Annotated in this window: 48 protein-coding genes (2 of these 48 running past the window's edge); 37 read left to right on the top strand and 11 right to left on the bottom strand. The window is 72.9% G+C overall.

Features of this window, described 5'->3' with window-relative positions; all coding sequences use genetic code 11:
* Positions 1-202, bottom strand: partial view of a sensor histidine kinase gene (locus AB0B01_RS00455; RefSeq protein WP_361711503.1) — the start only. Its footprint begins 1,019 nt before the window's first position; 202 of the gene's 1,221 nt are visible here — the first part of the coding sequence; it begins with the start codon at positions 200-202; its stop codon lies beyond the left edge, outside the window.
* 133 nt (positions 203-335) lie between these two features.
* Between AB0B01_RS00455 and AB0B01_RS00450 the strand changes: the two genes are divergently transcribed.
* Both AB0B01_RS00450 and AB0B01_RS00445 read left to right on the top strand, forming a co-directional pair.
* Positions 336-1,427: an ABC transporter permease gene (locus tag AB0B01_RS00450; protein ID WP_361711501.1), complete on the top strand. Its 1,092-nt coding sequence runs from the start codon at positions 336-338 to the stop codon at positions 1,425-1,427.
* On the top strand, positions 1,424-2,119 hold the full coding sequence (locus tag AB0B01_RS00445) for an ABC transporter ATP-binding protein (protein WP_361711499.1): 696 nt from the start codon (positions 1,424-1,426) through the stop codon (positions 2,117-2,119). Before AB0B01_RS00450 ends, AB0B01_RS00445 begins: the two co-directional genes overlap by 4 nt.
* Positions 2,120-2,230: 111 nt before the next feature.
* Here the strand turns inward: AB0B01_RS00445 and AB0B01_RS00440 are convergent, their stop codons facing one another.
* Positions 2,231-3,034, bottom strand: a complete 804-nt coding sequence (locus AB0B01_RS00440) for an IclR family transcriptional regulator (RefSeq protein ID WP_361711497.1) — start codon at positions 3,032-3,034, stop codon at positions 2,231-2,233.
* A gap of 329 nt (positions 3,035-3,363) precedes the next feature.
* Between AB0B01_RS00440 and allB the strand changes: the two genes are divergently transcribed.
* From allB to AB0B01_RS00415, 5 genes are all read left to right on the top strand, one after another.
* Entirely contained in the window at positions 3,364-4,704 is a 1,341-nt protein-coding gene (gene allB, locus AB0B01_RS00435) for an allantoinase AllB (protein WP_361711496.1), read from the top strand.
* Positions 4,705-4,727: 23 nt separating this feature from the next.
* Positions 4,728-5,840, top strand: coding sequence for an allantoicase (gene alc, locus AB0B01_RS00430; RefSeq protein WP_361711494.1), 1,113 nt, complete (start codon positions 4,728-4,730; stop codon positions 5,838-5,840).
* Positions 5,841-6,118: 278 nt separating this feature from the next.
* On the top strand, positions 6,119-6,736 hold the full coding sequence (locus AB0B01_RS00425) for a dihydrofolate reductase family protein (RefSeq protein WP_361711492.1): 618 nt from the start codon (positions 6,119-6,121) through the stop codon (positions 6,734-6,736).
* A gap of 154 nt (positions 6,737-6,890) precedes the next feature.
* Positions 6,891-7,808, top strand: a complete 918-nt coding sequence (locus AB0B01_RS00420) for a DMT family transporter (RefSeq protein ID WP_361711490.1) — start codon at positions 6,891-6,893, stop codon at positions 7,806-7,808.
* 62 nt (positions 7,809-7,870) lie between these two features.
* On the top strand, positions 7,871-9,076 hold the full coding sequence (locus tag AB0B01_RS00415; protein ID WP_361711489.1) for a cytochrome P450: 1,206 nt from the start codon (positions 7,871-7,873) through the stop codon (positions 9,074-9,076).
* Between the two features lie 33 nt (positions 9,077-9,109).
* Here AB0B01_RS00415 and AB0B01_RS00410 read toward each other — a convergent pair whose 3' ends face one another.
* Positions 9,110-10,114 (bottom strand): Gfo/Idh/MocA family oxidoreductase, encoded by a 1,005-nt coding sequence (locus AB0B01_RS00410; RefSeq protein ID WP_361711487.1) that lies wholly within the window; start codon positions 10,112-10,114, stop codon positions 9,110-9,112.
* Positions 10,115-10,377: 263 nt separating this feature from the next.
* On the opposite strand from AB0B01_RS00410, the gene AB0B01_RS00405 reads away from it, so the two are divergent.
* The 9 genes from AB0B01_RS00405 (at position 10,378) to AB0B01_RS00365 (ending at position 18,014) form a co-directional block, all read left to right on the top strand.
* The gene (locus AB0B01_RS00405; protein ID WP_361711485.1) at positions 10,378-11,367 is read left to right on the top strand and encodes a sugar ABC transporter substrate-binding protein; all 990 of its coding nucleotides are present in this window, start codon (positions 10,378-10,380) and stop codon (positions 11,365-11,367) included.
* Positions 11,364-12,398, top strand: a complete 1,035-nt coding sequence (locus AB0B01_RS00400) for an ABC transporter permease (RefSeq protein ID WP_361711484.1) — start codon at positions 11,364-11,366, stop codon at positions 12,396-12,398. Before AB0B01_RS00405 ends, AB0B01_RS00400 begins: the two co-directional genes overlap by 4 nt.
* Positions 12,395-13,234: an ATP-binding cassette domain-containing protein gene (locus AB0B01_RS00395; protein WP_361711483.1), complete on the top strand. Its 840-nt coding sequence runs from the start codon at positions 12,395-12,397 to the stop codon at positions 13,232-13,234. Before AB0B01_RS00400 ends, AB0B01_RS00395 begins: the two co-directional genes overlap by 4 nt.
* Positions 13,231-14,397 carry an ROK family glucokinase gene (locus AB0B01_RS00390; protein WP_361711481.1) on the top strand — a complete coding sequence of 389 codons (1,167 nt, stop codon included), beginning with the start codon at positions 13,231-13,233 and terminating at the stop codon, positions 14,395-14,397. Before AB0B01_RS00395 ends, AB0B01_RS00390 begins: the two co-directional genes overlap by 4 nt.
* Entirely contained in the window at positions 14,394-14,987 is a 594-nt protein-coding gene (locus AB0B01_RS00385; RefSeq protein ID WP_361711479.1) for a hypothetical protein, read from the top strand. The genes AB0B01_RS00390 and AB0B01_RS00385 overlap by 4 nt, the downstream gene beginning before the upstream one ends.
* A 54-nt stretch (positions 14,988-15,041) precedes the next feature.
* Positions 15,042-15,674: an MBL fold metallo-hydrolase gene (locus AB0B01_RS00380; protein ID WP_361711477.1), complete on the top strand. Its 633-nt coding sequence runs from the start codon at positions 15,042-15,044 to the stop codon at positions 15,672-15,674.
* A 35-nt stretch (positions 15,675-15,709) separates the two neighbouring features.
* Positions 15,710-16,495 (top strand): exodeoxyribonuclease III, encoded by a 786-nt coding sequence (locus tag AB0B01_RS00375; RefSeq protein WP_361711475.1) that lies wholly within the window; start codon positions 15,710-15,712, stop codon positions 16,493-16,495.
* Positions 16,496-16,582: 87 nt separating this feature from the next.
* Complete coding sequence (locus AB0B01_RS00370) at positions 16,583-17,023, top strand: DUF6278 family protein (protein WP_361711473.1); 441 nt, start codon at positions 16,583-16,585, stop codon at positions 17,021-17,023.
* A gap of 247 nt (positions 17,024-17,270) precedes the next feature.
* On the top strand, positions 17,271-18,014 hold the full coding sequence (locus tag AB0B01_RS00365; RefSeq protein ID WP_361711471.1) for an amino acid ABC transporter ATP-binding protein: 744 nt from the start codon (positions 17,271-17,273) through the stop codon (positions 18,012-18,014).
* 143 nt (positions 18,015-18,157) lie between these two features.
* On the opposite strand, the gene AB0B01_RS00360 is transcribed toward AB0B01_RS00365, so the two are convergent.
* Together AB0B01_RS00360 and AB0B01_RS00355 are read right to left on the bottom strand one after the other, a co-directional pair.
* On the bottom strand, positions 18,158-19,747 hold the full coding sequence (locus AB0B01_RS00360) for a CocE/NonD family hydrolase (protein ID WP_361711469.1): 1,590 nt from the start codon (positions 19,745-19,747) through the stop codon (positions 18,158-18,160).
* Between the two features lie 119 nt (positions 19,748-19,866).
* Positions 19,867-21,069: an Ig-like domain-containing protein gene (locus AB0B01_RS00355; protein ID WP_361711729.1), complete on the bottom strand. Its 1,203-nt coding sequence runs from the start codon at positions 21,067-21,069 to the stop codon at positions 19,867-19,869.
* A gap of 315 nt (positions 21,070-21,384) precedes the next feature.
* Between AB0B01_RS00355 and AB0B01_RS00350 the strand changes: the two genes are divergently transcribed.
* The 6 genes from AB0B01_RS00350 to AB0B01_RS00325 all read left to right on the top strand — a co-directional run bounded on the left by AB0B01_RS00350 (position 21,385) and on the right by AB0B01_RS00325 (position 28,151).
* Positions 21,385-22,494, top strand: coding sequence for a peptidoglycan bridge formation glycyltransferase FemA/FemB family protein (locus AB0B01_RS00350; protein ID WP_361711467.1), 1,110 nt, complete (start codon positions 21,385-21,387; stop codon positions 22,492-22,494).
* 74 nt (positions 22,495-22,568) lie between these two features.
* The gene (murJ, locus tag AB0B01_RS00345) at positions 22,569-24,170 is read left to right on the top strand and encodes a murein biosynthesis integral membrane protein MurJ (RefSeq protein WP_361711727.1); all 1,602 of its coding nucleotides are present in this window, start codon (positions 22,569-22,571) and stop codon (positions 24,168-24,170) included.
* A 33-nt stretch (positions 24,171-24,203) separates the two neighbouring features.
* A complete protein-coding gene (locus tag AB0B01_RS00340) occupies positions 24,204-24,887 on the top strand; it encodes a response regulator transcription factor (RefSeq protein ID WP_361711466.1) in 684 nt (227 codons plus the stop codon).
* Positions 24,884-26,329 carry an ATP-binding protein gene (locus AB0B01_RS00335; RefSeq protein WP_361711464.1) on the top strand — a complete coding sequence of 482 codons (1,446 nt, stop codon included), beginning with the start codon at positions 24,884-24,886 and terminating at the stop codon, positions 26,327-26,329. The genes AB0B01_RS00340 and AB0B01_RS00335 overlap by 4 nt, the downstream gene beginning before the upstream one ends.
* Positions 26,326-26,835 carry a hypothetical protein gene (locus AB0B01_RS00330; RefSeq protein WP_361711462.1) on the top strand — a complete coding sequence of 170 codons (510 nt, stop codon included), beginning with the start codon at positions 26,326-26,328 and terminating at the stop codon, positions 26,833-26,835. Before AB0B01_RS00335 ends, AB0B01_RS00330 begins: the two co-directional genes overlap by 4 nt.
* A 44-nt stretch (positions 26,836-26,879) precedes the next feature.
* Positions 26,880-28,151, top strand: coding sequence for a cytochrome P450 (locus tag AB0B01_RS00325; protein ID WP_361711460.1), 1,272 nt, complete (start codon positions 26,880-26,882; stop codon positions 28,149-28,151).
* On the opposite strand, the gene AB0B01_RS00320 is transcribed toward AB0B01_RS00325, so the two are convergent.
* A complete protein-coding gene (locus AB0B01_RS00320; protein ID WP_361711458.1) occupies positions 28,111-28,836 on the bottom strand; it encodes a hypothetical protein in 726 nt (241 codons plus the stop codon). The two genes, AB0B01_RS00325 and AB0B01_RS00320, sit on opposite strands and share 41 nt — an antisense overlap.
* Before the next feature lie 114 nt (positions 28,837-28,950).
* On the opposite strand from AB0B01_RS00320, the gene ggt reads away from it, so the two are divergent.
* The 12 genes from ggt to AB0B01_RS00260 all read left to right on the top strand — a co-directional run bounded on the left by ggt (position 28,951) and on the right by AB0B01_RS00260 (position 42,550).
* Positions 28,951-30,756, top strand: a complete 1,806-nt coding sequence (gene ggt, locus AB0B01_RS00315; protein ID WP_361711457.1) for a gamma-glutamyltransferase — start codon at positions 28,951-28,953, stop codon at positions 30,754-30,756.
* Positions 30,757-30,893: 137 nt separating this feature from the next.
* The gene (locus AB0B01_RS00310; protein ID WP_361711455.1) at positions 30,894-31,127 is read left to right on the top strand and encodes a hypothetical protein; all 234 of its coding nucleotides are present in this window, start codon (positions 30,894-30,896) and stop codon (positions 31,125-31,127) included.
* Positions 31,124-31,510 carry a PPOX class F420-dependent oxidoreductase gene (locus tag AB0B01_RS00305; protein ID WP_361711454.1) on the top strand — a complete coding sequence of 129 codons (387 nt, stop codon included), beginning with the start codon at positions 31,124-31,126 and terminating at the stop codon, positions 31,508-31,510. The genes AB0B01_RS00310 and AB0B01_RS00305 overlap by 4 nt, the downstream gene beginning before the upstream one ends.
* Before the next feature lie 45 nt (positions 31,511-31,555).
* Complete coding sequence (locus AB0B01_RS00300) at positions 31,556-33,361, top strand: hypothetical protein (protein ID WP_361711452.1); 1,806 nt, start codon at positions 31,556-31,558, stop codon at positions 33,359-33,361.
* Positions 33,362-33,525: 164 nt separating this feature from the next.
* On the top strand, positions 33,526-34,368 hold the full coding sequence (locus tag AB0B01_RS00295) for a nitrilase-related carbon-nitrogen hydrolase (RefSeq protein ID WP_361711450.1): 843 nt from the start codon (positions 33,526-33,528) through the stop codon (positions 34,366-34,368).
* The gene (locus AB0B01_RS00290; RefSeq protein ID WP_361711449.1) at positions 34,365-35,666 is read left to right on the top strand and encodes an aspartate aminotransferase family protein; all 1,302 of its coding nucleotides are present in this window, start codon (positions 34,365-34,367) and stop codon (positions 35,664-35,666) included. Before AB0B01_RS00295 ends, AB0B01_RS00290 begins: the two co-directional genes overlap by 4 nt.
* Positions 35,667-35,683: 17 nt before the next feature.
* Entirely contained in the window at positions 35,684-37,084 is a 1,401-nt protein-coding gene (gene hydA, locus AB0B01_RS00285; protein WP_361711448.1) for a dihydropyrimidinase, read from the top strand.
* A 14-nt stretch (positions 37,085-37,098) separates the two neighbouring features.
* A complete protein-coding gene (locus tag AB0B01_RS00280; protein WP_361711446.1) occupies positions 37,099-38,100 on the top strand; it encodes a TIGR03842 family LLM class F420-dependent oxidoreductase in 1,002 nt (333 codons plus the stop codon).
* Between the two features lie 33 nt (positions 38,101-38,133).
* Positions 38,134-39,648 (top strand): NCS1 family nucleobase:cation symporter-1, encoded by a 1,515-nt coding sequence (locus tag AB0B01_RS00275; protein ID WP_361711444.1) that lies wholly within the window; start codon positions 38,134-38,136, stop codon positions 39,646-39,648.
* 101 nt (positions 39,649-39,749) lie between these two features.
* The gene (locus AB0B01_RS00270) at positions 39,750-40,571 is read left to right on the top strand and encodes an inositol monophosphatase family protein (protein ID WP_361711443.1); all 822 of its coding nucleotides are present in this window, start codon (positions 39,750-39,752) and stop codon (positions 40,569-40,571) included.
* A gap of 51 nt (positions 40,572-40,622) precedes the next feature.
* Entirely contained in the window at positions 40,623-42,041 is a 1,419-nt protein-coding gene (locus tag AB0B01_RS00265) for an NAD(P)/FAD-dependent oxidoreductase (protein ID WP_361711441.1), read from the top strand.
* A complete protein-coding gene (locus AB0B01_RS00260; RefSeq protein WP_361711439.1) occupies positions 42,041-42,550 on the top strand; it encodes an O-acetyl-ADP-ribose deacetylase in 510 nt (169 codons plus the stop codon). Before AB0B01_RS00265 ends, AB0B01_RS00260 begins: the two co-directional genes overlap by 1 nt.
* 111 nt (positions 42,551-42,661) lie before the next feature.
* Here AB0B01_RS00260 and AB0B01_RS00255 read toward each other — a convergent pair whose 3' ends face one another.
* From AB0B01_RS00255 to AB0B01_RS00245, 3 genes are all read right to left on the bottom strand, one after another.
* Positions 42,662-43,558, bottom strand: coding sequence for a geranyl diphosphate 2-C-methyltransferase (locus AB0B01_RS00255; RefSeq protein ID WP_361711437.1), 897 nt, complete (start codon positions 43,556-43,558; stop codon positions 42,662-42,664).
* Positions 43,559-43,573: 15 nt separating this feature from the next.
* Complete coding sequence (locus tag AB0B01_RS00250) at positions 43,574-44,923, bottom strand: family 2 encapsulin nanocompartment cargo protein terpene cyclase (protein ID WP_361711435.1); 1,350 nt, start codon at positions 44,921-44,923, stop codon at positions 43,574-43,576.
* A gap of 124 nt (positions 44,924-45,047) precedes the next feature.
* Complete coding sequence (locus tag AB0B01_RS00245; protein ID WP_361711433.1) at positions 45,048-46,460, bottom strand: family 2B encapsulin nanocompartment shell protein; 1,413 nt, start codon at positions 46,458-46,460, stop codon at positions 45,048-45,050.
* Between the two features lie 354 nt (positions 46,461-46,814).
* On the opposite strand from AB0B01_RS00245, the gene recQ reads away from it, so the two are divergent.
* The 3 genes from recQ to AB0B01_RS00230 all read left to right on the top strand — a co-directional run bounded on the left by recQ (position 46,815) and on the right by AB0B01_RS00230 (position 54,294).
* Positions 46,815-48,800, top strand: coding sequence for a DNA helicase RecQ (gene recQ / locus AB0B01_RS00240; protein WP_361711432.1), 1,986 nt, complete (start codon positions 46,815-46,817; stop codon positions 48,798-48,800).
* 159 nt (positions 48,801-48,959) lie between these two features.
* Complete coding sequence (locus tag AB0B01_RS00235; RefSeq protein ID WP_361711431.1) at positions 48,960-52,136, top strand: DUF3376 domain-containing protein; 3,177 nt, start codon at positions 48,960-48,962, stop codon at positions 52,134-52,136.
* 97 nt (positions 52,137-52,233) lie between these two features.
* Positions 52,234-54,294: a SpoIIE family protein phosphatase gene (locus tag AB0B01_RS00230; protein ID WP_361711430.1), complete on the top strand. Its 2,061-nt coding sequence runs from the start codon at positions 52,234-52,236 to the stop codon at positions 54,292-54,294.
* A gap of 25 nt (positions 54,295-54,319) precedes the next feature.
* Here AB0B01_RS00230 and AB0B01_RS00225 read toward each other — a convergent pair whose 3' ends face one another.
* Positions 54,320-57,118 carry a SpoIIE family protein phosphatase gene (locus tag AB0B01_RS00225; protein WP_361711428.1) on the bottom strand — a complete coding sequence of 933 codons (2,799 nt, stop codon included), beginning with the start codon at positions 57,116-57,118 and terminating at the stop codon, positions 54,320-54,322.
* An 18-nt stretch (positions 57,119-57,136) separates the two neighbouring features.
* On the bottom strand, positions 57,137-57,438 hold the 3' end of the coding sequence (locus AB0B01_RS00220) for a helix-turn-helix domain-containing protein (RefSeq protein ID WP_361711426.1). Its footprint extends 673 nt past the window's final position; only the last 302 of its 975 coding nucleotides appear in the window; its start codon lies beyond the right edge, outside the window — the gene reads right to left on this strand; the stop codon is at positions 57,137-57,139.

The raw sequence follows: 57,438 nt of genomic DNA, 5'->3' as shown, positions 1-57,438 counted from the left end.
CAGGGGCCCGTACGCCTGCCAGGTAGACGGCGGCCAGTACGGTGCACGCCGCGGCCACCCACCCGGCGCGGGGCGCGGAATCGGTGACGGCGCGCCCGGCGGCCAGCGCGAGCAGCGCGAACAGCAGCGCGTGCAGGCACAGGCGCAGGATGAGGGAGACGGGCGTCAGGGGGCGCGGAGCAGGGGAATCCGGAAGAGCCATGGCCCGACCAGCGTACGTGCGCGCCCGCGGGCCCCGGTCAATCGAAAGTTTGATGTCGGGATGCGTCCTTCGATACCGGGTTCGCCACCGTGGCGCGATGCCCCGCACCCCCGGCGAGGACCAAGGTGGGGGCATGTTCGTCGCATGGAGAGATCTACGGTTCGCGAAGGGCCGCTTCGCCCTCATGGGTTCGGTGGTCCTGCTCATCACCTTGCTGGTGGGCCTGTTGTCGGGGCTCACGGCGGGGCTGGCCCGGGAGAACACCTCGGCGGTCACCGGCCTGCCCGCCTCGCACCTGGCCTTCGCCGCACCCGCCGGGGGCCGGGAGGTGTCCTTCACCCGGTCCCAGGTGCCCGAGAAGGCCTGGCGGGCCTGGCGGGCGCAGCCGGGCGTACGGTCGGCGGAGCCGCTCGCCATCCGGACCACCGATGCCGCGGCGGGCGAGCGGACGGCCGCCGTTTCCGTCTTCGGCGTCGACCCGGCCGGCCCCCTGGCACCGCGCGGGGCCGGCCTCGCCCGGGGGCGGGTCGTCCTCACGGAGAAGGCCGCGAAGGAGCTCGGCGGCCTCACCGCGGGCGCGCGGCTGAGGATCGGGCCGCTCGACCTGACCGTGGCGGCCGTCTCCGGCACCGCCGCCTACAGCCACACGCCCGTCGTGTGGACGGACCTGGGCGACTGGCAGCGCCTCGGCAACCCCGCCGCCGCGGACACCCTCGCCACCGTGGTCGCCCTCGACGCGCCGGACGCGTCCGGCCCCGCCCTCGCCGCCGGCGACCGGGCCGCGGGCACCGCGGCCCGGACCGTCGACGAGGCGCTCGGCGCCATAGGGTCCTACCAGGCCGAGAACGGCTCGCTCCAGCTGATGCGCGGCTTCCTCTTCGCCATCTCCGCCCTGGTCATAGGGGCCTTCTTCACCGTGTGGACCATCCAGCGCAGTGCGGACGTCGCCGTGCTGAAGGCCCTCGGCGCCTCCACCCCGTACCTGCTGAAGGACGCCCTCGGCCAGGCCGTCGTGATGCTCGCGATCGGCACCGGGCTCGGTACGGCGCTCGCCGCCGGGTTCGGCGCGCTGATCAGCGGCGGCGACGTGCCCTTCGTCCTCGCCACCGCGACCGTGCTGGCACCCGCCGGGATCATGATCGTGCTCGGTGCCCTCGGCGCGGCCCTGTCCATCCGGCGGATCACCTCCGTCGACCCGCTGACCGCCCTCGGGAGCGCCCGATGACCCTGCTCGTGCACGATGTCACGCTCACCTACCCGGACGGCGAGGGCCGGCTCACCGCCCTCGACCGGGTCCGGCTGGAGGTGCCCGCGGGCACCCTGACGGCGGTGATCGGGCCGTCCGGCTCCGGCAAGTCCAGCCTGCTCGCCGTCGCCGCCACCCTGGTCACCCCCGACTCGGGGCAGGTGGTGGTGGCGGGCCGGGACACGGCCCGGCTCAGCGCCGCCGAGAAGTCGGCCCTGCGCCGCGAGGAGATCGGCATCGTCTTCCAGCAGCCCAACCTGCTGGCCTCGCTCACGGCGGCCGAGCAGCTCCAGGTGATGGCGCACCTCTGCGGCCGCCCGGCGCGGGCGCTGCGCCGCCGGGCCCTGGAACTGCTCGACGCGGTGGGCCTGGCCGACAAGGCCGACAAGCGCCCCCACCAGCTTTCCGGGGGCCAGCGCCAGCGGATCAACATCGCCCGCGCCCTGATGAACGAGCCGGCGGTGCTGCTGGTCGACGAGCCCACCAGCGCCCTGGACCACGAGCGCGGAGCGGCGGTGCTCGACCTGCTCGTCACCCTCACCCGGGAGCGCTCCACGGCCACGGTCCTGGTGACCCACGACCACGCCCACCTGGACCGCATGGACCGCACCGCGACGATGACGGACGGCCGCCTCACGCTGCCGGACAAGCAGCCGGCCCCGGCGTCCTGAGCCGCCCCCGCGGACCCGGTTCGCCGCCCGGCCCGCCCGCGGTTGGGCACGCATCGGCCCCGGCGGCCCTCGAAGCGGAGGGCGCCGGGGCCGGAGTACGTCCGCAAGCCTTCAGGCAGGGCTCTGGCTCTGCAGGGCCACGGAGAGCTCGGCCGCCACGTTCTGGAGGATCGGCACGATCGAGTCCGTCAGCGCCTCGGTCACCCGGCCCGCCGGACCGGAGATCGAGATGGCGGCGGCGGTCGGCGAGTTCGGTACGGAGACCGCGAGGCAGCGGACCCCTATCTCCTGCTCGTTGTCGTCGACGGCGTACCCCGCCTTGCGGACCTGCTCCAGCGCGTCGAGGAAGCCCTCGGGCGTGGTGATGGTCTTCTCGGTCGCGGCGGGCATGCCGGTGCGCGCGAGCAGGGCCCGCACCTCGTCGGCGGGCGTGTACGCGAGCAGCGCCTTGCCGACACCGGTGGAGTGCGGCAGCACCCGGCGGCCCACCTCGGTGAACATGCGCATCGAGTGCTTGGACGGCACCTGCGCCACGTAGACGATCTCGTCGCCGTCGAGCAGGGCCATGTTCGCCGTCTCGCCGGTCTCCTCGACCAGGCGGGCGAGGTAGGGCCGCGCCCAGGTGCCGAGCAGCCGCGCCGCGGACTCGCCGAGGCGGATCAGCCGGGGGCCGAGGGAGTACCGTCGATTGGTCTGCTGGCGGACGTAGCCGCACGCCACGAGGGTGCGCATCAGGCGGTGGATGGTCGGCAGGGGCAGACCGCTGGCCGCGGACAGCTCGCTGAGGCCGACCTCGCCCCCGGCGTCGGCCATCCGTTCGAGCAGGTCGAAGGCGCGCTCAAGGGACTGGACGCCACCGCCGGCGGCGGTGGTCTTGGCGGAAGCGTCGGTGGTGCTGGCGCTGGACGTCGGCACGGCGCGGTCCTTTCGGTGCTGGCAGGCAAGGAAGCAGCCTACCGGTCGGTCGGCGTCGGCCCTAGGGCCGGGGCAATGCCGTCCCCGCCGGTCAGAGGCGGTTTGTCCGGGTGGCGGACGTCCTCGGGAAGTTACCTGGCCGACCCCGGGTGGTGATAGCTACATTCTGAATAGTGAAATCCTAATTCCATGCTGTGGAAACATCCAATTGCGAGGAAGCTGTGTCGGTGCTCTGTCCGGCCGCTCTTGACTGGCCCTGGATCGCGGTGAAGACTCCGTCAACAGAACGTTGAATTTCGCTCTGTGGAAGTAGATGGGGAGGTTCCGGCGTGTCCGACGACGTGGAACTGGTACTGCGCTCGACTCGCGTCATCACCCCCGAGGGGACGCGCGCCGCTTCGGTCGCCGTCGCCGCCGGGAAGATCGTCGCCGTACTGCCGCACGAGGCCGAGGTGCCCGCCGGCGCCCGCCTGGAGGACTTCGGCGACGACGTCCTGCTCCCCGGCCTGGTCGACACCCACGTGCACGTGAACGACCCGGGCCGCACCGAGTGGGAGGGCTTTTGGACCGCCACCCGCGCCGCCGCGGCCGGGGGCGTCACCACGATCCTCGACATGCCCCTCAACTCCCTTCCGCCCACCACCACCGTGGACCACCTGCGCGTCAAGCAGGAGGTCGCCCGCACCAAGGCGCACGTGGACGTCGGCTTCTGGGGCGGTGCCCTCCCGGACAACGTCAAGGACCTGCGCCCCCTGCACGACGCCGGCGTCTTCGGCTTCAAGTGCTTCCTGTCCCCGTCCGGCGTCGACGAGTTCCCCCAGCTCGACCAGGAGCAGCTGGCCACCTCGCTCGCCGAGATCACCGGCTTCGGCGGCCTGCTGATCGTGCACGCCGAGGACCCGCACCACCTGGAGTCCGCCCCGCAGACGCCCGGCCCCAAGTACACCGACTTCCTCGCCTCCCGCCCCAAGGACGCCGAGAACACCGCGATCGAGAACCTGATCGCCCAGGCGCAGCGGCTGAACGCCCGCGTGCACGTGCTGCACCTGTCCTCCTCCGACGCACTGCCGCTGATCGCCGCCGCCAAGGCCGAGGGCGTGCAGATCACCGTCGAGTCCTGCCCGCACTACCTGACCCTGACGGCCGAGGAAGTGCCGGACGGTGCCAGCGAGTTCAAGTGCTGCCCGCCCATCCGCGAGGCCGCCAACCAGGACCTCCTGTGGGACGCGCTCGCCGACGGCACCATCGACTGCATCGTCTCGGACCACTCGCCGTCCACGGCGGACCTGAAGACCGACGACTTCCTCACCGCCTGGGGCGGCATCTCCTCCCTCCAGCTCGGACTGCCGGCGATCTGGACGGAGGCGCGCCGCCGCGGCCGCACCCTGGAGGACGTGGTCCGCTGGATGTCCGCCGCCCCCGCGAACCTCGCGGGTCTGGCCCAGAAGGGCGCCATCGAGGCCGGCCGGGACGCCGACTTCGCCGTCCTGGCCCCCGAAGAGACCTTCACCGTGGACCCGGCCGAGCTGCACCACCGCAACCAGGTCACGGCGTACGCGGGCAAGACCCTGCACGGCGTCGTGAAGTCCACCTGGCTGCGCGGTGAGCGGATCGCCGACCACGGCACCCCGACCGAGCCCACCGGCCGACTCCTTGAAAGGCAGAACTGACAGTGGCACAGCGTTCGACTCCTTTGGCTTCCTTCACCGGTAACGCGAACCCCTACGGAGGCGGAGACCCGTACGCCGACTACCGCACCGCGGAGTTCCCGTTCACGCAGTTCGCCAACCTGGCCGACCGTCAGCTCGGCGCCGGTGTCATCGCCGCCAACGACGAGTTCTTCGCCCAGCGCGAGAACCTGCTGATCTCCGAGGCCGCCCACTTCGACCCCGAGGACTTCGGCCACAAGGGCAAGGTCATGGACGGCTGGGAGACCCGCCGCCGCCGCGGCGTCTCCGCCGAGCAGCCCTGGCCGACCGCCGAGGACCACGACTGGGCGCTCGTACGCCTGGGCGCCCCCGGCGTCATCCGCGGCATCGTCGTCGACACCGCCCACTTCCGCGGCAACATGCCGCAGGCCGTCTCCGTCGAGGGCGCGAACTGGGAGGGCGCCCTCGCCCCGACCCCCGAGGAGCTCCTCGGCGACGACGTGAAGTGGACGACCCTCGTCCCGCGCACGCCCGTCGGCGGCCACGCGGCCAACGGCTTCGAGGTCGACGTCGAGCAGCGCTTCACGCACCTGCGCGTCAACCAGCACCCCGACGGCGGCATCGCCCGCCTGCGCGTCTACGGCGAGGTCCTGCCGGACCCGAAGTGGCTCGACGCGCTCGGCTCCTTCGACGTGGTCGCGCTGGAGAACGGCGGTGCCGTCCAGGACGCCTCCAACCGCTTCTACTCCCCGCCGACCAACACCATCAACCCGGGCCGCTCCCGGAAGATGGACGACGGCTGGGAGACCGCGCGCCGCCGGGACAACGGCAACGACTGGATCCGCTACCAGCTCGTCGCCGAGTCGGAGATCCGCGCCGTCGAGATCGACACCGCCTACCTCAAGGGCAACTCGGCCGGCTGGGCCTCCCTGTCCGTCAAGACGGGCGAGGAGGGCGAGTGGACCGAGTTCCTGCCGCGCACCCGCCTGCAGCCCGACACCAACCACCGGTTCGTGCTGGACACCCCGGCGGTCGGCACGCACGTGCGGATCGACATCTTCCCGGACGGCGGCTTCTCCCGCCTGCGGCTGTTCGGTTCGCTCACCGAGCAGGGCGCGGCCGCGCTGACGGCCCGCCACCAGGAGCTGGGCGGCTGACGCCACCCGTATGACCGCCCCGGGGGCCGACACCCCCGGGGCTCGTCCGTTTCGGCTGCGCTTCCTGCGTTCGGGGATTCCGCGCTGCGGTTCCTGCGCCGCGGTTGCTGCGCTGGGGTTCCTGCTCCGGGGTCCCCGCGTTGCGGTTTCCGCGGGAATCCGGCCGTGCGTCCGTGCGCGCCGCACCGGTGGGATCCGTGCCGCCCGGGAGTCTGAGCACGAGCAGCAGCAGACGACACCGCGGCGACAGCGGAACCGGACGCAAGGAGCGCACAGCCATGGGCAAGCTGACCCTCACCACCTTCCTGACCCTCGACGGCGTGATGCAGGCCCCCGGAGGCCCGGACGAGGACCGCAGCGACGGGTTCGAGTACGGCGGCTGGCTGGTGCCGTTCGCCGACCACGGGATGGAAGCCTTCGTCAAGGAGCTCTTCGACCGTGCCGGGGCCTTCCTGCTCGGCCGGCGGACGTACGAGATCTTCGCCGGGTACTGGCCGCAGGTCACCGACCCCACGGATCCGGTCGCGAGCCGTCTGAACGGCCTGCCGAAGTACGTCGCCTCGACCACGCTGACGAGCCCGGCCTGGCCCGGGACCACCGTCGTCGACGGGGAGCAGCTGCAGAGCGAGATCGTGCGGGTCAAGGACGCACTGGAGGGGGAGCGGGAGCTCCAGGTGCACGGCAGCGGGCAGCTGGCGCAGTGGCTGCTGGCGCGGGACCTGGTGGACGAGCTGAACCTGCTGGTGTTCCCGGTCTTCCTGGGCGCGGGCCGTCGGCTCTTCCCGAGGGGCGGGCTGCCGACGGCCTGCGAACTGACCGGCTCGCGCACCACGCCGAACGGCACGGCGATCAACACCTACCGCCCCACGGGCCGCGCCACCTTCGGCAGCTTCTGAGCGGGCTCCGGCGCACGCCGGCTCCGGCGCACGCGGGGCCGGGCGGACGCGACCGGGTCAACGGGTCGACCCGGATGGCCGGATCGGATAGTTTCAGCGTGCATCCGTGTGAGCCGCCGAAGTCTCCACCCGCCACACGCCGTTGGAGAGCCCGGTGACCTCGTACACCCTCGTCGAACGACCCGCCGTCCCCCGCCGGGCCTGGCTCGACGATCTGCCGGTGCTCGCCGTCGCCGTCGTATGGGGCGCCAGCTACCTCGCCGCCAAGGGGATCACCACCGCGCACACGGTGGTCGCCGTGCTCGTGCTGCGCTTCTCGCTGGTGCTGCCCGTCCTCGCCGTCGCCGGCCGGCGACGCCTACGGGCGCTCACCGGCCGGCAGCTGCGCGGGGCGGGGTTGCTCGGGCTGGTGCTCGGCGCCATCTTCCTGCTGGAGACCTACGGGGTCGTCCACACCTCCGCCACCAACGCCGGGCTGATCATCAGTCTGACCATGATCTTCACACCGCTGGCCGAGGCGGCCGTGCAGCGCAAGGCGCCGTCGGCCGCCTTCCTCGGCGCGGCCGCCGTCTCCGTCGCCGGGGTGGTGCTGCTCACCCAGCAGGGCGGATTCACCGTTCCCGGCCTCGGGGACCTGCTGATGCTCGCCGCCGCGCTCGTCCGGACCCTGAACGTGCTGCTGACCGCCCGCACCGAGGCCGTCCAGGGCGCCGACCCGCTGTCCCTGACGACCGTGCAGCTCGGCGGCGCCGTGCTCGTCTTCGCCGTACTGGCCGCCCTGCCCGGCACCGGTGGAAGCCCCTGGGCCGTCGCCCTCTCCTTCGGTCCCGGGCAATGGGCCGGACTCGTCTTCCTCTCCGTCTTCTGCACCCTGTTCGCCTTCTTCGTGCAGACCTGGGCCCTGCGCCGCACCTCGCCCTCCCGGGTCAGCCTCCTCCTCGGCACCGAACCCCTCTGGGCGGCCGTGGCCGGCATCGCCCTCGGCGGCGAACACCTGGGTGCGGCCGGCCTCGCGGGCGCCGCGCTCGTCCTCGGCGGCACCGCCTGGGGCCGCCGGGCCGTGGCCGGATGACCTGCGGCGACTGACCGGAAATCGCCGGGTCCAGCACGGAACCGCCGCCGTAATGTAGCTGCATGCCACAGCCGGACATCAGCGTGAACGACGCGCACTTCCACGCCGACCCCTACCCCTTCTACGCCCGGCTGCGCGCCGACGGACCGGTACACCAGGTCGAGGTCACGGCCGCCGAGTACACGCCCACCTTCCTGGTCGTCGGCTACGAGGAGGCCCGCCGGGCCCTCAACCACCCCGGCCTGTCGAAGAACTGGGCCGGCAGCGGGGTCCTGCCGGGCGTCGCGACCACCGTGGCCAACAGCAACATGCTGGAGACCGACCCGCCGCAGCACACCCGCCTGCGCCGCCTGGTCGCCCGCGAGTTCACCGCCCGCCGCGTGCAGGCCATGCGCCCGCGCGTCCAGCAGATCACCGACGAACTCCTCGACGCGATGGCCGCGCGCCCGCAGCGCACCGCCGACCTGATCAAGGCCCTGGCCTTCCCGCTGCCCATGACCGTCATCGGGGAACTCCTGGGCGTCCCCGACCTGGACCGCGAGCGCTTCAGTCACTGGTCCAAAGAGGTCCTCGCGCCCACCTCCGTCACGCCGAGCACCAAGGCGCACCAGAAGCTCAGCGACTACCTCGCCGAGCTCGTCGAGAACAAGGCCAAGGAGCCCGGCGAGGACCTGCTCAGCGCCCTCATCCGGACCAGGGACGAGGACGGCGACGCGCTGTCCTCCGCCGAGCTGATCGGGATGGCCTTCCTGCTGCTGATCGCGGGCCACGAGACCACCGTCAACCTGATCTCCAACGGCACCCGCGCCCTGCTGGCCCACCCGGACCAGCTGGCCGCCCTGCGCGCCGACTACGAAGGCCTCCTCGACGGCGCCGTCGAGGAGATGCTCCGCTACGACGGCCCGGTGCAGAACACCACCTACCGCTACGCCCGCGAGGCCATGGAGCTCGGCGGCACCGCCATCCCGGCCGGGGCCACCGTCCTCGTGTCGCTGGCCGGCGCGGACCGCGACCCCGGCCGGTACGAAAGCCCCGACACCTTCGACATCCGGCGGGCCCCGCAGGGCCACCTCGCCTTCGGGCACGGACTGCACTTCTGCATCGGCGCCCCGCTCGCCCGGATGGAGGGCCGCATCGCGATCCGCGGCCTGCTGGAGCGTTTCCCGGACCTGGCCGAGGACCTGTCGGGGGAGCCGTTCGCGGATTCGTCGAGCTGGATCGGGGGCAGCCTGATCAGAGGCGTGACCCGGCTGCCGGTGCGCTGGTAGCCGTATCCGGTGGCCAGGAACGACAGGCAGGCCTCACAGGTCCGGCAACTCCGCCATCCGGACCCGGCGCCCCTCCCGCCGCGACAGCTCGCACGCCTCCGCGATCCGCAGCGCGGCCAGCGCCTCCCGGCCGTCGCACGCATTGGTGCCCTCCCCGCGCACGAGGTGGACGAAGGCCGCCAGCTCCGCCTCGTAGGCGGGGCCGAACCGCTCCAGGAACCCCGTCCAGGGCTTGCTCGCGGGCGGCGGGCCGTGCGGTTCGGTGGAGGCGATCGGCGTCCGGTCGTCCAGCCCGGCCGAGACCTGGTCGAGCTCCCCGGCGAGCTCCATCCGCACGTCGTACCCGGCCCCGTTGCACCGCGTCCCGGTGCACGTGGCCAGGGTGCCGTCGTCCAGGGCCAGCAGGGCCGCGGCCGTGTCCACGTCGCCCAGCTCCCGGAAGCGCGCCGGGCCGGCGTCCGAACCGGTGGCGTACACCTCGGCCACCTCGTGCCCGGTCACCCAGCGGACCATGTCGAAGTCGTGCACCAGGCAGTCCCGGTACAGGCCCCCGGACGTCGCCAGGTACGCGGCGGGCGGCGGCGCGGGATCCGCGGTCATCGTCCGTACGGTGTGCAGCCTCCCCAGCACCCCGGAGCGCACCAGCTCCCGGGCGGTGCGGTAGCCCGCGTCGAAGCGGCGCATGAATCCCACCTGCAGCACCCCGTGCGCGGATTCCACCTCGCGGAGCACCGCCAGGGTCCGGGCCAGGTCCGTGGCCAGCGGCTTCTCGCAGAACACCGGCAGCCCGCCGCGCACCGCCCGGACCACCAGCTCCGCGTGCCCGTCGGTGGCGCAGGCCACGACCAGCGCGTCCACACCCCAGGTGAAGACCTGTTCCACGGAAGGGGCGGCGGTGGCGCCCAGCCGGTCGGCGACCCGTACCGCCCGCGCCGGATCCGCGTCGGCGAGCAGCAGGGAGCCGGCGTCCGGCTGGCGGGCCAGTGCCGCCGCGTGGAAGGAGCCGATACGGCCCGTTCCGATCAGCCCGATGCGCATGAACTCAACGTGACCCGCTCGGCGGGAGCTGTCAATCTGCCGGGCGGGGCCGACGACGTCACGGTTGGCCCGGATCGCCGGGAAGCCCCCGATGACCTCACATGGTCCACTGTGGCGGATACTGAGCGGCTGGAACCGGAATGACCGCTTTGGCGGCAGCCGACCGCAGTAGCCGAGCGCAGCAGTCGACCGCAGCAGGCAGACACCGCAGGACGAGGGAAGGGCACGCAGACGTGGCTAGGGTTGGGACAGGGGTACGCGTCGTGGGCGCCGTGCTCGCGACGGTACTGGGAGCCTCCCTCGTGGGCTGCAGCAGCACGGGCGGCAAGCGCGCCGAGGACCGGGCGAAGGCCGCTGCGGCGGGCCGGCCCGCCGTCTCCACCCCGCGCTGGACCTTCGCGATGGTCACCCACGCGGGCGATGGCGACACCTTCTGGGACATCGTCCAGAAGGGCGCCAAGGAGGCCGCGGCCAAGGACAACATCAACTTCGTCTACTCCCACGACGACCAGGCACAGCAGCAGGCCCAGTTCGTGCAGAACGCCATCGACCAGAAGGTCGACGGGATCGTGGTCAGCCTGGCCAAGCCCGAGGCGCTCAAGGACGTCATCGCCAAGGCGGTCAAGGCCGGCATCCCCGTGGTCACCGTCAACTCCGGCTCCGCCCAGTCGGCCGCGTACGGCGCCCTCACCCACATCGGCCAGGACGAGGAGATCGCCGGCGAGGCGGTCGGCACCGAGCTGACCAAGCGGGGCCGCAAGAAGGCCGTCTGCGTCCTGCACGAGCAGGGCAACGTGGGGCACGAGCAGCGCTGCGCCGGGGCGAAGAAGACGTTCGCCGGGTCCGGCGGGGTCATGGAGAACCTGTACGTCGAGGGCACCAACATGCCCTCCGTCCAGGCGGCCGTCCAGGCGAAGCTCCAGGCCGACCCGTCGGTCGACGCCATCGTCACCCTCGGCGCCCCCTTCGCCCCCACCGCCGTCAAGGCCAAGGACGCGGCGGGCAGCAAGGCCGAGGTGGACACCTTCGACCTCAACGAGGCCGTCGCCCGCGACCTGAAGTCGGGCGTGCTCGGCTTCGCCGTCGACCAGCAGCCCTACCTCCAGGGGTACGAGGCCATCGACCTGCTCTGGCTCTATCGCTACAACGCGGACGTGCTCGGCGGCGGCCGTCCGGTGCTCACCGGACCCCAGATCGTCACCGCCGCGGAATCGGCAAAGCTGGAGGAGTTCATCAAGCGGGGCAGCCGATGAGCGCGCCCGCCCTCGCCGACGAGCGCCTCGCCCCCACCTCGCTGGTGCGCCGCCTGCTGGGCCGGCCCGAGCTGGGCGCGGTGGTCGGCGCCGCCGCGGTCTTCGTCTTCTTCTGCTTCGCCGCGGACAGCTTCCTGCGGGCCGCCAGCCTGAGCACGGTCCTGTACTCGGCCTCCACCATCGGGATCATGGCGGTCCCGGTGGCCCTGCTGATGATCGGCGGCGAGTTCGACCTCTCCGCCGGCGTCATGGTCACCACGTCGGCGCTGGTCAGCTCGATGTTCAGCTACCAGATGACCGCCAACGTGTGGGTGGGCGTCGGGGTGTCCCTGCTGGTCACGCTGGCCCTCGGCTTCTTCAACGGGTTCATGCTGACCCGTACGAAGCTGCCCAGCTTCATCATCACCCTCGGCACCTTCCTGATGCTGACCGGCCTCAACCTCGGCTTCACCAAGCTGATCAGCGGCTCCGTCTCCACCAAGACCATCGCGGACATGGAGGGTTTCTCCTCCGCCCGCGCGCTGTTCGCCTCGCAGTGGAACATCGGCTCGGTCACCTTGAAGGTCACCATCCTGTGGTGGCTGGCCCTGGTCGCCGTCGCCACCTGGATCCTGCTGCGCACCCGCGCCGGAAACTGGATCTTCGCGGTCGGCGGCGGGGCGGACGCGGCCCGCGCGACGGGCGTCCCGGTCGTCAAGACCCGGATCGGCCTCTACATGGGCGTCGCCCTGTGCGCCTGGATCTCCGGCCAGCACATCCTCTTCTCGTTCGACGTCGTCCAGTCGGGCGAGGGCGTCGGCAACGAGTTCCTCTACATCATCGCGGCCGTCATCGGCGGCTGCCTGATGACCGGCGGCTACGGCTCGGCCATCGGCTCGGCCGTCGGCGCCTTCATCTTCGGCATGACCAGCAACGGCATCGTGTACGCGCAGTGGAACCCCGACTGGTTCAAGTTCTTCCTCGGCGGGATGCTCCTGCTGGCGACACTGCTCAACGCGTGGGTGCGCAAGCGGGCGGAGGCCACCAAGTGACGGCCCTGGTGAAGCTGACCGGCGTCAGCAAGTACTACGGCAACATCCGTGCGCTCCAGGGCGTCTCCCTGGAGGTCTCGGCCGGAGAGATCACCTGCGTCCTCGGGGACAACGGCGCGGGCAAGTCCACCCTCATCAAGATCATCGCCGGCCTGCACCAGCACGACGCCGGCACCTTCGAGATCGAGGGGGAGGAGACCGCCCTCGCCAACCCGCGCGCCGCCCTCGACCGCGGCATCGCGACCGTCTACCAGGACCTCGCGGTCGTCCCGCTCATGCCGGTCTGGCGGAACTTCTTCCTGGGCTCCGAGCCCACCCGGGGCCGCGGCCCCTTCCGCCGCCTCGACGCGGAGTTCATGCGCGAGACCACCCGCTCCGAACTGCTGCGCATGGGCATCGACCTGCGCGACGTCGACCAGCCCATCGGGACCCTGTCCGGCGGCGAGCGCCAGTGCGTGGCCATCGCCCGCGCCGTCTATTTCGGGGCGAAGGTCCTCGTCCTCGACGAGCCCACCGCCGCCCTCGGCGTGAAGCAGTCGGGCGTGGTCCTCAAGTACGTAGCCGCCGCCCGCGACGCGGGTCTCGGCGTGGTCCTCATCACCCACAACCCGCACCACGCCTACCTGGTCGGGAACCGCTTCGTGCTGCTCAAGCGCGGTGCGATGGCGGGCAGCCACACCCGCGACTCCATCAGCCTGGACGAGCTCACCCGGCAGATGGCGGGCGGCTCCGAGCTGGAGGAGCTGAGCCACGAACTGGAGCGGGTGGCAGAATCAGGTCCTGACCGCGCATCCGGCCCCACCCACCGCACCCCGAGGGACGACACGACTCGATGAGCACGTACCGGGACTTCACGCTCACCCACCGGTCTGCGCGAGGCACCGTCCTGCGGACCATCGGGACCCGTGAGCGCCGCTCGCACCTGACCGCCCCGCGCGTCCCGACCGTCGGCATCGACATCGGCGGCACGAAGGTGATGGCCGGCGTCGTCGACGCCGACGGGGTCATCCTGGAGAAGATCCGCACCGAGACCCCCGACAAGTCCAAGAGCCCCAAGGTCGTCGAGGACACCATCGTCGAGCTGGTGCTCGACCTCTCCGACCGGCACGACGTCCACGCCGTGGGCATCGGCGCGGCCGGCTGGGTCGACGCCGACCGCTCCCGCGTCCTGTTCGCCCCCCACCTGGCCTGGCGCGACGAGCCGCTGCGCGACGCCCTCCAGTCCCGCCTCGCCGTCCCGGTCATGGTCGACAACGATGCCAACACCGCCGCCTGGGCCGAATGGCGCTTCGGCGCCGGCCGCGGCGAGGACCACCTCGTCATGATCACCCTGGGCACCGGCATCGGCGGCGCCATCCTGGAGGGTGGCCAGGTCAAGCGCGGCCGCTACGGGGTGGCCGGCGAGTTCGGCCACATGCAGGTCGTCCCCGGCGGCCACCGCTGCCCCTGCGGCAACCGCGGCTGCTGGGAGCAGTACAGCTCCGGGAACGCACTGGTGCGCGAGGCCCGTGAGCTGGCCGCGGCCGACTCCCCGGTCGCGTACAACATCATCGCCAGGGTCGGGGGGAACGTCCAGGAGATCACCGGGCCGCTCATCACCGAGCTGGCCCGCGAGGGCGACGCCATGTGCGTCGAGCTCCTCCAGGACATCGGCCAGTGGCTCGGGGTCGGCATCGCCAACCTCGCCGCCGCCCTCGACCCGTCCTGCTTCGTGATCGGCGGCGGCGTCAGCGCAGCCGACGACCTGCTGATCGGCCCCGCCCGGGAGGCCTTCCGGCGCCACCTCACCGGCCGCGGCTACCGGCCCGAGGCCCGGATCGCCAAGGCCCAGCTCGGCCCCGAGGCGGGTATGGTCGGCGCGGCCGACCTCGCCCGGCTCGTCGCCCGGCGCTTCCGCCGCGCCACGCGCCGGCGCGTCGAGCGCTACGAGCGCTACGCGCAGCTCGGCCGGCGCGAGGCCCCCGCCTCCCCGGACCCCGACCACCAGGACCAGCAGTGACCCCGCCCCCCGCCCTGCCCCGCCAGGCCCCCGCTCCCGAGGGGGGCGGTACGCCGCAGACCCCCGCAGAAGACCGCAGGCACGTGGTCCGGCGCCGCTGGATCACCGCGATCATCATCCTGCTGCTCGTCGGCGTGCCCGCGGGCTACCTCGCCGTCTCGGCCCAGCAGAGCCGCGAGAGCGGCCGGGACAAGGCCGCCAAGGTCGGCGCGGCCAAGGTCCGCCCGGGCTGGCCCTCCAAGGTGCAGCGCAGCATCTACGAGGTGCCGATCCCGCCGAAGGCCTGGCGGGTGGGCTTCCTGGAGACCAACAACTGGCGCACCAGCCGCCTGTACGTGCAGTTCGCGCTCACCCCCGCCGACCTGGACACCTTCCTCGCCGACGTCGGCACCGACCGCGGGGCGCTCACCCGCGGCGTGTCGATCGGCGCCCACGACGCCGAGGTCGCGGGCTGGAGCTGGGGACCGCGGAACGCCTGGTACGGCATCACCCTGGAGCAGCCGGACCCGCGCCCCACCCGGGACGTCACCGTCGACCTCACCGACCCGCAGAAGCCGCGGGTCTACGTGGTCTCCACGGCGACCCCGTAAGCCCGCACGGCCGGCAAGGGCCCTCAGCTCCCCGTCACGGCCTAGCCTGGGATCATGAAGCTCACCAAGCGGCTGCACTCCTGTGTCCAACTGGAGAAGGACGGGCGCGTGCTCGTCATCGACCCGGGCGCCTTCAGCGAGCCCGACGCCGGGCTCGGGGCGGACGCCCTGCTCGTCACGCACGAGCATCCCGACCACTTCGACGAGGGCCGGCTGCGGGCGGCCCTCGACGCGAACCCGGCCGCCGCACTGTGGACCCTGCGCAGCGTCGCGGAGCAGCTGGCCCCGGCCTATCCGGGCCGGGTGCACACCGTCGGCCACGGGGACGCCTTCACCGCCGCGGGCTTCGACGTCCAGGTCCACGGCGAGCTGCACGCCGTGATCCACCCGGACATGCCGCGGGTCACCAATGTCGGCTACCTCGTGGACGCCTCCCTCTTCCACCCCGGCGACGCGCTCACCGTGCCCGACGTGCCCGTCGAGACCCTGATGCTGCCGGTGCACGCCCCCTGGAACAAGGTCTCCGAGGTGATCGACTACCTCCGCGAGGTCAAGCCGCGCCGGGCCGTCGACATCCACGACGCCTACCTCGCCGACATCGCCCGGCCGATCTACGACCGGGCCCTGGACCTGCTGGGCGGCACCGACCACGGTCGCCTGGCCGCCGGGGACGCCACCGACCTCTGAGCCCGCTGTCGGTGCCGGGCGGTAGGTTGGTCGGCATGCGTATCGCCACGTTCAACGTCAACTCGATCACCGCCCGGCTGCCCCGGCTGCTGGCCTGGCTGGAGAGCTCCGGCACGGATGTCCTGTGCGTCCAGGAGACCAAGTGCTCCGCCGAGCAGTTCCCGCACGACGCGCTCCGCGAGCTGGGCTACGAGTCGGCCGTCAACGCCACCGGCCGGTGGAACGGGGTGGCCCTGATCTCCCGGGTCGGCCTGGAGGACGTGGTCCCCGGGCTGCTGGGCGGCCCGGGCTACGAGGGCGTCGAGGAGCCCCGCGCGATCTCCGCCACCTGCGGCGGCGTCCGCCTGTGGTCGGTGTACGTGCCGAACGGCCGCGAGGTCGCGCACGACCACTACGGCTACAAGCTGGAATGGCTGCGCTGCCTGGCCGAGGTGGTCGCCGAAGACGCGGCCGGTCCGCGCCCGTTCGCCGTGCTCGGCGACTTCAACATCGCACCGACCGACGAGGACGTCTTCGACCCGGCGGTCTTCGAGGGCCTCACCCACGTCACCCCCGCCGAGCGGGCCGCCCTGGAGACCCTGCGCGCCGCCGGACTGGCCGACGTGGTGCCGCGCCCCCTCAAGTACGACCGCCCGTACACGTACTGGGACTACCGCCAGCTCGCCTTCCCGAAGAACCGGGGCATGCGCATCGACCTGGTCTACGGGAACGAGGCCTTCGGCAAGGCCGTCACCGACGCCTACGTCGACCGCGAGGAGCGCAAGGGCAAGGGTGCCTCCGACCACGCCCCGGTCGTCGTGGACCTGGAGCTGGGCGCCTGAGGGGTGCGCGCCGGCGGCGGGAGCCGGCGGAAGAAGGGTCCGCGCGCCCTGTGGCCAGCGGGGAGTCCTGGTGCCAGGCTGGGTGGCATGAACATCCCTTTCCTGGACAACTGGCTGAACCGGCGTGGAACGGAACGGGGTACCGGACTCGCAGCCGCCCTCGCCGACGACCCCGAGGGCATCACCGAGTTGTTCTCGGAATGCGAGATGCTGCGCGTCCAGGCTCGGGCGGCGGGGCTCGAACTCGACGAGAGCCCGCGCTCATTGGAGGCCCTGGACCAGCTGATGCCGCGCTGGCGGCGTGATCCCGAGCTCGTCCCCTGGCTCGGCAACGACGCGGGCTTCTACCTCGGAACCGTGATCATCCGCTCCCGGCCGGGCGCCTGCTGGCAGGTGTGGCCGAACGGCCAGCCGGTGATCCGGCTGGCCTCGGGCCGCGAGCTGAACGTGGTGGAGTGGGGAGTCTCCTGGGCGATGACGGGCTCACCCGAACTCTCCCAGGCCTACGCCGAAGCCTCCGAGGCCTGACCCCCGCCCCCCTCAGGCCGGCGCACCGTCCCGGTGCGCGGGCAGGGCGAAGCGGTCGGCGCGGACGATGTCCACCGGTGTTGACGTGTACCGGGAGGGTACACAGCCGCCGGAGCCGGGGCCCACCGGGATGTTTCATCACCACGTGGGCTTTATGCCGTCTTCAGGCGTGTCGAGGCGAAGTGCCTTTCTCCGGCTGGATAGTTTGCGCTGACCTTGAGACACCGACACGTGGGCAGGGCAGCGTATGGCCGTCGAGCCGTTGATCGAGCTGCGGGACGTCAACAAGCACTTCGGGGACCTCCACGTCCTCCAGGACATCAACCTCACCGTCGGCCGCGGGGAGGTGGTGGTGATCATCGGCCCGTCCGGTTCGGGCAAGTCCACCCTGTGCCGGGCCATCAACGGGCTGGAGCCCGTCGAATCCGGCACCATCACCCTGGAAGGCCGGCCGCTGCCGGCCGAGGGCAAGGAGCTGGCCGCACTGCGCGCCGACGTCGGCATGGTCTTCCAGTCCTTCAACCTCTTCGCGCACAAGACCGTCCTCGCCAACGTCTCGCTCGCGCAGACCAAGGTCCGGAAACGGAAGAAGGAGGAGGCGGACGAGCGCTCCCAGGAGCTGCTGGAGCGCGTCGGGCTCGCCGACCAGGCGCCGAAGTACCCCGCCCAGCTCTCCGGCGGGCAGCAGCAGCGCGTCGCCATCGCCCGCGCCCTGGCCATGAACCCCAAGGCGCTCCTGTTCGACGAACCCACCTCCGCCCTCGACCCGGAGATGATCAACGAGGTGCTGGAGGTCATGCAGCAGCTGGCCGCCGAGGGCATGACCATGGTCGTGGTGACCCACGAGATGGGCTTCGCCCGTTCCGCCGCCAACCGCGTGGTGTTCATGGCCGACGGGAGGATCGTCGAGGACCGCACCCCGGAGGCCTTCTTCACCGCTCCCGAGAGCGACCGGGCCAAGGACTTCCTCTCCAAGATCCTCAAGCACTGAGGGGGCGGCCGATGAGCGCGCCCGCCCGGCGGCGCAGCCTGAAGGCCGGGGCGGTCGGGGTCGCCGCGGCCGAACCCGGAACGGTGCTGCCGGGCGCACGCCAGTAGCTCCGAAGAGCCGCCCCGCCCGGCAGCAGCCGCAGATCACTTCTCGCGCAGAGGTACCGAGACGTACGAGGGATCGGTGCGCGGCGAGGAGAAGGTCAGCTGCGCGCCGGTGGGGTTGTGCTCGATGTAGAGGGGGTCGACGGTGTCGACGACGAGGGCGAGCCGGTGGCCCGCGGGGACGTCGTAGGCGGTCGAGAACAGCTCCACGTCCACGCCGAAGGCCTGGCCGGGCGCCTTGTCGTGGAAGGTGTACGGGGCGTTGCTGACCAGCTTGCCGATGCCGAGCGGGCCGACGTCGTACAGGTAGGCGACGAAGGTGCCGTCCGCCTTGGTGGGGGTGACGGTGGTGTGGAGCTTCACCGTGCCGCGGATGCGGCGTTCGGTGGCGTGGCGCTCCGACTGCCAGACGGCGGCGAACGCGCGGGGCAGCAGCGGGATCGAGGCGACCGGGGGAGCCTGGGCGAACTGGTCGAGGATGCTGGAGAGGAAGAGGATCCCGCCGTCGGCGCCGGAGTCCACGTTGGCGAAGACGTGCTCGCTGTCGGAGAGCGCGAGCTTCTCGCTGCCGCCGGAGCCGACCGACTTCCAGTCGGCGTACCCCTCGTAGCCTTCGCTGCTGCGGGATTTGATCTGCACCGGGGCTTCGGTGTCGACGCCGTTGCGCGCGCCCTTGAGGTAGCGGTCGAACCACCGGTGGGCGTTGGTCCAGGTGTCGTTGGGCAGGCCGAGCAGGCCGGTGCCCTCGGCGGTGGCGTGGTCGCCGGGGCGGAACTCCAGCCGCTTGGGCCCGGTCAGCTTCTCGAAGAAGGAGGCGTACTGGTTGGGCGGGAAGATGGTGTCGCCCCATGCGTTGCCCAGCATGATCGCGGCCCCGTTGGCGTTGATCCGGTCCAGCTGCGCGGCGGCCGAGCGCTTGCGGCCCCACTCGATCATCTGCTGCTCCCGGTCGAGCCGGGAGCCGAGGAAGTCGCCGAGGACCTGCTGGAGTTCGGGGCCGGGGCGGCCGGTGAGGTATCCGGCGGCGCCGAGCATCCCGGCGGCCTGGAGGTGCTGGGTGCGGCCCGAGTAGATGGACTCGATGAGGTCGGCCCAGCCGCTGAGCGCGACCACGGCCTTGATCCGGGGGTCGTGCGCGGAGGCGAGCAGGCTGATGCCCGCGCCGTACGAGACCCCGCCCACGCCGATGCGGCCGGCGTCGGCGGGGGTGTGGGCCAGGGCCCAGTCGATGACGGCCGAGACGTCCGCGATGTCCGGCGGGCCGGCCACCTCGATCTGGCCGCCGGAGAGCCAGAAGCCCCGGGAGGTGTAACTGACCACCACGTAGCCCTCGTCGGCGAGCTCCTTGGCCTGGGCGAGGTATTCGATCTGCGGCATGCCCCAGCTGGTGGGGAGCACGATCAGCGGGTACGTCCGGCCGGCCTGGGCGCCGGCGGGGGTGAAGACGTTGCCCTTGAGGGTGATGCCGCCGGAGCCGGGGATGTCGTGGAAGGACGGCCCCGACGAGGTGTCGGCGGAGGCCGTGACGGTGGCTGCGGGCGCCGCCTGGGCCTGGTGGGGGGCCAGGCCCAGGGCTGTTGCCGCCAAGACGACTGCCACGGCAGCCGCGGTGCTGGTGGTGGGGACCATCAATCGCTCCCGGTGCGCCGGTGTCAAAGTGACCCGGCGGTAACCGGGGTGCGTTACCGGAGGTAACCCATCGGTAAGTTACGCGCTGGTAACGATTGGCTGATCGTCAAGGGCGCGGATCAGCCGTTCTGGGACGTGGTGCCGCTGCCGCCACCGTTCCCGGCGAGGGCGCTCTTCGCCTTCCACTCGTCCCAGGTCAGGTTCCACTCGCCGTAGCCGTTGCCGAGGTCGGCCTTGCCCTTGGAGCCGTCCCCGGTGACCTCGACCAGGTCACCGACCTGGGCCTGGGCGAAGAGGGCCTTCGCGTCGGAGTCGCTCATCCCCACGCAACCGGAGCTGACGTTGGCCCGGCCGAAGTTGCCGGCGTTCCACGGAGCGGCGTGGATGTACATGCCCGACCAGGTCACCCGCATCGAGTAGTCGACCATCTTGTCGTAGGAGTCGCCCAGGCCCACCGTCTGGGAGTCCATCCGGATGGTGCCCTCCTTGGTCATCAGCACCATCTTCCCGGACCAGGAGGCCTTCTTGCCGCCGGGCGTGCCCGCCGAGACCGGGATGGTCTTCACCGCTTGGCCGTCCTCGGTCACCGTCATCTGACGGGTGTCGAGGTCGACCTGCAGGCGCCGGTCCTTGCCGATCTTGAACTCGGTGTCGTAGTCCTTGACGAACATGCCGCCGCCCTGGCCCGAGTCCACCCCGTTGAGGTTCATCTCGACCTTGACGTCGGTGCCGGACTTCCAGTACTCCTTCGGCCGCCAGTCCACCCGGTCGTTGCCGGTGTAGTCCTTGAACCAGCCCCAGGAGCCCTCTGTGTTGTTCGAGGTGGTGACCTTCAGGTGCTTCTCGACCTCGGCCTTGTTCTTCACCGGGTTGTCGAAGACGATCGAGATCGGCTGGGCGATGCCCACCACCGGCGTGGCCTTGCCCGGGTTGATCGTCACCTTGTTCACCTTGTCCGCGGCGGCCGTCTTGAACTGGGCGCTCGCGCTCTGGCTGTCGGTGTTCTGCGCCTCGACCTTGTAGTCCGTGCCCGGCGAGGCATTGCGCTCGGAGGTCCACGTCCTGCCGTCATCGGCTATCTTGCCGGGCAGTTCGCCGCCCTTGCCGTCGGACACCTTCACCAGGGACAGCTTGCCCTCGGCGAGGGTCACCTTCACCGGCTCGCCGGGCTTGGCCTGATCGCCCGTGAGGTTCACGGATATCGCCATGTCCGGCTTCTTCTTCATCTCCGCCTTGCCGGACCCGCCCCCGCTCCCACTGCCGCCCGAGCCGCCCCCGCAGGCGGTCAGCGCGGCGGCCATGAGTGCGGTCCCGGCCAGCATGGCGTGGCGACTGCGTGCGGTGCGGCGTGTGCGGCTCAACGAAAACCCCTCCAAGTGATGACCGTGCGCAAAAGGAGATGCGAACGGCACGACTGTAGGTTGCGCAATCAGCTGAAAAGATCCGACTTTCGGTTGTGACGTGGACCGCAGCGAAACGGTCATCGTCCGGTCACAATCGCCGCGCACATCGGTCACGGGCGCCTGTGAGAGTCCTGTGCACCCGCTTCCCCGGACGTACAGGAAGGCCGATCAGCCGTGTGTGCACTGCTCGTGACACCCGCCCAGCGACACTCGTCCCCGGACCGGGAGCTGAGTGTGCGTCCGCTGTCCGTCGCCGAATACCGGCGCTTCCTTTCGCAGAACCGGAACGCGAGCTTTCTCCAGTACCCGTCCTGGGCCGAGGTAAAGGACCTCTGGCGCTCGGAAAGGGTCGGATGGCACTACCCGGACGGGGAAATAGCCGGTGCCGGACTGGTTCTCCTCCGCCAATTCCCCGGCACCCGCAAATACTTCGCCTATCTCCCCGAGGGTCCCGTAGCCGACTGGTCCGACCCCCACATCGACCGGTGGCTGGAGCCCCTCAAACGCCACCTGCGCGCGGCCGGTGCCTTCGCCGTCCGGATCGGCCCCGCGCCCGCCTACCGCCGCTGGGACGCGGCCACCGTCAAGTCCGCCACCGGGCCAGGCCGGCAGATGTCCGACGTGCTCGCCACCGAGGTCGACCCGGTCGGCGCGGCCCTCGCCGACCGGCTGCGCACCCGCGGCTGGAAACGCTGCGGCGGCGAGGACGACGGTGACGCCCAGCCGCGCCACGTCTTCCGCGTGCCGCTCGCCGGCCGTTCCCTCGACGAGCTGTGGTCCGGCCTCAACCAGGAATGGCGGCGCAATGTGCGCAAGGCCGAGAAGTCGGGTGTGGAGACGGTCCTCGGCACCGCCGCCGACCTTCCCGAGTTCTACCGGCTGCTGCGCATCACCGAGGAGCGCGACGGCTTCCGGCTCGGCCGCTCGCTCGCGTACTACCAGCAGCAGTACGAGGCCCTCAACGCCGAGGCACCCGGCCGGATGCGCCTCTACCTGGGCACGCACCAGGGCGAGGTCCTGGCCGCGCACACCATGATCGTGGCCGGGAAGCGCGTCTGGTACCAGACCGGCGCCTCCGCCGACCACCGCCGCGAAGTCCGCCCCAGCAACGCCCTGCAGTGGCGCATGATGCAGGACGCACATGCCCTCGGAGCGGACGAATACGACATGCGCGGGGTACCCTCCACCCTTGACCCCGACGAACGTTCTTTCGGGCTGCTGCGCTGGAAGCTCGGCACCGGCGGGCAGGTCGTCGAAACGCTCGGCGAGTGGGAGACCCCGATGGACGGATACGGCAACGCGGCGCTGTACAAGGCCTTCCAGGCCTACCTGGCCCGCCGGTGACCACCACGGACACCAGAACGGCCCCCGGCCCGTCCGCCGACGGAGCGGCCCGCCCGGCACCGGCGAAGTCCTCGGTGCTGCGCAGCGGCGCGCTCATGGCGGCCGGCTCGATCGTCTCCCGCGCCACCGGCTTCGTCCGCTCCGCCGTCGTCGTGGCCGCGCTCGGCACCGGGCTGCTCGGCGACGGTTACGCCGTCTCCAACACCGTCCCGAACATCCTGTACATGCTGCTCATCGGGGGCGCGCTCAACGCCGTCTTCGTCCCCGAGCTGGTCCGGGCCGCCAAGGAGCACGAGGACGGCGGAGCCGCCTACACCGACCGGCTGCTGACCGCCTGCACCGCCGCGCTCCTGGTCCTCACCGCCGTCGCCGTCCTCGCGGCGCCGCTGATCGTCTCGGCGTACACCCCGTACACCGGGCCCCAGGCGAGCACCACCGTGGCCCTGGCCCGGTACTGCCTCCCCCAGATACTCTTCTACGGGCTGTTCACCCTGCTCGGCCAAGTGCTGAACGCGCGCGGGCGGTTCGGCGCGATGATGTGGACCCCCGTCCTCAACAACCTCGTGATCATCGGCGTGTTCGGGCTGTTCCTCTCCGTCTCCCACGGCGCGGCGGAAGGCCTGACGGCCGGCGAGACCAGGCTCCTCGGCCTCGGCACCACCGCCGGCATCGTCGTCCAGGCCCTCGCCCTGGTCCCCTCCCTGCGCGCCGCCCGCTTCCGCTGGCGCCCCCGCTTCGACTGGCGCGGCCAGGGCCTCGCCCGCCCGCTGCGCAACGCGAGCTGGCTGGTCATGCTGGTCCTCACCAACCAGATCGCGTACTGGGTCGTCACCCGGCTCTCCACCGCCACCGGACGGCACGCCGTGGAGGCCGGCCTCGCGGGCGGCGCCGGGTACACCGCCTACAGCAACGCCTACCAGCTGTGGGTCGTCCCGCAGGGCATCATCACCGTCTCCCTCGTCACCGCCCTGATGCCCCGGATGAGTTCGGCGGCGGCCGAGGGCGACCTCGCCGCAGTCCGCCGCGACGTGTCGTACGCGCTGCGCTCCAGCGCCGCCCTCGTCGTCCCCGCCGCCGCGCTGTTCGCCGCGCTCGCCCCCTGGGTCATGGGCAGCGTCTTCGGCTACGGGCGCACCGGAGCCGCCGACGTCGAGGTCATGGCCGGCATGCTCGTGGCCTTCGCCCCCGGGCTGATCGCCTTCTCCGGGCAGTACGTCCTCGCGCGCGCCTTCTACGCCCTCTCCGACACCCGGACCCCGTTCTTCCTGAACCTGGTCATCGCCGGCCTGTGGGCCGCGCTGTCGGCCTCCGCCTACCTCTGGCTGCCGCCCCGCTGGGCGGTCACCGGCATGGCCGGCGCCTACTCCGTCGCGCTGTTCGCGGGCCTCGCGGTGACCGCGTACACCCTCGCCCGGCGGCTCGGTCCGCGCACCGGAACCCGCACCGAGCGGCGCACCACCGCGGTCCGCACCCACCTGCGGCTGCTGACCGCCTGTCTGCCGGGCGCCGCCGCCGGGTACGCGGCCGCCCGGGCCGCCGACGGCTTCGGCGACTTCGCCGCGGTCGGCGCGGGAACCGCGGCCATCGCGCTCGTCGTCGTCCTCCTCGCCGGGCCGCTGCGCCTCACGGAGATCACCGACCTGCTGGACTCCCTGCGGCGGAAGACCGGCCGCTAGCAGGAGCCCCGAACCACCTTGGACAATGACCGGATGCCACGCGTACTGCTGATCGAGGACGACCCTTCCATCAGGGAAGGAGTGGGCCTGGGCCTGCGCCGCCGCGGCCACGAGGTGAGCGCCGCCGAGACCGGCGAGGCGGGCCTCGCGCTCATGGGGAGCTTCCTGCCCGAGCTGGTGCTGCTCGACCTCATGCTGCCCGGGATGAACGGCGTGCAGGTCTGCCGCCGCATCCGCGAGACCAGCCAGCTCCCGATCATCATGCTGACCGCCCGAGGCGACGACTTCGACATAGTCGTCGGCCTGGAGGCCGGCGCCGACGACTACATCGTCAAGCCCGCCCGCACCGAGGTCATCGAGGCCCGCATCAAGGCCGTGCTGCGCCGTCTCGGCGCCCCGGCGGGCAGCCGCCCCGAGATCGAGTTCCACGGAGAGCTCGCCATCGACCGCGCCGGGCTGACCGTCGCCAAGAACGGCGAACGCGTTCCCCTCGCCCCCAGCGAGATCAAGCTCCTGCTGCACCTCTCCGCCTCGCCCGAGCAGGTCTTCTCCCGCCAGCAGCTCCTCGAATGCGTGTGGGACCACAGCTACCACGCCGACGCCCGGCTCGTGGACGCCTGCGTACGCCGCCTGCGCACCAAGGTCGAGGACCCCGCCGGCGCGCCCCGCTACATCCAGACGGTGCGCGGCTTCGGCTACCGCTTCGGTCCGCTGTGAGGCGGCGGATAGCGCCGCTCGGGCTGCGCACCCGGCTGATCGCGGCCTTCCTGCTGGTCGCCGCGATCAGCGCGGTGACCACGGCCACCCTGACCTACCAGCAGGCCCGCACCGCGGTCCTCAAGCAGAGCCAGGACACCGCGGTCAGTGCCCTGCGCGACCAGATCGAGACCCAGCCCCTCCAGCTGCCGCTGGACCAGGCGCAGCTCCAGCGCATCGTCAACGAGCTGGGCAAAAGGGGCAAACCGCATCCGTGGAGCGTCTTCGGCGAGTACGGCGCCCTGCGGGCCTCCAACACCAGCGCGCCCACCTCCACCGTGGTCACCGAGCAGCTCCGCCGCCAGGTGACGGCCCATCCGCACGGCGCCTTCCAGCGGGTGACCGACGCCTCCGGCAGCCCGTACCTCGCCGTCGGCATGCCGGCCGTCTGGCTCCACAACGACCTCCGGGAGCCCACCGGCCTGGTCGTCTTCGTGACGATGCCCCTGGCCACCGAGGGCAAGACGGTCGAGGCCATGGTCGAAGCCGCCAAACGCGGCGCCGTCCCCGGCCTGGCCATCGCCGTCGTCCCCGCCCTGCTCGCCGCGCGCAGCGTGCTGCGCCCCGTCCGGGACATGCGCCGCGCCGCCCAGCGCCTCGGCCGCGGCCGCCTCGACACCCGGATCGAGGTCCGCGGCGCCGACGAGCTCGCCGGACTCGCCCGCACCTTCAACGAGACCGCCCGCGCCCTCGAACAGTCGGTGAACGAACTGCGGGAGGCCGAGACCCGGGCCCGCCGCTTCGCCTCCGACGTCTCCCACGAACTGCGCACCCCGCTCTCCGGGATGCTCGCCGTCACCGAGGTCCTGGACGAGGACGCCGAGCGCCTCGATCCCGACACGGCCGCCGCCCTGCGGCTGGTCAGCGCCGAGACCGGCAAGCTCGCCGTCCTCGTCGAGGACCTCATGGAGATCTCCCGCTTCGACGCCCGCGCGGCCGAGCTCAACCTCGACGACGTGGACGTTGCCGAGGCCGTGCGCAAGACCCTCGAACGCCGCCACTGGGACGACCAGCGGGTGGTCACCGACCTGCCCTCGCAGGTCCGCGCCCGGCTCGACCCGCGCCGCTTCGACGTCGTCCTCGCCAACCTCGTCGGCAACGCCCTCCGGCACGGCGGCGCCCCCGTCTTCGTCACCGTGCGCTCCGAACCCCGGCCCGGCGGCCCCCGGCTGCTGATCGACGTCGCCGACAGCGGGCCCGGCATCGCCCCCGAGGTGCTGCCCCACATCTTCGACCGGTTCTTCAAGGCCGACGCCGCCCGCACCCGCTCCGCGGGCAGCGGCCTCGGCCTCGCCATCACCCTGGAGAACGTCCGGCTGCACGGCGGCACCCTGCGCGCCGCCAACGGGCCGGCCGGGGGAGCCGTGTTCACGCTCGACATGCCTCTGGAGGCCGACGCATGACCCGGGTCCGGACGGCAGCGGCCGCCACCGCCACCCTGCTGCTGGGTGCGCCGCTGCTCACCGGCTGCGGGATCAAGCCCACCGGGGTCATCGAGAGCGGAGCCGCGGCGAAGGTCGTCGTACCCGGCCCCGGCACCAAGGGGACGGTGTACTTCGTGACGTCCGACGGGCGGCTCGCCCCCGTTCCCGAGACGGAGCAGCCCGCGGCGTCGACGAGCGCCGTCCTCCTGAGGCTGCTGATCGGCCCCACCGAACAGGAGCGGGCCGCGGGCCTGGAGACCCGGCTGCCCGCACTGGACATCAGGAAACAGGGCGCCAGCGCCGGCACGAGCGTCGTGTCGCCGGACACCGTCCAGGTCGGGCTGCCGTTCAAGGTCGGCGGCCTGTCCGAGACGGCCCGCCGCCAGCTGGTGTGCACGGTGGCCTCCACCGAACCGCGGTACCAGGTGGTCCTGCGCGGCCCGGACACGGATCTCGAACCCGCCCGCTGCGACCTCGGCCGCTGACCGCACCCTTGCGGGACGGCCGGTGCTCCCGCCACCGTGGCCCCATGGACCCCGCCGCGGACGTCCCCGACGTCTTCGACCCCCGCCTCTACGCCGAGGGCATCCCGTACGAGCGCTACCGGCTGCTGCGCGAGCACCACCCGGTGGCCTGGCAGGAGGAGCCCGAGGTCCTCGGCTGGCCCGCGGGGCCCGGCTTCTGGGCGGTGACCCGGCACGCCGACGTGGTCCGGGTGCTGCGCGACCACGCCACGTACTCCTCATGGCTCGGCGCCACCCAGATCCGCGACCCCGACCCGGCCGACCTGCCCTTCCTGCGGCGCACCATGCTCAACCAGGACCCGGCCGGGAACGCCGGCGACCACGGGCGGCTGCGCCGGCTGGTCTCCCGCGCCTTCACCCCAGCTCGGGTCGACGCCTTCGCGGACCGGGTTCGCGAGCGGGCCCGTACGCTGCTCGCCGGCGCCCGGGACCGGGCCGAGGACGGCGCCGTCGACGTGGTCGCCTCCGTCACCGACGAGTACGCGCTGCTCAACCTCACCGACCTGCTGGGCGTCCCGGCCGCCGACCGCGCCCTGCTGCTGGAGTGGACCGTACGGATCATCGGCTACCAGGATCCCGAGGACGCCCCCGCGCCCGTGCTCGGACCGGACGGCAAACCGCTCAACCCGCGTGCGCCCGCACTGCTGGGCGAGATGTTCGGGTACGCCCGCGAACTCGCCGCGCACAAGCGGACCCACCCGGGCGACGACGTGATGACCGCCCTCGCCGGCGCCGGACTGGAACCGGCCGAGCTGGAGATGTTCTTCTTCCTGCTCACCGTCGCGGGCAACGACACCGTGCGCAGCGCCGCCCCCGGCGCCCTCCTCGCCCTCGCCCGCCATCCCGCCGCGTACCGCGAACTGGCCGGCCGCCGCGCCCCGGTGGAACGGGCCGTGGAGGAACTGCTGCGCGTCCACCCGCCGGTGCTCAGCTTCCGCCGCACGGCCGCCGCCGACACCGAACTGGCCGGGCAGCCGATCCGCGCCGGCGACAAGGTGGTGGTCTTCCACGCCTCCGCCAACCACGACGAGCGCGTCTTTCCCGACCCCGGCCGCCTCGACCTCGGCCGGACGCCCAACCCGCACGTCTCCTTCGGGGACGGGCCGCACGTCTGCCTCGGCGCGCACTTCGCCCGGCTCCAGCTGCGGGTGCTCTACGAGGAGTGGCTCGCCGCCATGCCCGCCCCCGAGCTCGCCGGTCCGCCGCGTCGGCTGGTCTCGAACTTCATCAACGGGATCACGCGGCTGCCGCTGCGGGTGTCCGGGCCTGCCGGGTGACGTCCGCCAGCAGCTCGACCACGTCCGGGCCGTAGGCATCGGAGTTGTTCACCTTCAGCACCACGCAGAAGGAGTCCCTGCCGTAGCGGCGCGCCAGGTCCTTGTGGTGACGGGCCAGGAACCGGGCGCCCGCCTGGTTGCTGATCGCGGTCTGCCCGGAGATCAGGAACACCGGCCGGCTCCCCGCCCCGGTCGTCAGCCGCGCCAGCAGCACATGGTCGACCTGACCCTTCTGCCAGCGGTACGCCTCCCCGCCGACCCGGATGGCACCGCGGTCGGGGCCCGGCTCGCGGGAGACGTCGACCTGTACGCCCGGCAGCATGGAGGCCAGGTGGGCGGCCGTCCGGGCGTTGGAGACGGGCCCTCCGACACAGAACTCGGCGCGCTCCCCGAAGCCCTGGCGGACCGAGTCGTGGGAGACGATCTGCAGATTGGCCCCGCAGTCCTTGATCAGGGCGGATATCTCCAGCAGCGCGAAGGCGTCGTTGCGGTGCACCGACCCCTCGGTGCCGCCCATCTGCCGGTTGACCACGAACAGGCAGTCCGAGCCGGTCGGCAGTCCGAAGAAGGCCTGCTTGCGGCGCAGCGTACGGCGCCACAGATAAGTCCGGGAGAACCAGCCGAAACCGCCGCTGATCGCGGTGGCCACCACCCCGAGCACGATGTTGCGCACGTCGTCGTTCATGCGCGGGATGCTAGCCCGCACGACGTGTTCCTGACGCGGAGGGTGCGGTGAAGTTACAGTGCCGCCTCCAGGCCTGTCCGGTGGGGTCCGACAGGCCGTCGACTGGAGGTACGGATGCGTCGTTCCGCCACACGTCAGTTAACGCTCCTCGCCCTTGCCGGAGCCCTGGTGTCCACCGGCGCCGCGGCTCCGCCGTCACCGGCGGCGGGCGCCGCGCCCGCCAAGGTCCCCGTCGCCGCGGGGTACGGAGGAGCCGTCGCCAGCGTCGACGCCGATGCCTCCGCGGCCGGGATCGCCGTCCTGCGCGCCGGCGGGAACGCGGTCGACGCCGCCGTCGCGACGGCGGCCGCCCTCGGCGTCACCGAGCCGTACTCCGCCGGCATCGGAGGCGGCGGCTACCTCGTCTACTACGACGCGAAGTCCCGCAGCGTGCAGACCATCGACGGCCGTGAGACCGCGCCCGCCACGGCCACCGCCGGCCTCTTCCAGGAGAACGGCGTCCCCATCCCCTTCGCCGAGGGCCAGACCAGCGGCCGCGGAGTCGGCGTACCCGGTACCCCCGCCACCTGGAAGAGCGCCCTGGACGCCTGGGGCACCCGCCCGCTGTCCCAACTCCTCAAGCCCGCCGAGAAACTGGCCCGCGACGGCTTCACCGTGGACGCCACCTTCCGCGCCCAGACGGAGCTCAACCAGGACCGCTTCAAGGACTTCCCCGACACCCGGAAGCTCTTCCTGCCGGGCGGCGCCCTGCCGGTGGTCGGTTCCACCTTCAAGAACCCCGACCTGGCGGACACGTACGCCGAACTCGGCCGCAAGGGCACCGGCGCGCTCTACCGGGGCCCGCTCGCCGGGGACATCGTCCGCGCCGTCCGCAAGCCTCCCGTGGACCCGGCCGCCACCCGGATCGTCCGGCCCGGCGACCTGACCACCGGGGACCTGCGCGCGTACGCGACCAAGCGGCAGGACCCGACCCAGGTGAGCTACCACGGGCTGGACGTCTACAGCATGGCGCCCTCCTCCTCCGGAGGCACCACCGTCGGCGAGGCCCTCAACATCCTGGAGCACACCGACCTCGGCTCCCTCTCCGAGGCGCAGTACCTGCACCGCTTCATCGAGGCCTCGCGGATCTCCTTCGCCGACCGCGGCCGCTGGGTCGGCGACCCGGCCTTCGAACGGGTGCCCACGCGCGAACTGCTCTCCCAGCGGTACGCGGACACCCGCGGCTGCCTCATCACCCCGGACAAGGCACTGACCAGTCCCCTGGCCCCGGGCGACCCGCGCCACCCGGTGCCGTGCGGCGGCACCGGCCAGGCCGCCCCCACCACCTACGAGGGGGAGAACACCACGCACCTGACGGTCGCCGACCGCTGGGGCAACGTGGTCTCCTACACCCTGACCATCGAGTCCACCGGCGGCAGCGCCATCACCGTCCCGGGACGCGGCTTCCTCCTCAACAACGAGCTGACCGACTTCTCCTTCGCCCCGGCGGCGCCCGGCGTCCCCGACCCGAACCTGCCCGGACCCGGCAAGCGGCCCCGTTCGTCCATGTCCCCGACCATCGTCCTGCAGCACGGACGCCCTCTGCTCGCCGTGGGCTCCCCGGGCGGCGCCACCATCATCACCACCGTCCTGCAGACCCTGATCGGCCACTTGGACCGGGGCCTGCCGCTGGTCGACGCCATCGCCGCGCCCCGCGCCAGCCAGCGCAACCAGACCACCACCGAACTGGAACCGGGCCTGTGGAACAGCCCGGTCCGCACCGAACTGGAGGCACTGGGGCAGGGCTTTCGGCAGAATCCGGAGATCGGCGCCGCCACCGGCGTCCAGCGGCTCCCGGACGGGCGCTGGCTGGCCGCCGCCGAAACCAGCCGCCGCGGCGGCGGCTCGGCGATGGTGGTCCACCCGCACGGCAGGCCGTAGGGCCGGCTCGAAGCCCACGGCCCGGGGCACGCATCCGTGTCCCCGGGCCCGGCCGGCCCGGCGTTCGGGCGGAACCGGCGGCTGAACGGCCCAACCGGGGGTGTGGGAGCGGCGTCGGGCGGGGCAAGCGTGAAGGCGTGTCAGCCACGAACGCACCCCAGCGCCTGGGCCTCGCCCTCCTCGGCGCCCTCCTCGCGGCCGCTCTGCTGCTCGCGGCCCGCGCCGCGCCCGAGGGCCGGGCCCCGACCACATCGGCCCCGAGCGGCGGATCCTCCGCCACCCGGGCCTCGTCGCCGGCCACCCCCGGCTCCGGGCCGCAGCACCGGCCGGACGACCTGGGGGGAGGGCGGCCCCGTACAGTCGGAGCATGACCCTTGAGGAGCTGAACCGCGGCAAGTACGTCAGCCTCACCACCTTCCGCAAGGACGGCACGGCGGTGGCCACGCCGGTGTGGGCGGTGGCCGACGGTGACGAGCTGTACGTCTGGACGCGCAGCGATTCGTGGAAGGTGAAGCGGATCCGCAACAACGGGCGGGTCACGGTGAGCGCGTGCGACGTACGGGGGCGGGTGCCGCAGGGGGCCCGCGTCCTGGAGGGGGAGGCGCGGCTGCTGGACGAGGCCGGGCTGAAGCGGGTGCGCGCGCTGATGGCGCGGAAGTACACCTGGCAGTTCTGGGCGGTGGACCTGCCCGCGGCGGTGGCCCGGCGGGGCAAGCGGCCGCACACCGGGATCGCGGTCGCCCTCAAGCTTTGAGACTCCCGTAGCCCGCCCGTAACACGGGTGGGATGCAATGCGGGGATGGAGACCGCGACTTCACTGGCGATCGGGCAACTCTCTGACTACCTGCGGGGGTTGGCGCAGCGGCTCGACCCCGGGTCGGGCTGGTACGGGGAGTTCCTGCGGCGGGATCCGGAGGGCGTGCGGGCCTGTCTGGAGGGGGCCGCGATGCCGCCGTGGGACGTGGTGGAGTCGCTGCTCGGCGATCTGGCGCGGGACCGGGGAGCGGAGTTCGCGGAGCGGGAGCGGCAGTACGCGGCGCGGCTGCGGACGGCGGCCGTCAGCGCGTGGGACCGGCTGCCGGGCGGGGCGGAGGAGCTGCGGACCCTGCTCGCGGCGGCCGCCGAGCAGCGGGCGGCTGCGGAGGCGGCGGTCCGGGCCCTGGCGGAGCGCCTGGCCGCGCTGCCGGCCGGGGCGGAGGCGGAGGCCCTGTCCCGGGAGCTGACCTGGACCCGCGACGACGCCTCCAGGGCCACCTCCCGCGAAGCAGACCTGGCATCCCGCCTGACCGCCCTCCACCCCGGCCCGGCCCCGTCCGCCCCGGAGGCCCCGCCCGGGCAGGGCCCCGACCTGCCGGGCGCCCCCACCGGCCCCGCATGGTCCCGCCCCGCCCCTGCGGGGTCGGCTGCCCCCGCCGCGACGCCGGATCCGGAGCAACCCTGGCCCGGGCCGGGGCTGCCCCCGGGGGACCGGGAGCAGCCCCGGCCCGGGCCGGCTTTCGCGGGGGCCGCGCCGGTCCGGCCGGCACCGGAGCCCGGCGGGTCCGGGGCCTTCGCAGCGCCGGAGCCGGCCCGGGCCGACGGGGGGACGGCAGCCGGGGAACCCGGGCCCGAGGCGTTGCCAGGGGTGCCGCGGCAGCGCTCCGGGGACGCCGGGGACCGTGTGCCGCAGCCGCCCGTACGGCGGGCCGAGGGGCGGTGGTTGCGCGGGGAGCGGCGGTCCGGCGGGGCCCGGTACGCGGGGGCCGCAGCCCCCGAAGCCCCGGTCTTCACCCCGCCACCGGGCTACCCGGCCGAGTCCGCACCACCCCGCGGCGCCCGCTTCGGCCGCCCGGACCGCACCCCGGAACCCCCGCACTCCGAGCCTCCTTCCCCGGCCACCCCCGCAGACCCCGGCCCGGCCACGGCCTGGGCCGCCGCGGCCGCTTCCGCCGGCCCGGGTGCCGAGGCTGCCTGGCCGCCCGCGCCCGGCAGCCCGGCCCCCGGCACGGCTTGGCCGGACGGTTCCGCCGAGCCGGGCTCCGGTAGGGCTTGGCCGGACGGGAGCGCCGGGGGTCCGGGGGCAGGTGTCGCCTCCGGCTCGGGGCGGGCCGTCGGGGCCGTGGTCGGGGAGTTGTTGGCCCTCCGGGGGCAGGGGCGGGGCGGGGAGGCGCACGCCCTGCTCTGCGAGGCCGCCGCCTGGCCCGCCGAGCGGCTGCCCGGCCTCGCCGACGCGCTGGCCCGCGCCGGGCTCGGCGCGGACTGGGCCACCCTCCTGTGGGAGGCGGCCTCGCTCCCGCCCGAGCAGCTCGCCGCGGCCGCCGCCGCCCTCGCCGAGGCCGGCCGCACCGCCGACTGCGAGACGCTGCTGCGCCAGGGCGTCGCCCGGCCCACCGCCGAGATCGCCGACGCGGCCCTGGCCCTGGCGGAGGCCGGCCGGTCCCGCGAGGCCGACGCCCTGCTCGGAGCCTTCGTCCTGGTCCGCACCCCGCAGGAGGCGGCCGGCCTCGCCCGCCGGGCCCCGCAGTGGTTTGGCCCCCGGCTGCTCCGAGCCGCCGAGGCCCTCTCCGACAGCCGCCGCCGAGACCTCGTACACGCCCTGCGAGTCGCGAAACTGCCCGCCTCCTGACCGTAATCGACCAGGATGCGGCGTAACGTGATCGACTACTCCAACCGCGCACGGCGCTCTTGCCCCACGCAGTGACGAGGCCTACGTTCTACATCCCTACGTACATCACGTACCTCACCGTCTACGTGCGTAGAAGCCGGCGTTCCCGTCGCGAGGAGCAGCTCATGGCCCAAGTCGTCCGCGCCGCACTCGTCCAGGCCACCTGGACCGGCGACACCGAGTCGATGATCGCCAAACACGAGGAGCACGCCCGCCGGGCCGCCGCCCAGGGCGCGAAGATCATCGGCTTCCAGGAGGTGTTCAACGCCCCCTACTTCTGCCAGGTCCAGGAGCCCGAGCACTACCGCTGGGCCGAGCCCGTCCCCGACGGCCCCACCATCCGCCGTATGCAGGCACTCGCCCGTGAGACCGGCATGGTGATCGTCGTGCCCGTCTTCGAGGAGGAGGACGCCGGCTTCTACTACAACACCGCCGCCGTCATCGACGCCGACGGCAGCTACCTCGGCAAGTACCGCAAGCACCACATCCCCCAGGTCAAGGGCTTCTGGGAGAAGTACTACTTCCGCCCGGGCAACCTCGGCTGGCCGGTGTTCGACACCGCCGTCGGCCGCGTCGGCGTCTACATCTGCTACGACCGCCACTTCCCCGAGGGCTGGCGCGCCCTGGGCCTGGCCGGAGCGCAGCTCGTCTACAACCCGTCCGCCACGCACCGCGGCCTGTCCGGGTACCTGTGGCAGCTGGAGCAGCCGGCGGCGGCCGTCGCCAACGAGTACTTCGTGGCCGCGATCAACCGCATCGGCCGGGAGGAGTACGGCGACAACGACTTCTACGGCACCAGCTACTTCGTCGACCCGCGCGGCCAGTTCGTCGGGGAGGCCGCCAGCGACAAGGAGGAGGAGCTCCTCGTCCGCGACCTCGACTTCGACCTGATCAAACAGGTCCGCGACCAGTGGGCCTTCTACCGCGACCGCCGCCCCGACGCCTACGGAGGGCTCGTACAGCCGTGACCAACCCGATCCCCCTGCACAACCGCCACCGGTCCGTCCTGCCCGACTGGCTCGCGCTCTACTACGACCGCCCCATCGAGCTCACCCACGGCGAGGGCCGCCACGTCTGGGACGCCGACGGCAACCGCTACCTCGACTTCTTCGGCGGCATCCTCACCACGATGACCGCCCACGCCCTGCCCGAGGTCACCAAGGCCGTCTCGGAGCAGGCCGGGCGGCTCATCCACTCCTCCACGCTCTACCTCAACCGGCCGATGATCGAGCTGGCCGAGCGGATCGCCGCCCTGTCCGGCATCCCCGACGCCCGGGTCTTCTTCACCACCTCAGGCACCGAGGCCAACGACACCGCGCTGCTGCTCGCGACCGCGTACCGCCGCTCCAACCAGATCCTGGCGATGCGCAACAGCTACCACGGCCGGTCCTTCTCCACCGTCTCGATCACCGGCAACCGCGGCTGGTCCCCGACCAGCCTCTCGCCGCTGCAGACGTACTACGTGCACGGCGCCGTCCGCACCCGCGGTCCCTTCGCGCACCTGTCCGACGCCGAGTTCACCGCCGCCGCCGTCGCCGACCTGGAAGACGTGCTCGGCCAGGCCCGCGGCGGCGTGGCCGCCCTGATCGCCGAACCCATCCAGGGCGTCGGCGGGTTCACCTCCCCGCCGGACGGCCTGTACGGGGCCTTCCGCGAGGTCCTGGACCGACACGGCATCCTGTGGATCAGCGACGAGGTGCAGACCGGCTGGGGCCGCACCGGCGACCACTTCTGGGGCTGGCAGGCCCATGCGCAGAGCGGCCCGCCGGACATCCTCACCTTCGCCAAGGGCATCGGCAACGGCATGGCCATCGGCGGTGTCGTCGCCCGCGCCGAGGTGATGAACTGCATCGACACCAACTCCATCTCCACCTTCGGCGGCTCCCCGGTCACCATGGCCGCCGGCGTGGCGAACCTCGGCTACCTGCTGGAGCACGACCTCCAGGGCAACGCCCGCCGCGTCGGCGGCCTGCTCCTGGAGCGGCTGCGCGCGATCTCCGCCACGGTGCCCGCCGTACGGGAGGTACGCGGCAGGGGCCTGATGGCCGGGCTGGAGCTGACGAGGCCCGGCTCCGACGAGGCCGACCCGGCGGCGGCCGCCGCCGTCCTGGAGGCCGCCCGCGAGGGAGGCCTGCTGCTCGGCAAGGGCGGCGGCCACAACACCAGCGTGCTGCGCATCGCGCCGCCCCTCTCGCTCACCGTCGCCGAGGCGGAAGAGGGAGCCGAGATCCTTGCCCGGGCACTCCGCAGCGTGCACGGCAACTGACACCGGGGGAGACGTACATGAGCACCCGCACCCTGATCCGCGGCGGTCTCGTCCTGACCGCCGCCGACGAAGTCCACGCCGACGTGCTGATCGAGGACGGCCGGGTGGCGGCCCTCGCGGCGCACGGCTCGGCGGCCGCCGAAGCCTGGACGGCCGACCGGACGATCGACGCGAGCGGGAAGTACGTCATCCCCGGCGGGGTCGACGCACACACCCACATGGAGCTCCCCTTCGGCGGGACCGCCGCCTCGGACACCTTCGAGACCGGAACCCGGGCCGCCGCCTGGGGCGGCACCACCACCATCGTCGACTTCGCCGTGCAGAGCATGGGCCGCGCCCTGCGCGAGGGGCTCGACACCTGGTACGACAAGGCCGACGGCAAGTGCGCCGTCGACTACGCCTTCCACATGATCCTCTCGGACGTCAACGAGGGGACCCTGAAGGAGATGGACCGCCTGATCGGGGAGGGCGTCACCTCCTTCAAGCTGTTCATGGCCTACCCCGGCGTCTTCTACAGCGACGACGGGCAGATCCTGCGCGCCATGCAGCGGGCCGCCGGCAACGGCGGGCTGATCATGATGCACGCCGAGAACGGCATCGCGATCGACGTCCTCGTCGAACAGGCCCTGGCCCGCGGGGAGACCGACCCCCGCCACCACGGCGAGGTCCGCAAGGTGCTGCTGGAGGCCGAGGCCACCCACCGGGCGATCCAGCTCGCCCGAGTGGCCGGCTCCCCGCTCTACGTCGTCCACGTCTCGGCCGAGGAGGCGGTGGCCGAGCTGGCCGCCGCCCGCGACAAGGGCCTGCCCGTCTTCGGGGAGACCTGCCCGCAGTACCTGTTCCTGTCCACCGACAACCTCGCGGAGCCCGACTTCCAGGGCGCCAAGTACGTCTGCTCCACCCCGCTGCGCCCCCGCGAGCACCAGGCGGCGCTGTGGCGGGGGCTGCGCACCGACGACCTCCAGGTGGTCTCCACCGACCACTGCCCCTTCTGCTTCAAAGGCCAGAAGGAGCTAGGCCGCGACGACTTCTCCAAGATCCCCAACGGGCTGCCGGGCGTCGAGAACCGGATGGACCTCCTGCACCAGGCCGTCCTGGACGGGCACATCACCCGTCGCCGCTGGATCGAGATCGCCTGCGCGGCCCCCGCCCGGATGTTCGGCCTCTACCCCCAGAAGGGCACCATCGCGCCGGGCTCCGACGCCGACATCGTCCTCTACGATCCGCACGCCGAGCAGGTCATCTCCGCCGAGACGCACCACATGAACGTGGACTACTCGGCGTACGAGGGCAAGCGGATCACCGGACGCGTCGACACCGTGCTCTCGCGCGGCGAACTCGTCATCGACCGGCGCACCTACACGGGCCGGGCCGGCCACGGCGTGTTCATCCCCCGCTCCACCTGCCAGTACCTCTAAGGAGCTGTGGTCCCTTGGACTTCGGACTCGTCCTGCAGACCGACCCGCCCGCCTCCCAGGTCGTCAGCCTCATGCGGCGCGCCGAGCGCAACGGCTTCCGCTACGGCTGGACCTTCGACTCCGCCGTGCTGTGGCAGGAGCCCTTCGTCATCTACAGCCAGATCCTGGAGCACACCCGGCTGATGCACGTCGGCCCGATGGTCACCAACCCGGGCACCCGCACCTGGGAGGTCACCGCCTCCACCTTCGCCACCCTCAACGACATGTTCGGCAACCGCACGGTCTGCGGGATCGGACGCGGCGACTCCGCGATGCGCGTCGCAGGACGCAAGCCGAACACCCTCGCCCGACTCGGGGAGGCCATCGAGGCCATCCGGGACCTGGCCGAGGGGCGCGAGGCGGAGGTCGACGGCAGCCCGATCCGCCTCCCGTGGGTGCGGGAGGGCAAACTCCCCGTCTGGATGGCGGCGTACGGGCCGAAGGCCCTGGCCCTGGCCGGCCAGAAGGCCGACGGCTTCATCCTCCAGCTCGCCGACCCCTACCTCACCGAATGGATGGTCAAGGCGGTCCGCGACGCCGCCGCCTCGGCCGGCCGGGACCCGGACGCGATCACCGTCTGCGTCGCGGCCCCCGCCTACGTCGGCGAGGACCTCGCCCACGCCCGCGACCAGTGCCGCTGGTTCGGCGGCATGGTCGGCAACCACGTCGCCGACCTGGTCGGCCGGTACGGAGAGCACTCTGGCATGGTCCCGGAGGAGCTCACCGAATACATCAAGGCCCGCCACGGCTACGACTACAGCCACCACGGCCGCGCCGGGAACCCGTCCACGGACTTCGTGCCGGACGAGATCGTCGACCGCTTCTGCCTGCTGGGCCCGCCCGAGGCGCACATCCGGAAGCTGGAGGCCCTGCGCGACCTGGGCGTCGACCAGTTCGCGGTCTACGCCATGCACGACGCGCGGGAGTCCGTGATCGAGGCGTACGGACAGCACGTCATCCCGGTGTTCAGAGCCTGACGCACACCTCCTGACCCGAAGGGACGCGCGCTCATGCCGAACCACCCGACGACCGACGCCGCCGAAGACCGCGTGGAGCTCGCCCCCGGCGACGTCCCGTCCGACGGCCGCTTCGCCAACCCCGACCTGCTGCCCGTGCCGGTCGAGGCCAGGCGCTGGACGACGTACAACTTCGCGGCCCTGTGGGTCGGCATGGCGCACAACATCCCCTCCTGGATGCTCGCCTCGGGCCTGGTGGCCCTGGGGATGGACTGGAAGCAGGCCGTCTTCACCATCGCCCTGGCCAACCTGATCGTGCTGGTGCCGATGCTGCTCACCGGGCACGCCGGCCCCAAGTACGGCATCCCCTTCCCGGTCCTGGCACGGGCCTCGTTCGGAGTGCGCGGGGCCAACCTGGCCGCGATGATCCGGGCGGCCGTGGCCTGCTGCTGGTTCGGGATCCAGACCTGGATCGGCGGTTCCGGGATCTTCGTGCTGCTCGGGAAGATCTTCGGCGGCTGGGCGGACGCCGAGCGGATCGGCGGCCAGCCCTGGACGCTGTGGCTGTGCTTCATCCTCTTCTGGGCCCTGGAACTGGCCATCATCTACCGGGGGATGGACACGCTGCGGCGCTTCGAGAACTGGGCCGCGCCCTTCGTCATCGTCGGGGCCCTCGTCCTCCTGGTGTGGATCGGCCTCAAGGCGGGCGGCTTCGGCCACCTGCTCGACCAGCCCTCCCGGCTCGGCTGGGGCGCGGAGTTCTGGCCGGTCTTCTTCCCCTCGCTCATGGGGATGATCGCCTTCTGGTCCACCCTCTCGCTCAACATCCCCGACTTCACCCGGTTCGGCGCCGGACAGCGCTCCCAGATCATCGGGCAGACGCTGGGGCTGCCGACGACGATGACCCTCTTCGCGCTGCTGTCGGTGTTCGTCACCTCCGGCTCCGAGGCGGTGTACGGCACCCCGATCTGGGACCCCGTGGCGCTGGTCTCCAAGACCGACAGCATCTTCGGGCTGCTGTACGCCCTGGTGACGGTGCTCGTCGCGACGATCTCGGTGAACATCGCGGCGAACGTCGTCTCTCCGGCCTACGACCTGGCCAACCTGGCACCGCGCCTGATCAACTTCCGCAGGGGGGCGCTGATCACCGGCGTGGTGGGCGTGCTGATCATGCCGTGGAAGCTGACCTCCACCCCCGAGCTCTACATCTTCACCTGGCTGGGGCTGGTCGGCGGCCTGCTCGGCACGGTCGCCGGCATCCTCATCGCCGACTACTGGATCGTGCGGCGCACCCACCTCTCGCTGCCCGACCTCTACCGCGACGCGGGCCCGTACTGGTACAGCGGCGGCTGGAATCCGCGGGCCCTGGCCGCCTTCCTGGTCGGCGGGGTCCTGGCCATCGGCGGCTCCCACTCGGCACCCGGCCACGGGCCCTTCCCCCAGGACGGGCTGATCCCCTTCCTGCGGCCCCTCGCGGACTACGGCTGGGCGGTGGGCCTGGCCTCGTCCCTGCTGCTGTACGCGGCCCTCACCCGCCGGGAGCACCCGTCCGCGCAGCCGCCCGGGTGAGGCGGGGATCCGCTGCCGGTTCACCCGGGGGCCACCTGGTGTGCGCCCGGCCGCCGGAACCGCGGGTGGGGTTTGTCAGCCGGGCGTGGTGTGATGGAGACATGATCGAACAGTTCCTGGCCCGAGACCTGTCCGCGGTGGAAGAAGCCGTCCGCAAGGCGGCGGCCGTCGAGATCATGCCGAGATTCCGGCAGCTCGCCGACCACGAGGTGGACCAGAAGAGCGGTCCCCACGACCTGGTGACCATTGCCGACCGCAAGGCCGAGGAGCACCTGACGGCCTCGCTCACCCGACTGCTGCCCGGCTCCGCCGTCGTCGGCGAGGAGGCCGTGCACGCCGACCCGACGGTGTACGGGGCGCTGCGGGACGAGGCCCCGGTGTGGATCGTGGACCCGGTCGACGGTACGCGGCAGTTCGTGAACGGCGACCCCGCCTTCTGCACCCTGGTCGCCCTGGCCCTGCGCGGGGAGATCCTCGCGTCCTGGACCTTCGCCCCGGCGCTGGACGAGCTGGCGACGGCCGTGCGCGGCCAGGGTGCGTACGTCAACGGCGAGCTGATCCATAGCGGTTCGCCGGACCCCGGCAGCGACCTGCGGGTCGCCATGGCCCACCCGCTCTACACCTCCGACGAGCACAAGCGGATCCTGGCCCGGCTGGACGTGCCGGGCGTCGCGGCCCGGCCCTGCGGATCGGCGGGCCTGGAGTACCTGAAGGTGGCGCGCGGCGAGATGGACGGCCTCGCCTTCACCTGGCCCTCGGCGTGGGACCACGCGGCGGGCCTGCTGCTGGTCGCCGAGGCGGGCGGCGCGCAGAGCACCGTCGCCGGGGTGCCCTTCCGGGTGGACCGGGACAACGAGCTGCCGTTCGCGGTGGGGCGCGACGAGCCCACGGCGCACCGCATCCGCGACCTGCTGCGCGGATAGCCCCATATCCTGGAACCGAGCCGCCGTCGCCGCCGTACGAAGGAGTCGCAAGTGCCGTCGATCCTCGATGCGGTCGTGGTGGGGGCGGGCCCGAACGGACTGACCGCCGCCGTCGAACTGGCCCGGCGCGGCTTCTCCGTGGCCGTCTTCGAAGCCGCCGGGTCCGTCGGCGGCGGGGCCCGGACGGAGGAGCTCACCCTCCCTGGCTTCCGGCACGACCCCTGCTCGGCGGTGCACCCCCTCGGAGCGGGCTCCCCGGTGTTCGCCACGATGCCGCTGAAGCGGTACGGGCTGGAGTGGCTGCACGCCCCGCTGGCCATGGCGCACCCCTTCGACGACGGCACGGCCGCGGTGCTCTCCCGGTCCGTCGCCGAGACGGCGGCCTCCCTGGGGCCGCGTGACGCGGGCACCTACCGGCGGCTGGTGCAGCCGTTCCTCGGCAAGTGGGACACCCTGGCCCGGGACTTCATGTCCCTGCCGTCGACGGCCCTGCCCCGCGACCCGGTCACCCTGGCCCGCTTCGGCCTCACCGGCCTGCCGCCGTCGACCTGGCTGATGCGCCGCTTCCAGGACGAGCGGGCGCGGGCGCTGTTCGCCGGGCTCGTCGCGCACGTCATCGCCCCGCTGGGCGGGATCGCCACCGGCGCCGTCGGCCTGGTCTTCGCCCTCGCCGCGCACGCGGGCGGCTGGCCGATGGCGCGCGGCGGCTCGCAGTCCCTCTCGGACGCCCTCGCCGGCTACCTGCGCGACCTGGGCGCCGCGGTGCACACCGGCTTCGAGGTCAAACGCCTCGACGACCTGCCGCCGGCCCGCGCGTACGTCTTCGACACCTCGCCGACCGCGCTGGCCCGGATCGCCCGCCTGGGCCACGTCTACGACCACTACCGGTACGGCGCCGCCGTGTTCAAGATCGACTACGCGCTGTCGGGCCCGGTGCCGTGGACCGCCGAGGCACCCCGCCGCGCCGGCACCGTACAGATCGGCCCGCGCGCCCGGGACATCGACGCCGCCCTGCACCTGGCCGCCGGCGGGCGCGCCCCGCGCAACCCCTTCCTGATCACCGCCCAGCCCAGCCTGGTCGACCCGAGCCGGGCGCCCGAGGGCAAGCACGTGTTCTGGGCGTACGGGCACGTCCCCGCGGGCTGGGACGGCGACCTCACCGAGGCCGTGGAGCGCCAACTGGAGCGCTTCGCACCCGGCTTCCGCGACCTGGTGCTCGCCCGAGCCACCGCAGGGCCGCCACAGCTCGCCGCCCGCAACCCCAACTACGTCGGCGGGGACATCGCCTGCGGCGCCGCCTCCGGACTCCAACTGCTGCTGCGCCCCAGGCTCTCCCTGTCCCCCTACACCACCCCCCACCCCGCCGTCTTCCTCTGCTCCTCCGCCACCCCGCCCGGCCCGGGCGTGCACGGCATGTCGGGCCACAACGCGGCCAAGGCCGTCTGGCGCCACCTGCGAAAGGCCACCTGATGGTCCGGATCACCCTCGTCCGCGGCGACATCACCGCCGAGCACGCCGACGCGCTCGTCAACGCCGCGAACTCCTCGCTGCTCGGCGGCGGAGGCGTGGACGGCGCCATCCACCGGCGCGGCGGCCCGGAGATCCTGGAGGCATGCCGGGCCCTGCGCGCCTCCCACTACGGCAAGGGCCTGCCCACGGGCCGGGCGGTGGCCACCACGGCGGGCCGGCTCCCGGCCCGGTGGGTGATCCACACGGTCGGCCCGGTCTGGTCCGCCGGCGAGGACCGCTCCGAGCTCCTGGCCTCCTGCTACCGCGAATCCCTGCGCGTCGCCGACGAGCTGGGCGCCCGTACGGTGGCCTTCCCGGCGATCTCCACCGGCATCTACGGCTGGCCGATGGACGACGGGGCGCGGATCGCCGTCGAAACGGTCCGCGCCTGCGACACCGGGGTCGAGGAGGTCCGCTTCGTCCTCTTCGACGAGAAGGCGTACGCGGCCTTCGAGGCGGCCGTGGCCTGAGCGGTGGCCCGAACCGCGCAGGGGCGTGAACCGCGCAGGGCGTGAACCGCGCAGGGGCCGGGCCCGTCGGATGACGGGCGCGGCCCCTGCGGGTCGGCGGCCGGCGGTCGCTCAGACGCGGTCGGCTGCGATCAGGACGTACTGGAAGGACCCGTCCTTGTAGGAGTTGATGAACGCCTCCTCGATCCCGGTGACCAGGGAGGACGTGGCCCGCAGCTCCCAGTAGGGCAGGGTCGCGGGAGTCAGGTCGATGACGGCCTGCGGTACGAGGCGGTTGTCGGCCATGGCGCGCAGGTACTCCCGGCGGGAGTGGATGTTGCACTCGAAGTGCGCGTTGATCTGGGAGACCCACTTCGAGGGCTGGCCGTAACGCGGGTTCCAGCAGCCGGTGATGGTCACGTACCGGCCGCCGACCGCGAGGACCCGGGAGTGCTCGGCGAAGAGGTCGTGCAGGTCCACGTACATGCTCGACTCGTTGTTCCACGAGGCCGCGGCCTGGCCGGTCTCGAAGGGCGTGCCGAGCATGTTGCAGACGCGGGCGTGGACGTGGTCCTCGATGCCGAGTTCGCGGGCGCGCTGGTTGGCGAAGTCGGCCTGCTTGGCCGAGAGGGTGACGCCCTCGACCTTGCATCCGAAGCGCTGGTGGGCCATGACCATCGAGCCGCCGCGGCCGCAGCCGGCGTCGACGAGCGTGTCGTCGCGTCCGATGGGGCCCAGGTGGTCGAGGAGGAGCTGGGCCTGCGCCGACTCCAGGCGGTGGAGCTCGGCGATCAGCTTCTTCTCGTAGCTGCTGTCGCCGGGGTCGCCCAGGGCGGCGTGGTCGATGTCGCCGATGCCGTAGTGGTGGTGGTAAAGGCCGTCGACGTCGCCGAGGCGCAGGTTCACGGGCCTTGCCTCGTGGTCCCAGTAGCGGGCGATGTCGCCCTGGTAGGGCGTCGCCGGGCCGGGGATGAACAAGGAGGTGTCGGCCGGGGTGGCGGTGGCGGTGGTGAGATCGGTGCTAGTCACGGACAAGTCCCATCGTTACCAGAAATCGGGCAGGCTGTAGCGGTAGGTATTGGTCTGGTGCCAGTAGTGGTTGCCGTCGACCCACACGGCCACTCCCCGCAGGAAGCGCAGGACGCTCGGTACCGGGCAGGCCGCGGCCAGTTGTGCGGCCTCGGCCTCGAAGGCGTGCATGAGGTCGTTGTGGACCTCGATCGCCTTGAGGTAGGCGTCCTTGTCGGAGAGGCCCTCGCGCTCGGCGATCACCACGGGCAGGTTCAAGTGCTTGCCGGAGGCGTCGAGTTCCTTGGTGTACGAGTACAGGTCGTTGGCGATGGTCGTGGCGTTCCCCGCCAGCGCGATGACCCGCTGCATGGCCGGCTGCGCGTGCAGGTCCGCCGGGAGTTCGTAGCCGCCGACGGTGTCGGTGATGGTGGGGCAGGGCCGGAAGTTGTTGAACTGGCGCATCGCCAGGTACTCGGACACCTCCGGGACGTACTCCGTCTGGGCCCAGGCGGCTTCGGCGAGGTATCCCATGTGCAGCCGGGCCATGTCGTGCCGGTACCGGTCGGCCTGGGAGGGGGTGGCCGCCCGGACGAAGTACTCCATGGCCGAGCGGTAGGACCGTCGCGGCGCGTCCGAGAGGAGCGACTCCGCCCACGCGGGCGCGTACTCCGGGGTCGTGTGGACCGGGTCGAGGGCCGTGTGCGCCAGCAGAAGCCTTCCGCCAAGACCGACGGGCGAGCCGCCGTGGTCCTCGCAGTAGACGTCGTCCACCACGTTCTCGGCGACCATCAGCCGGGTGGCGATCATCAGGTGGTCCACGGTCGGGGCGTCCGGATGGCAGGCGACCATGTAGCGGCCCACGGAGAAGCCGTCGAACTGGTCCTCCCACTCCGGGGGGTACGCCTGGACCTCGTCCACCGCCCATCGCTTGATCCGGCGGCTGACCTCCTCCACCCGCACCGGGTCCGGCTCCGGCACCGGGTGGTGGTAGAGGCCCGGGATGGGCCGGCCCGCCGCCGGTCCCCCCGCCGAAACCGCGGGCGGCGGCGGCGCCTCGGGCCGGGCGAAATGGAGCGTGGTCGTGCCCAGGCCGCTGGGCCCGCGCAGGATCCGCTCCAGGGCGGGGCTCGCCCGCCTCACCTCGGCGGCGCCCTCCACGGGTGCGGGCACGTCTCCCGCGGCGGGGGCGGTACCGAAGGGCAGGACGGGCGCGGTCGGCAGGGCGCGCCGGACGACGGCGGCGTCACCGGCGGCGGGGGCCGCGTCCGGGACGGGGGCCGCGTCCGGGGCGGGGGCCTGGGCGCCGGCGAGGACATGGGCCCCGAAACGGGCGGCAGCGGCAGGCAGGCTCGATTGCACAGGGGAAAGCCCGGGATCGGGCATCCGTGGCTCCTTGGTGAGATGGGTGGGCTGTCCCGAACCCCGGGCATGCTCGGTCGGCCCGGGTCAGCTCCGAGCCGTCGTGGCCGTCGGGCAGGTCCCCTCGGGCCTGATCGGGAGGAGGGGCCTAGTCGTTCCTGCGGGCGATCTGCACGTTCTCCAGCACGCCGAGCGCGTCGGGCACCAGGATCGCGGCGGAGTAGTAGGTGGTGACCAGGTAGGAGATGATCGACCTCTCGTCGATGCCCATGAAGCGCACCGACAGCCCCGGCTCGTACTCCTCCGGCAGGCCGGTCTGGCGCAGGCCGATGACGCCCTGGTTGTCCTCGCCGGTGCGCATGGCCAGGATCGAGCTGGTGTTCTCCTTGCTGATGGGGATCTTGTTGCAGGGCAGGATCGGGACCCCGCGCCAGGCCGGCACCTGCTGGCCGCCGACGTCGACGTGGTCCGGGTAGAGCCCGCGGGCGTTGAACTCGCGCCCGATCGCCGCGATCGTCCTGGGGTGGGCGAGCATCAGCTTGGTGCCGCGGCGGCGGCAGAGCAGCTCGTCGAGGTCGTCCGGGGTGGGCGGGCCGGAGTGGGTCTGGATCCGCTGCTTGAAGGCGGCGTTGTGGAGCAGGCCGAACTCCCGGTTGTTGACCAGCTCGTGCTCCTGGCGCTCCCGCAGCGCCTCGATGGTGAGCCTGAGCTGCTCCTCGGTCTGGTTCATCGGCCCGTTGTAAAGGTCGGCGACCCTCGTGTGGATCCGCAGCACGGTCTGCGCGATCGAGAGCTCGTACTCGCGGGGCTTCAGCTCGTAGTCGACGAAGGTGCCGGGCAGCTCCGCTTCGCCGGTGTGGCCGGCCGACATCGCGATCTCGGCCTCGCCGTGGCGGTTCTGCCGCTGCTGCGGGAGGGCCCTGAACTGCCGGATGTGGTCCTGGAGCTGCGGCGCCCCGGACAGCACGGCGGCGAAGTCGGCACGGGACAGGGTGAGCAGGGTGCCGCCGGTCTCGGCGGTGGCGGTGTAGTCCCAGTTGCCGCCGCCGTCCAGCAGGGCGTGCTCGCCGAACCGGTCGCCGTCGGCGAGGACCGCGACGGCGACCTCGTCGCCGTACTTGCCGACGGAGGTCTGCCTGATCCGGCCGTGGGCGATCAGGTGGATCTGCTCGGCGGGGGTGCCGCGCTCGACCAGCACCTCGCCGGCCCGGAAGTCGCGCTGGACGCACCGGCCGGCGACCGCAGTCAGCACCTCCAGGTCGTCGAAGCCGCGCAGCAGGGCGAGTTCGCCGAGTTCGCGGGGGATCACCTGGACGTTGGCGCCGTCCTGGACGAACTCGATGCGCCCGTCGCCGACGGTGTAGCTCAGCCGGCGGTTCACCCGGTAGGCGCCGCCCTTGGTCTCCACCCAGGGGAGCATCCGCAGCAGCCAGCGGGAGGTGATCTCCTGCATCTGCGGGGCGGACTTGGTCGTGGTGGCAAGGTTGCGGGCGGCCGCCGTGCCCAGGCTGGACTGCCGCGGGGGCTCCAGCTGGGCTTCCGGGCTGGTGTCAACGGTCATCGGGCGAGGTCTCCTTCGCAAGGGCGGCGAGCGGCATACGGGTGCGTCACCGGTGAAAGAGGAAAAAGGGGGTGAATGTCTGGGAATCCGTCCAGATCACGGGGAACAGTATTAGCCGGTACAGCCACTCGACCCTGGAGCCGTTCGTTTTACCTCGATGCAGTGATCTTGTCCGGCGTGGCGTTTATCGGGGCGGCCGACGATATTCGGCCCCGGTCGCGAGCGCGCCCGGACACGGCGGCGCCACCGGCCCGGTCCGGGACGGCGTCCCGGCCGGCTGAGGCTCCCGTTCCGCTTGGGCGGGAAGGCGCACGAGGCGCACGAGGTGTTCCGGGAGGCCGCTAGGCTTTTGGGATGACCCTTCCGGACGCGTCCACCGAGATCCCCGATGCCCTCCAGGTGCTCCACCGCGTCTTCGGGTACGACTCCTTCCGCGGCGAGCAGCAGCAGGTCATCGACCATGTCGTGGCGGGCGGCGACGCGCTGGTGCTGATGCCGACCGGTGGCGGCAAATCGCTCTGCTACCAGATCCCGGCCCTGGTCAGAGAGGGCACGGGCGTGGTGATCTCGCCGCTGATCGCCCTCATGCAGGACCAGGTGGACGCGCTCACCGCGCTCGGGGTGCGGGCCGGGTTCCTGAACTCCACGCAGGACCCGGACGAGCGGCGCGCCGTCGAGCACGCCTTCCTCGACGGCCGGCTGGACCTGCTCTACCTGGCGCCCGAGCGGCTGCGCACCGAGGGGACGCAGCGGCTGCTCGACCGCGGCACGGTGTCGCTCTTCGCGATCGACGAGGCGCACTGCGTGGCGCAGTGGGGCCACGACTTCCGCCCGGACTACCTCGCGCTGTCCATGCTGCACGAGCGCTGGCCGAAGGTGCCGCGGATCGCGCTGACCGCGACGGCCACCGAGGCCACGCACGGCGAGATCGCGGCACGGCTGGGCCTGGAGGACGCCCGGCACTTCGTCGCCAGCTTCGACCGGCCGAACATCCAGTACCGGATCGTCCCCAAGAACAACCCGCTCAAGCAGCTGCTGGAACTGATCCGGACCGAGCACGACGGGGACGCCGGAGTCGTCTACTGCCTCTCGCGCGCGTCGGTGGAGAAGACGGCCGCCTTCCTGGCGGAGCAGGGCATCGACGCGGTGGCCTACCACGCGGGAATGGACGCCCGCACGCGCGCCGCGAACCAGGCACGCTTCCTGCGCGAGGACGGGGTCGTGGTGGTGGCCACGATCGCGTTCGGCATGGGCATCGACAAGCCGGACGTACGGTTCGTGGCCCATCTGGACCTGCCGAAGTCCGTCGAGGGCTACTACCAGGAGACCGGCCGGGCCGGCCGCGACGGCGAACCGGCCACGGCCTGGCTGGCGTACGGGCTGCAGGACGTCGTCCAGCAGCGCAAGATGATCGAGGGCTCCGAGGGCGACGAGACGCACCGGCGCTCGCTCGCCATGCACCTGGACGCCATGCTCGCCCTGTGCGAGACGGTCGGCTGCCGCCGGGTGCGGCTGCTGGCGTACTTCGGCCAGCCGGGCGAGCCCTGCGGCAACTGCGACACCTGCCTGACACCCGCCGAATCCTGGGACGGCACGGTCGCGGCACAGAAGCTGCTGTCCACCGTGTGGCGGCTGGCCCGGGAGCGGCGGCAGAAGTTCGGCGCCGGCCAGATCATCGACATCCTGCAGGGAAAGAAGACGGCCAAGGTCATCCAGTTCGACCACGACGCGCTGTCGGTGTTCGGCGTCGGCGCGGACCTGAGCACCGCGGAGTGGCGGAGTGTCGTCCGGCAGCTCCTCGCGCTGGGTCTGCTGGCGGTCGAGGGCGAGTACGGCACGCTGGTGCTGACGGACGCCAGCGGCGAGGTGCTCGGCGGCCGCCGGACCCTCTCGATGCGCAAGGAGAAGGTGCCGGCCGCCGCGCCGGCCCGCAAGGAGTCCGGCTCGCGCTCCGGGAAGGGCCCGCGGGTACCGGTCGACCTGCCCGAGGCGGCCCTGCCGGTCTTCGAGGCGCTGCGCGCCTGGCGGGCCGCGACCGCGCGCGAGCAGGGCGTGCCGGCGTACGTCGTCTTCCACGACGCAACGCTGCGCGAGATCGCGACGCGACTGCCCGCCACCGTCGAGGAGTTGGGCACCGTCAACGGCGTCGGCGAGGCCAAGCTCGCCAAGTACGCCGAGGGCATCCTGGAGGCGCTGTCCGAGGCCGGCGCGCCCGGATCCCCGGCGCCCGCAGCCGCTCCCTCCGAGGCAGCACCCCTGCCCCGGCAGGCGGCCCCGTACGAGGACGAACCGCCCTTCGACCCGGACGACACGGACCCGCCCTGGGACGACTGGGAGTAGCCCGCACACGGCGGGTGCCCACCGGTCCCGGCCGGCCCGTCCCCTCGCGTTCCGGCCCGAATCCCCGCGCCCGTACGGGACTTCGGTCACCCGGCCCCCGCCCCCGGCGGGCCCCGCCGCCCGGGTGCGACCCGCCTGGTCCGGGCCCAAGCTGGAGGCATGAGCGACGACCGGCCGGCCCCGCGCAGCACGGAACTGCGCCTGGCCCTCGCGATGCGCGGTGGCCTCGGCCTCGCCGTCTGGACGGGCGGAGCCTGCTGCGAGACCGCGGCGTTGCGGGCGGCGGCCGGACAGGCACCCGGTCCGGACACAGGTCTCTACGCAGCACTGCTCAAAGCCTGCGGATACGAGGACGTCGACATCGACGTCCTCGTCGGCACCAGCGCCGGCGGCCTCAACGGGGTGCTGCTGGCCTGCCACCTCGTGTACGGAATGCCCTTCGGCCGGGGCGTGCGCGACCTCTGGCTGCGCCTGGGCGACCTCGAAGGCCTGCTGCGCCGCCCGACGCCCTTCCACGCACCGGCTTCGCTGATGCGCGGGGACGAGGTCCTCTACAAGGAGCTGCGCAGCGCGCTCGGCACCCTCGTGGACCAGGCCCCACCCGGCCGGCGGCCGCCCGCCTCGCTGCGGCTGATCCTCACCGCGACCCGGCTGCGGCCCCGCCCGGACCGGGTGCGCCCCACCCTCGGCAGGCCGCTGCCGGCGGGGCGGTCCAACGCCACGTTCCGCTTCCGGCACCGCGGCGCCCTGACCGACTTCCCGCACGAGTCGACGGGTACCGCCCGGGAGACCGCCCTGGACCGGCTGGCCTACGCGGCACGCACCTCCTCCTCGCTTCCGGGAGCCTTCGAACCGGGCCGGGTCTACGTCGGCAACCGCTCCCGGCCCGTCCGGGACCCGCTGCCGGTGGACATGCGCGGAGTCAGCAGCGAGACCGGCTACCCGGACGAGGACCCGGACGGCTGCGCCGAGCTCATGGACGGCGGCGTCCTGGACCACCTCCCCGTCGCCTGGGCGCTGCGGGCCATCGCGGGGGCCCCGGTGCTCCGCAAGGCCGACCGCAGGCTGCTCTTCCTGCAGCCCGTACCACCCTTCCCGCCGGCTCCCGGACCGGCCGGCGGCCGTCGGGCCGCCCGGCTGGTGCACAGCGCGGCGAGGACCCTGGCCGCGAAGGCCGGCGCGGAGTCCCTGCGCGACGACGCGCTCGAACTCCGGGCCGCCGAAGCAGCTGCCCGGCAGTGGCCGGCCGTCACCGGAGTGCTGCCGCCGAGCCTCGCCGGCCTGTACGACGCGGGGTGGGCCCGGCTGGGGACGTACCGCCACACGGTCGGCGGGGCGGAGGCCCTCCGGCTGATGCGGCTGCTCGCGGACCCGGCGGAGGTGACAGGCCCGGACGTGCTGCCGCTGCCCTCCGGACCGGGGCCGCTGGACGCGCTGGAAGAGAGCGCGGGCGAGGGCTCGGCGACCCTCTTCGCCCGGCTGCGCGCGGCGGGCGGAGAGCTGGCCGTCGGGCCCGACACCCTGCCGGCCCCCGGGTACTCACCGCTGGCGCCGGCCCGCACCGTGCGGCTGCTCATGGACTGGGTGCAGGCGTACGAATCGGGCGGCGCGCCGGTGGACACGGAGCTGGTGAAGGAGCTCCGCGAGCGGCTGTACGCCTGCCGCTTCGCCGTCGCCACGTTGATCGCGGCCCGGGACCGGCTGCTGCTGGCCACCTACCGGACCTCGCTGCTCCGCGGCCTCGTCCCCGCCGACGTCACCGCCCCGTACACCGCGGCGAGGCGATGGCTGGAGGCTTTCGACCCGCCCCCGTCCGGCGCGGCGCCCGCCCGGTGGGAAGCCTGGGCGGTGAGCCTGGCGCAGGCCGTCACCGGCGGCCCCGCCCCCGCGGCTCCCGCACGCCCCGCGGGCGCGTCCGCCGACTGCTTCCACGAGCTGTGGGAGCGCCTCGCGGAGCTGGCCGAGGACATCGGCGCCCGGCTGCCCCCCGGCACCGCGGGCTTCGAGGCCCTCCACGAGGCCGCCGCCGGCACCGGTCCGCCGATGGCCGACGCCCTGGCGTTCGCCGAGGTACTGCTCGGACCGCTGCGTCCGGATCCGCTGGCCGAGGCCGCCGACATCGGCCTCCACACCGTCTCGGCGGCCGACACCAGCTGGGCCACCCGCGCGGTGCTGCGGGGCGCTTCCCCCGACTCCCCGCAGGAGCTGGTCAGGGCGAAGCTCAGCGGCAGCCGGCTCAACGACTGCGCGTCATTCCTGAGCGCCCGCTGGCGCGCGAGCGACTGGACCTGGGGCCGGCTCGACGGCGCCGCGTCCCTGGTCTCCGTCGTCGCCTCCGACGAGCGGCTCGCCGCCGCGTTCGGTGAGGACAGCGACCTCGTGACCCTCGGAGAGGACATCGCCGCCGCACTGGCGCCCGGCCCCCGCTTCACCGAACTCTGGGCGGCCGACGTCAACGGGAATCCGGGCGCGGCCCGCTGGGACCGGGTCCGGGGCGTGCTCACCGCCGTCCGCCAGCACGAGATCCTCGGCGAGGAACTGCCTTTCATCGCCGCCCTGCACGCCCGGGGCTTCCGCGGCGGGAACAGGCCGCCCGACCCGCTGCCCGACCCGCCGCCCCTGAGGACGCCCGCCGCCTTCGACGCGGCGATGGACTCCTTCCGGGCCATCGGCGCCGAGGACGTCGGGCTGCTGCTGCGCGCGCGGGACCCGCGCCGGGCGGTCCTGCGCGCCGGACTGCTGGCCTGGTCGGCGCTCCAGCCCACCGGCAGGGCCCGGGCCCGCGTGTTGCAAGGGCTGCTCGGGGTGCTGAAGCCGCTGGTCTGCCTACCGGCCCTGAGCGGTGTGGTGGCCCCCGTGGCGGCCCTGGCCGCGGCGGTGCTGATGTGGACCGGCGTCGCCTTCAGCACCGGGCAGTGGTCCTCGCTCCCCGCCCACGTCCCGCTCTCCCTCTACGCGATGACCGCCCTCGCGGCGGCCCCGCACCGGTGGGGCGCCCCCGCCCGGCCGCGCAGCCTCGCGTACGTGCTCCTGGCCGGACCGCCGGTCGCCCTGTGGCGGCTGCGCGGCCTGACCACCCCCGGGCTCGCCCCCTGGGCCTGCACCCTGGTCGTCGGCGCCGCGTTCGCCCTCGCCGCCGCGGCCGTGCTGTACACGGCCACCGACCGCCGGCTGCTGCTCCCCGCCGCCGCGCTCGCCGCGGGCGTGATCGCGGCGCTGGTCCAGGCCGGCCGGTGCGGGCTCGGCGGATGGTGGGCCGCCCTCATCCTCTACGCCGTCCTGTCCTGGGTCACCTTCGTCCTCCCCTGGCTGTACACGCGTCCGAAGCCCCGGTAGCGGGAGCCGGGCGGCCGCGCCGACGCAGCGCCCCGTCCCGGCGGCTCGGCTAGGGTGATTCGGTAGGAATCAGGCCCCCCGGGGTGAGGTCGGTGCGGTGGACACTTACCAGTCGACGAGCGAGGTCCCGGAACAGCCGGCCGCGGCTGTCGGATACGCCGGCGTCCTGCGCGAGCTGCTGCCCATCGCCCTGTGGCGGGAGGACGCCGACGGCCGCATCGTGGAATGGTCGCTGGCCGCCCAGGACCTGCTGGGCCACCGCCCCGAGGACATCCTCGGCCGGCCCGGGACGGCCGTGCTGGTCCCCGAGGCCAACCGGGAACTCGCCGACGATCTGACCCGGCGCGTCCAGTCGGGGGAGACGGTGGTCGGGACGCTGCCCGTACGCCACCGCGACGGCCACCGCGTCACCATGGAGATGTGGATCGTCCCCGCCGTCGATCCGCAGGGGCGCACGGGCGCCATGCTGATCGCCGTGGAGACCTCCGAGGTCCTGCGCATGCGGGACTCCCTCGCCGCGCTCCAGAGCCTGTTCACCCAGTCGCCCATCGGCCTCGCCACCCTCGGCCCCGATCTGCGCTTCCTGCGGGTCAACGACGCGCTCGCCCGGATGAACGGCGTCTCGGCCGCAGCCCACCTGGGCAAACGCCTCACCGAGGTGGTGCCCGGCGTCAACGCCGTCGCACTGGAGGCCACGATGCAGCAGGTGCTGGACCGGGGCACCGCCGTCGTCGACGTCCGCCGCACCGGCCGCACCCCCGCCGATCCCCTGCACGACCGCACCTGGTCCTGCTCGTACGCCCCGCTGCTCGACGGCTCCGGCCGCCGGCTCGGCCTGATCGCCTCCCTCATCGACATCACCGAGGGCCAGCACGCACAGAGCGAGGCCGAACGGGCCCGGGCGCGGTTCGCCGTCCTCGCCGAGGCGGGCACGCGGATCGGCACCACCCTGGACCTGACCCGGACCGCCGAGGAGATCATCGACGTCCTCGTGCCGCAGCTCGCGGACTCGGCCGACGTACAGCTGCTGGAGGCCGTCCTCGAACCGGACGACGCCGCGTCCTCGCACCAGGGCGTGCTACGCCGGATGGCCGTCCGCTTTCCCGACCCGACCGCCCCCACCTCGCGCCTCGCCCCCGGGCAGACCCTCAGGATCCCCTCCGGGACGGTGTACGAGCGCGTGATCGCCGAGGGCCGGCCCATGAACCTGTACGTGTCCGACATCCCGGCGCTGATCACCGACCCGCGCGCCGAGCCGCTGCGCGCCTACCTGGCCACCCTCGGCTCGGCCCGTCTGATCCCGCTGGTCGCCCGCGGCACCGTACTCGGCGCGGTCACCGTGACCCGGCTGCGCGCACGCGAGCCGTTCGACGCCCCGGACTGCGTCCTCCTCGACGAGGTCGTCGCCCGCGGTGCGCTCAACATCGACAACGCCCGCATGTACACCAACCAGCGGCGCGCCGCCCTGACCCTCCAGCGCAGCCTCAGCAACAGCGCCCTGCCCGAGGTCACCGGCCTCGAACTCACCGGACGCTACCTGCCCGCCAGCGACCACGACGTCGGCGGGGACTGGTTCGACGTGATCCAGCTGCCGGGCGGGCGCACCGGCCTGGTCATCGGCGACGTCATGGGCCACGGCATCCACGCCGCGGCCGTCATGGGACAGCTGCGCACGGCCGTACGGACCCTCGCCCGCCACGACGTTCCTCCCACCCAGCTGCTGCGCTCGCTCGACGCCGCGGTCGCCGACCTCGGCGAGGACGAGATGGCGACCTGCGTCTACGCGGTCCACGATCCGGCAACCGGCGGCTGCGTCGTCGCCCGCGCCGGCCACCCGCCGCCGGCCGTCGTGACGGCCGCCGGGGAGGTCAGCTTCCTGGACGGTCCGCCCGGCACCCCGCTCGGCACGGGCGGGCGCGACTTCCGCACCGAGGAGGTGGCCCTGCCCCCCGGCAGCCTGCTCGTCCTCTACACCGACGGCCTCATCGAGGCCCGGGACCGGGACCTCGACCAGGGCCTGGCGCTGCTCGCCGTGGCGCTGCAGGAGCCGGGGCAGCAGCTGGACCTGCTGTGCGACGGGATCCTGTCGCGGCTGCTCCGGGGCGCCCCCCAGGACGACGTGGCCGTGCTGCTGGCCCGTACGGCGGCGCGGCCCTGAGGGCCTGCTCGCGGACCGGGCCGCCTCACCAGGCCATGTCCTCCAGGCTCTCCAGGTCCACCACCGGCTCGGCGGGCTCCTTGCCGCCGGTCAGCGGCAGCTCGGCCCAGATGACCTTGCCCCGCTCGGTGTAGCGGGTGCCCCAGCGGTCGGCGTACTGGGCCACCAGGAACAGCCCGCGGCCGCCCTCGTCGGTGGTGGCCGCGTAGCGCAGGTGCGGGGAGGTGCTGCTGCTGTCGGAGACCTCACAGATCAGGGTGCGGTCGCGCAGCATCCGGACCCGGATGGGGGCGCTCCCGTACCGGATGGCGTTCGTGACGAGCTCGCTGAGGATGAGCTCCGTGGTGAAGGCGATGTCCTCCAGCCCCCACGCGGTGAGCTGCGCGGAGCTCGCGCCCCGTACGCGCGAGACGGCGGCCGGGTTCGCGGGCACCTCCCACTCGGCGATCCGATCGGGCTCCAGCCGCCGCGTGTCCGCGATCAGCAGGGCGATGTCGTCGCTCGGGGAGGGGAACAGCAGTGCCGCCAAGACGTCCGAGCAGGCCTGGTCCGGGCTGCGGTCGGTCCGTGCGAGCGTCTGGGCGAGCAGCCCGAGGCCGGTGTCGAAGTCCCGGTCGCGGTCCTCCAGCAGGCCGTCCGTGAACAACACCAGCCGGCTCGCCTCGGGCAGCCGCAGCTCGGTGGTCTCGAAGGGCATGCCGCCCACGCCGAGGGGGAGCCCCGCGGGCAGCTCCGGGAACTCCACCCGTCCGTCGGGCCAGACCAGCGCGGGGCCCGGGTGGCCGGCGCTGGCCATCGTGCACCGCCCGGACACCGGGTCGTAGACGGCGTACAGGCAGGTGGCGCCGGTGATGCCGGCCGGCGCCTTCCCCCCGTCCTCGGCGGCCGGGGAGAGCGCGGCGTCGTTCTGGTCGATCCGGCTGATCAGCTCGTCCAGATGGCCCAGCAGCTCGTCGGGCGGCATGTCCAGCGTCGAGAAGTTGTGCACGGCGGTCCGCAGCCGGCCCATGGTCGCCGCCGCGTGCACCCCGTGGCCGACGACGTCGCCGACGATCAGCGCCACCCGGGCCCCGGCCAGCGGGATCACGTCGAACCAGTCCCCGCCCACCCCCGCCTTGGCGGGCAGGTACCGGAAGGCCACGTCCACGGCGCTCTGGTCGGGCAGCACCCGCGGCAGCAGGCTGCGCTGGAGGGTCACCGCCGTCGCGTGCTCACGGGTGAAGCGGCGGGCGTTGTCGATGCAGACGGCCGCCCGCGCCCCGAGCTCCTCCGCGAACGACAGGTCCTCCTCGTCGAAGGCGTCCGGGGTGTCCGCCGCCCGCCAGAAGTTGGCCATGCCCAGGACCACCCCGCGCGCCTGGAGGGGCACGGAGATCAAGGAGTGCAGCCCGTAGTCCAGGGCCTGGCGGGTACCGGCCTCGTCCTGGGCCCGCCAGCCCATCGCGGCGTGCAGATCGGGCGCGAGCACCGCATGGCCGGCGTCCAGGGCCGCCGCCATCGGGGCGGTCGGCACGACGAAGCGGATGGTGTCGCCGACGGGTTGCAGCGGCTGGTCCGTGCGGACCCCGCTCATCGCGGCCCGGCGCATCTCGGTGTACGCCCCTCCGGCGGCCGAGGGCTCCTCGCCGTGCAGCACCGGCTCCAGCAGCTCCACCGTGACGAAGTCCGCGAAGCGGGGGACGGCGACCTCCGAGAGCTCCTCCGCGGTCCGCACCACGTCCAGGGTGGTCCCGATGCGCACCCCGGCGTCGTAGAGCATCTGGAGGCGCTCCCGGGCCACCTCGGCGCGGCCGGAGAGCGAGGCCAGCTCGGTGGTGTCCCGCAGGGTCATGACACTGCCGGAGGGATGGCCCCCGTACGGCTTGGTGGGGCGTACGTTGACCGCGAGGAGCCGGTCGCCCGCCAGGTGCACCTCGTCCGTCGCGACCCGCCCCGACACCAGCAGGTCGGTGGTGCGCGGGTCGAGCCCCAGCTCGGTGACGGGCCGCTGCTCGGCGTCGGCGGGGAGGTTCAGCAGCCGCCGGGCCTCGTCGTTGGCGAGCAGCAGCCGGTGGTCGGCGCTGAGGATGAGCACGCCCTCGCGGACGGCGTGCAGGACCGCTTCGTGGTGCTCGTTCATCCGGGCCATCTCCGCCTCGCCCAGGCCCCGCGTCTGTCGCCGCAGCCGCCGGCTGACCAGCGCCGCGCCGCCCGTCCCGAGCAGCAGGGCGCCCGCGGCGGCGCCGAGGAGCAGCGGCAGCTGGCTCTCCACCACGTCGGAGACGTTCGCCACCTCGATCCCGGTCCCGATCAGGCCGACCACGGTCCCGTTCGCATCCCGGACGGGGACCACCGCGCGGACCGCGTCGCTCGGCGCGCCCTTGAACACCTCGGTGAAGGGGTGTCCGGCGGCGGCCCGTGACAGGTCGCCGGTGGCGCGCTCGCCGATCAGATCGGGCCGGGAATCGGTGAAGCGGACCCCGTCGCGGCTCATCACGGCGATGAAGTCGACGCCCGAGGCGCGGCGTGCCGCATCGGCCAGGGGCTGCAGCACGGCGGTCGGATCGGGGGACGCCAGCGCCGCCGGAAGGCCGGGGGCGTGGGCGAAGGCCTCCGCGGCCGCGAGCGAGCGGTGGCGGGCGTCCTGCTCGCTGTGGGACCGCTCCTGGAGGACGAGGGCCAAGGCTGCCGCGGCGATCAGCAGCAGCACGATCACGGCCTGGAGTGCGAAGACCTGACCGGCGACGCTGTGCGTACCCGGGGACAGGCGCGACAGCAGGCCCGGGTCCCGCCCGGTCGGCTGCCGGGGCGGCGATCCCCTGGGTCGACCCAAACGTCCGGTCATGAGCCATTTCTAACACTGTCAACGGGATTTGGGCGCTGCCTGTGCGGTGATTGCCGCCGCACGGTACGCGCGCGGACCGAGGCCGACGTGCGCGGTGAAGTGCTGGCGGAAGGTGACCTCGCTGGCGAAGCCCGCGCGCCGGGCCACTTCCGGGACCGGGTGGTCGGTGACCTCCAGCAGCCTGCGGGCCTCGTCCAGGCGGTGGGTGAGCAGCCACCGGTGGGGCGTGGTGCCGGTGGCGGCGGTGAAGTGGCGGGCGAAGGAGCGCGGGGACATGCCGGCCCATCCGGCCAGCGTGGCGACCGACAGCGGCTCGTGCA

The organism is Streptomyces sp. NPDC044571, from assembly GCF_040647115.1.
Lineage (GTDB): Bacteria > Actinomycetota > Actinomycetes > Streptomycetales > Streptomycetaceae > Streptomyces.
Note: the sequence above shows the minus strand (reverse complement) of the source record. Positions and strands in the feature narration are given on the sequence as shown.

What these genes read in the sequence shown, in the direction of transcription:
- AB0B01_RS00450 (WP_361711501.1), top strand. Translation starts at nt 336, where the DNA reads ATGTTCGTCGCATGGAGAGATCTACGGTTCGCGAAGGGCCGCTTCGCC.
- AB0B01_RS00445 (WP_361711499.1), top strand. Translation starts at nt 1,424, where the DNA reads ATGACCCTGCTCGTGCACGATGTCACGCTCACCTACCCGGACGGCGAG.
- AB0B01_RS00425 (WP_361711492.1), top strand. Translation starts at nt 6,119, where the DNA reads ATGGGCAAGCTGACCCTCACCACCTTCCTGACCCTCGACGGCGTGATG.
- AB0B01_RS00415 (WP_361711489.1), top strand. Translation starts at nt 7,871, where the DNA reads ATGCCACAGCCGGACATCAGCGTGAACGACGCGCACTTCCACGCCGAC.
- AB0B01_RS00410 (WP_361711487.1), bottom strand. Translation starts at nt 10,114, where the DNA reads ATGCGCATCGGGCTGATCGGAACGGGCCGTATCGGCTCCTTCCACGCG.
- AB0B01_RS00400 (WP_361711484.1), top strand. Translation starts at nt 11,364, where the DNA reads ATGAGCGCGCCCGCCCTCGCCGACGAGCGCCTCGCCCCCACCTCGCTG.
- AB0B01_RS00390 (WP_361711481.1), top strand. Translation starts at nt 13,231, where the DNA reads ATGAGCACGTACCGGGACTTCACGCTCACCCACCGGTCTGCGCGAGGC.
- AB0B01_RS00380 (WP_361711477.1), top strand. Translation starts at nt 15,042, where the DNA reads ATGAAGCTCACCAAGCGGCTGCACTCCTGTGTCCAACTGGAGAAGGAC.
- AB0B01_RS00375 (WP_361711475.1), top strand. Translation starts at nt 15,710, where the DNA reads ATGCGTATCGCCACGTTCAACGTCAACTCGATCACCGCCCGGCTGCCC.
- AB0B01_RS00370 (WP_361711473.1), top strand. Translation starts at nt 16,583, where the DNA reads ATGAACATCCCTTTCCTGGACAACTGGCTGAACCGGCGTGGAACGGAA.
- AB0B01_RS00365 (WP_361711471.1), top strand. Translation starts at nt 17,271, where the DNA reads ATGGCCGTCGAGCCGTTGATCGAGCTGCGGGACGTCAACAAGCACTTC.
- AB0B01_RS00360 (WP_361711469.1), bottom strand. Translation starts at nt 19,747, where the DNA reads ATGGTCCCCACCACCAGCACCGCGGCTGCCGTGGCAGTCGTCTTGGCG.
- AB0B01_RS00355 (WP_361711729.1), bottom strand. Translation starts at nt 21,069, where the DNA reads ATGCTGGCCGGGACCGCACTCATGGCCGCCGCGCTGACCGCCTGCGGG.
- AB0B01_RS00340 (WP_361711466.1), top strand. Translation starts at nt 24,204, where the DNA reads ATGCCACGCGTACTGCTGATCGAGGACGACCCTTCCATCAGGGAAGGA.
- AB0B01_RS00330 (WP_361711462.1), top strand. Translation starts at nt 26,326, where the DNA reads ATGACCCGGGTCCGGACGGCAGCGGCCGCCACCGCCACCCTGCTGCTG.
- AB0B01_RS00325 (WP_361711460.1), top strand. Translation starts at nt 26,880, where the DNA reads ATGGACCCCGCCGCGGACGTCCCCGACGTCTTCGACCCCCGCCTCTAC.
- AB0B01_RS00320 (WP_361711458.1), bottom strand. Translation starts at nt 28,836, where the DNA reads ATGAACGACGACGTGCGCAACATCGTGCTCGGGGTGGTGGCCACCGCG.
- ggt (WP_361711457.1), top strand. Translation starts at nt 28,951, where the DNA reads ATGCGTCGTTCCGCCACACGTCAGTTAACGCTCCTCGCCCTTGCCGGA.
- AB0B01_RS00305 (WP_361711454.1), top strand. Translation starts at nt 31,124, where the DNA reads ATGACCCTTGAGGAGCTGAACCGCGGCAAGTACGTCAGCCTCACCACC.
- AB0B01_RS00300 (WP_361711452.1), top strand. Translation starts at nt 31,556, where the DNA reads ATGGAGACCGCGACTTCACTGGCGATCGGGCAACTCTCTGACTACCTG.
- AB0B01_RS00295 (WP_361711450.1), top strand. Translation starts at nt 33,526, where the DNA reads ATGGCCCAAGTCGTCCGCGCCGCACTCGTCCAGGCCACCTGGACCGGC.
- hydA (WP_361711448.1), top strand. Translation starts at nt 35,684, where the DNA reads ATGAGCACCCGCACCCTGATCCGCGGCGGTCTCGTCCTGACCGCCGCC.
- AB0B01_RS00275 (WP_361711444.1), top strand. Translation starts at nt 38,134, where the DNA reads ATGCCGAACCACCCGACGACCGACGCCGCCGAAGACCGCGTGGAGCTC.
- AB0B01_RS00270 (WP_361711443.1), top strand. Translation starts at nt 39,750, where the DNA reads ATGATCGAACAGTTCCTGGCCCGAGACCTGTCCGCGGTGGAAGAAGCC.
- AB0B01_RS00260 (WP_361711439.1), top strand. Translation starts at nt 42,041, where the DNA reads ATGGTCCGGATCACCCTCGTCCGCGGCGACATCACCGCCGAGCACGCC.
- AB0B01_RS00250 (WP_361711435.1), bottom strand. Translation starts at nt 44,923, where the DNA reads ATGCCCGATCCCGGGCTTTCCCCTGTGCAATCGAGCCTGCCTGCCGCT.
- AB0B01_RS00245 (WP_361711433.1), bottom strand. Translation starts at nt 46,460, where the DNA reads ATGACCGTTGACACCAGCCCGGAAGCCCAGCTGGAGCCCCCGCGGCAG.
- recQ (WP_361711432.1), top strand. Translation starts at nt 46,815, where the DNA reads ATGACCCTTCCGGACGCGTCCACCGAGATCCCCGATGCCCTCCAGGTG.
- AB0B01_RS00235 (WP_361711431.1), top strand. Translation starts at nt 48,960, where the DNA reads ATGAGCGACGACCGGCCGGCCCCGCGCAGCACGGAACTGCGCCTGGCC.
- AB0B01_RS00225 (WP_361711428.1), bottom strand. Translation starts at nt 57,118, where the DNA reads ATGACCGGACGTTTGGGTCGACCCAGGGGATCGCCGCCCCGGCAGCCG.